Source organism: Streptomyces sp. NPDC012466 (genome assembly GCF_042955215.1).
GTDB lineage: Bacteria > Actinomycetota > Actinomycetes > Streptomycetales > Streptomycetaceae > Streptomyces.
This window is the reverse complement of sequence record NZ_JBIBEQ010000001.1, coordinates 1,422,708-1,480,378: the sequence shown is the minus strand read 5'-3', so window position 1 is coordinate 1,480,378 and position 57,671 is coordinate 1,422,708. Positions and strand designations below refer to the sequence as shown.

The window sequence follows — 57,671 nt, the reverse complement described above, 5'->3', positions numbered from 1 at the left end:
CCGCCAGCGCCCGGTGGTCGTAGTCCCCGGAGCCGCTCTGGTACGGCATCGGCACCACCCGGACGTGCACGCCCTCCCGGGCGAGCAGCCGCTGGGCCTCCAGCCAGGGCGTGATGTTGGCCTGGTGGTCGGCGTCCGGCACGACGATCTCGTCGCCGTCGCGCAGGAAACCCGGCAGCCAGTCGCGGGCGACGGTCCGCAGCCCCTCGGTGGTGCCGCTGGTGAAGTGCACGGCGGAGCGCTCCGGCCGGGGGTCCCCGAGGAACCGGGCGACGCGCTCGCGGGTCCGTTCCACCAGCTCCGTGGTCCGGTTGGCCCAGGTGTAGGTGCCCCGCGCGGAGTTGGCGTTGGACGTGGTCAGGTACCTCTGGACGGCGTCCAGCACGGCCTGCGGCTTCTGCGCCGTGGCCGCGCTGTCCAGGTACGCCAGCTCGGGGTGCCCGGTGACGATGGGGAACTGGGCGCGCAGCGCCTGCTGCCACGGGCGCAGCTCCTCGCGCGGGATCGGCGCGGTCACGCCGGTCAGTCCCGCACCAGGGGCGCGCCCGCGTCCCGCCAGGCGATGATGCCGCCGGCCAGACTGCGCACGTCCGGGTGGCCCATCCGGGTCAGCAGCGCCGCGTACCGCGCGGACTGCTCGCCCACCGGGCAGGCCAGCAGCACCGGCCGGCGCCGGCTGAATGGCAGCCCGCCCTGGAGGAGTTCGGCGAACAGCTCGTCGACGATGTTCACCGACCCGTCGATGTGCAGCGCCGCGTACGCGAACGGGCTGCGCAGGTCGACCACCAGCGGCCCGTCGGTGTCGATCCAGCGCCGGGCGTCGGCCACGCCGATCGACGGGGCACCCGCGACCTCGGCGTCCGACAGATCGGCCGGCGAGTTCTTCCGGGGCGGCCGGCCCAGCAGATCGGGGCGCCGCTGCCGGACGTAGCTCAGATAGCTCTCCACCCGGTCGCAGACGATGAACACCGCCGACCTGCGCTCGGTCAACTCCTCGTCCACCGCGCGCAGATGCCGGACAGCGCCGAAGTAGGCCGCACCTCCGGTCGGCCCGCCGAGGATGCCGCAGCGGCGGTTCAGGGTCAGCATGCCCTCGATCGCCTCGTCGGCGCTCACCGACTCCATCGTGTCGTACGTCTCCGGGTCGAACAGGCCGACCTCCTGCACCTCGTCGATGGTGCGGATCCCCGGGATGAAGTCGGACTTGGCCGCGACCAGCCCCACCACCCGCACGGACGGGTCCTCCTCCCGCAGGGCGCGGGCCACACCCGTGGAGGACCCCGCGGTGCCCACACAGGCGACGAACCAGTCCGGGACCCGGCCGTCCAGGTCCTTGACGATCTCCGGGCCGGTGCCGGTGAGATGGGCCTCGGTATTGCGCGGGTTGAAGTACTGGTCGGTGTGCAGATAGGCGCTGCCGGACGCGGACAGCGTGCGGTGGAACAGGGTCAGCGGGTCGTCCGTGGCGGTCGGGTCGAGGCACTCGCTCTGCCCCGGCAGCTCCTCGATCTCCGCGCCGAGCAGCAGCAGGAGGTCCTTGATCTCCGGGACCCGCATGCGGTTGGTGACGCTCTTGAAGCCCAGGCCGTGCATGCCCGCGATGACCGCCAGGGCCTTGGCCGTGTTGCCGCTGGACAACTCGACCACCTGGCTGCCGTGTTCGACCGCCTCGGCCAGCAGGGGCCCCGCCATGCTCCAGGCGGCCCGGTCCTTGACCGAGCCGAACGGATTGAGCATCTCCAGCTTGGCGTACAGGTCGATGTTGCGCAGGCCGTGCACGGCCGGGTCGATCCGCACCAGCGGGGTGTTGCCGATCGCCTCGGTGATGCTGTCGTACCTCACTGGACTCCCCCCGAGGGCGTGATCGGCCAGAACTGGTCGTCGAGGCACCAGCGCCACCCGTCACCGTCCTGCCACGCGGCGACCTTGCGGGCGGCGGGCTGGTGCTGGGCGCGTGTGGCGTGGAAGTCCATGGCGTAGCCCGCGGTGTTGGCGAAGGCCAGCAGATCGCCGGGTTCCGGGCGGCGCGGCAGGAACACCGTGCGCCGGGTGATCAGGTCGCTCTCCAGGCAGAGACTGCCGAAGAGGTGCACCGCGACGGGTCCCTCACCCGGCCCGGCTCCGCTTCTGGGGATGACGACCGGGTCCATCAGCACTCCGTGGTCCTCCAGGGCGATGTCGTCCGCCTTGGCGGCCAGCCGAACGAGCAGTTCCCCACCCGCCTCCTGGGTGCGGACCTCCAGGACCCGCGCCAGCGAGATCCCGCACTGGTCCAGCAGCGCCCGGCCGGGTTCGATGTGCAGGTCGTACAGGTGCTCCAGCAGCAGCGCGGCCAGCGGGCGGCCGCCCAGCGAGGCGGCGGGCCGGGTCAGCAGCTCGTCCAGGTAGGCCGCGCCCGCGACGGACCGGTGGGCGGGGTAGAGGCCGAGCGCGCCGCGCAGGGTGCCGGACTCGTCACGCAGCCCGTAACCGTGCCCACCCCACGTCAGGGGCTCTCGGCGGCCGAGGACGGCGGCGGTGAGCCCGCTCGTGTACGCCTCCCACTGCTCCCGCTCGGCAAGATAGCTGATGCCGAAGCCGCCCCCCACGTCCACGGCCCGGGGCCGCAGCCCCCGGCTGCGGCACAACTCCAGGGCGGCCAGGCTCCCTTCGAGAGCGGTCGCCTTCTCCGCGACGCTCGTCGTGTCCAGATGGAACGCCACCCCGGTCAGGGCGACCGCGTCGGCATGCCGCTCGACCGCCTCCAGCAGCAGTTCCACCTCCCCTGCGGGCGTGCCGAAGCGGCTGCGCCGGCTCAGCACCCGCACGCCCGGCGACTGAAAGGACGACAGCCGCAGCAGCACCGGCACCGGGGCGAGCGCGTGCTTGCGCACCAGGGAGGCGAGCTGCTCCAGCTCGGCGGCGGCGTCGACGCTGACCGTGACGCCCGTACGCGCCGCCAGCCACAGGAACTCGGGGTTCTTCGGCCCCGTGGCCGTGATCCGGTCGGCACCGAACCCGGCACCCAGGGCGTGCTGCAACTCGCCCAGCGACGCGACGTCCACGCCCGCGTCCGTCGCGGCGAGCCGCCGCAGCAGCGCACTGGACCGGTTGGCCTTGTGGGCGTAGAAGACCTGCCCCGACAGGTGATGCGCCCGGTACACCGAACGGAACCGCTCCAGGTTCTCGGTGATCTGGTCCGGCACGACGACGTGCACAGGTGAGCCGAGGGCGTCGGTGAGCGAGTGCAGTGTGCCGTGCGCCGCCACGAGCGACCTCAGCCGTGGCTCCAGTCGCGGTTCGAGATACAAGGGCCGGCCGTCCATGCGCGCTCCCCCTCCTGAAGCCGCTGCACCCGGCATCCGGGCACGTCGGACACTCACCGCGTTTCGCCGTATAGCCCCTATCCATTCTTCGGTCGCTTTACGCCCTGTACGACCCGGACCTGTTCGCTCGCCGGTGTGAAGCGGATCACGGGCCGGGGGGACGGCGCGCGCCGGGCGCGAGCGGCCGGCCCGGGCCGAGGCCGTCCGGTGAACTCCCAGGCGGCGGCGAGATGTTCGCGGAAATCGGCCCGCCGGGTCCGGAGCCGGCGGCACGTGGGGCAGCCGACCTCGGCGTCCGCCCCGCTCGCGGACGGTGGCGGGCACCTCGACGCCCCGGTCGCCTTGATAGCCGGACCCCGGCCGGTCCGGGGCGGGGCGGAGTGCGGGGGAGCACCGGCCTCGCACCCGGTAGCACGACGGTGACATTCGGGACTGACCCGTAGCGGAGGCAGAGGGCAACGGTTGCGGGCGGTGACGGGTCATACGGGGGGCAAGGGCGGAAGCCCGTGCATCGACCAAGGCAACCATGGGGGAGATCATGCAGATTCGTGCCCGAGGCATCCGTACCACCGTCGTCGCGCTGGCGGCCGTCGCCGCGGTCGCCGCAGCCGCCGTCCCGGCCGTCGCCGCCACGCCGGCCTCCGACACACCCCGGTTCCTGGAGCCGGCCGAACTGCCGCCGCACCCGTCCTCGCCCTGGTACGCCGGGCCGGTCACCGCCGGCCAGCCCGACCCGCTGCCGATCTGTGTGGGCGACGCCCTGCCGTCCATCACCACGCACCGGGAGTACTGGACGGAGTACGACACGAACGCCCAGCAGCTCACGGTCGAGGGGCGCAGCGAACAGTGGGCGAAGGACTTCGCGGCGCTGCTGCGCAAGGACCTCGCCGGCTGCGCGAAGAAGCTGATGCGGCAGGACCCCGACATCACGGCCACGCAGAAGTACTACGGCCGGCTGAACGTCGAGGAGGGCGCCGACGTCTACGGCATCCACACCGCATCCGCCTGGGGCTCCTCCGACATCGGCCTCTTCTCGGTCGGCCGCGACGGCGCGACCGTCACCATCGTCCGGTGGGGCCAGATGGGCACCTTCCAGCACGCCCAGGTGGCCGACTTCAAGGCCACGACCGTTACGGCGGTGAACAAGCTGTACTGACGGCTCAGCCCCGGGCCGGCTCGGTGGGGGCGTCGTACACGAGGAGCCCGTCGTCCCGCAGACGGGCTCCCGGTGTCGGCCGATGGGCGCTCAGGCGCCCGTCGTGCATGAGGTGCAGGGCGGGTACACCGCGGGCGAGCACCGTGAAGTCGGCGATCAGACGGCGGTGGCAGCGCCACCAGACCGCCTCGCTGCACATCACGGCGGTGCGCGCGTGCCCCGCCTCCCGCAGCACCCGGTCCATGGCGGCGACGAACTCGGGGGACCGGGTGTGGGCGGCGTACCCGCGGAAGGAGACGTTGCGCCAGACGACGTCCGGGCTGTCCTCGGGCAGCGGGCGGAACCCGCCGAGGTCGGGTTCCCACCGATAGGCGATGCCGGCACCCGGCAGCCACTCGGCCAGCCGCTCCCGCAGCAGATCGGGGTCACGGCGGCTGCCGGGAGCGGTCCGCACGTCCACGACGGCCGCCACGCCGGCGTCACGCAGCAGCTCGGTGATCCGGTCCCGCCCGGCGGTGCTGTGGCCGAAGGTCACCAAAGACGCGTCCACGGTGTCGGACTATCCCTTTTCGGGGGGTGCACACCTCACACCCTGAAGGGTCAGATGTCCCGGGAGGGACCAGCGGACGTCATCACCTGCCGCGATGACGGTCGTGCGTCGCTGACCTGCACGAATGGCCTTTCAACTGTTTCACACTCATACCTGTTGATGCAGCCGGAAGTCCCAGAAGAGCTCCAGGGGGACTCGGGAAATGCGTTCGCTCGCGGTCGGTGACCTCGGCGAAGGCGATCAAGCAGCACGCGTGAATGCGTGGGGAGCAGCGAGAGCGGCCGGGTGCCTCTGTGCATCTCGATGTGGGATTCACCAGAATTCATGCCCCCTGATTCGGTTGGATGGCATTGCCACGAGGCTTCTGGCAGGCGCGGGGCTGTGCATGAACGAGGGGGAACAACCATGACATCGATGTGGGATGCCGCGGAGGGCGACGGATTCCGGTCGGCCGTACTCGCCCTGACCCGGAGGCGAGTCGAGATCTACCGGGACGCGGGCGAGACATGGAGGTTCGCCGAGAGCCTGAAGTCCGTAAGCGAGGACACCGCCCAGGAGTACGAGGGCCGCACGATCCTCGAACTCGTCCAGAACGGCCACGACGCACTCGGTCGAACCGCCCCGGGAAGGATCGCCGTCCTGGCGGTCACGCGGGAGGACGGCGGCGTCCTCTACGTCGCCAACGAGGGGGCGGTGTTCGCCGAGGAGAACTTCCGCGCCATCACTGAGTTGGCCCTGTCGAGCAAGGCGGCCGGTGAGGGTATCGGAAACAAGGGCCTCGGCTTCCGCAGCGTGCTGCAAGTGACGGACTGGCCGGAGATCTACTCGAAGTCCTCACCCGACTCCCCCGTATTCGACGGCTATTGCTTCCGCTTCGCCAGGCCCGAGGACGTGTGCACCCTGGTGGACGGCCCGACACTCGCGGCCCGGGTGATCGAGGACATCTCCCCGCTGGCACTCCCGGTACCGGCCGACGTTACCGACCCCGTGCTCAAGGAACTCGCGGAGGAGGGTTACTCCACGGTCGTACGGCTGCCACTGCGCGATAGGCACGCCTGGGGACTCGCCGTGGCACAGGCGGAGGACGTGGTGAACGTCGAGGCGCCGCTGCTGCTCTTCCTCGACCGGGTGGCCGAACTCCTCGTCGAGGTGCGGGACGGCTCCGACACCGCTTTCCGACAGGTTCTCTCGCGTACCGAGCGCACGCCGGACCTCGTCGCCGAGGGCGAGAACGACTGGGTACAGGAGATCGACCTCGCCGGGGCGGGTCGCTACCTGCTGGCGCGTCGCTCCCTTGATCCCGAGGCCCTGAGCGGAGCGATCAGCCGCAGCGTCCAGGCGCGTGAGATCGACGCCGCATGGGAGAGCTGGCACGCCGAGGCATGGGTGGCGGTCGCCCTGCGCCTCGACGTACCGCTCCCCAACGGCCGCATGTACACCTTCCTGCCGATGGCCGAGGGCGTCCACGCCCCGTTCCCCGGCCACGCCCATGCCCCGTTCTTCACCAAACTGGCTCGCCTCGACATCAGTGAGACGGTGGCCCTGAACGCCTTCCTCCTCGACCAACTCGCCCTGCTGACCGTGGAACTGAGCAGGCGCATTCGTTCGCAGACCCCGCACCTTCTTGCCGCGGACCTCGTGCTCGACCTCATGTGCTGGGACGTTCCGGACCGGCTGGACGCGGCCCTGGACGGGAGACTCGCCACTGAACCGATCGTGCCCCTGCACGGCAGGGAGGCATGGGGCTCGTTGCAGGACTCCTACGGATGGCCCGACGGCAAGCGTTCCTGGCGCGTACTCACCACCGAGGCACTCACGAGGGCCGGAGCCGACCTGCTGACCCCCTCTGTCGGCCCAGTCCGCCACGCGCGTCTGGACAAGCTGTGCAGAGCCGTCATCTCCAGGCCCTTCCGTCCGCCGGCGCTCCTGGCCGCCGCGTGGGCAGAAGCCGTGGCCCGGTCTCTGCTCGGCGGTACGGAACCGGAAGGGCAGGCGTGGGCGGACTTCTACAGCGACCTGTCCCACGCGTTCGCCCGGGACCAAGGTGTGTTGCGGGGCCGACGCCTCATCCTCGACCAGGACATGCGGCTGAGAAGCGCCCTCGGCGGCCGGACCGAGTCCGGCAGGCACGACGCGACCGTCTTCTTCCACCCCGGGCCCGACGACATCGCGGACGGTGACACCGCCACCCGGGTCCCGGGTGATCTCAAGGCACTCCGGCGCCGTATCTCATTCACCCACCCGGCGATCGCCTGGGACAGCGCCGGGCGCGGGTTCCTCGAGCGCAACGAACTGGTGCGCCCGTACCAACTGGACCGGGTCTTCGACGCACTGGACGACCTGCTCTGCGGCCACCCTTCGGAGGCGCTCGGCCGTGACGCCCTGACCTTCGCCTTCCGGCAGTATCCGCTGCTCACCCAGGCCCAGCGCCGACGGCTGGCCCGTATTCCCTTCCTGCTGCCACTGACCGACACCGGCCGATGGGGCAGAGCCGCACGCTGCTCCTTCTCACCCGCATGGGGCACCGAGGGAGCGCGGCGGCTGGAGCGGTTCCTCGCCGATGGAGGATCCGGGATCCCGGCTCTGGCCGCCCAGCGGGACCAGTGGATCAGCGGCCCCGACGACTGGCCCGCGCCGGTACGGGACCGGGCGGCCTACACCGAGTTCCTGGAATCCCTCGGTGTGTGCGACGGCCTCAGGCCGGGGACCGTCGGGGAGCGACTGGGAGCCCGCCAGGGACACGAACTGCGCCTCACGGGACTCGCCGCGGGCTTCGGGCTGGGGGACGCGCTCACCGATGCCTGGTGCGCCGACGTCAGGAGCCACTGGACCCGATTCCAGCACCCTTACACGCTTTACGAGTTCACGCACCCGCCTGCCCACCTGGCGGGAGCGACCGAGGTGGCCGGGCTCGGCCCCGCCGCCCGGCGCGAGTTCGCCGAGCTGGTGATGCACGGGCTGCGCACCTGGGGCGAGGAGGTCTTCACCGTCACCGTGCACAGGCCCACCTATTCCTTCAAGGACGCGCACACCTGGCCCACTCCTCTGGCCTCCTACCTCCGGGGCATGGCCTGGCTTCCCGTGGAGGAGCCGGATGGTCCCTCCTACGTCGCCCCCCGGCGAGCCTGGTTCAGTTCCGACGGAGAACTCCCGGCTTTCGTCCCCGCGTTGCCCTTGTCGACGCGCCGCCTGGTCACCGACAGGAATGTGGCCGAGCGGATGCTCCGGCTCGGCCTGCGCAGGTGGGAAGATCCGCAGCATGCAGGGGCGGCGGTGAGTCAGCTGGCTGACGTGCTCGACGGGGGCGACGTGCCCGAGTACCTCAGCGTCTCCTTCAAACGGCACTACGAGCGGGCGTGGTCGAACATCGTACGGACGGGCCAGTGGCCCTGGGCACCGGGTGAAGAGGTCCGCCTCGTGGTCAGCCGCACCCACGTGCTCGGCACCTTCACCCCGTCGGCCGACGAAGCACCCGTCATCGTCTGCGATGAGGCGGATCCCCTGAAGGAGGCGCTCATCGAGCCGGCGGGGCATCCCGTCCTCGTCGCCCCGGCGGAGTCCGGTGACGCCGTCGTCCGCCTGGCAGAGGCGAACGGGCTAAGGGTGCAGCGCACGTCGACCACCCATGTGCAGGTACGTCACCGCGACGGTGCCCCCATCACGCCGTCGAGTCAGGCGGCGGTGTTCATCCGGGGACGGGAGTGGCTGGTCACCGTGGTCGCCCTCGCCATGGAACTCAAGTCCGGGGCATTCGTGCGCCGCAGCGAGCGCGGTGTCCGGGCCGCGCTCGAACGGCTCCGCGGCCTGCGCGTCGTACACGCCGATGATGTGGAGATCACCGTCTCCGGGACGCCGGCCGAACCGCCCTCGTCGACGCGCGCCCTGCCGTTGCCGGACGACGAGTACCCCACGGTGGTCGTCTGGAGAAGCGACGAGGGGTGGGACGAACTGCAGGCGGCAACACCCGCGGTCGCACAGCTGCTGGGCAGGCCGTGGTTGCAGGATGCGCTGGAACTGGTCCTCGTCAAACTCGAGCGGAGCTTCGGCGGCAGCAGCCCGACGCTCGTCGACGACGCCGTCCTCGCCGCCGCTCTGGACACGACCGAGGCCAAGGTCGCCGAGATCCGGCGCAACCTCACCGGTGACGTGCAGGACACGGTGAGACTGCTCCGCCCGGTACTGGCATGCCTGGCCGCCGACGCCTGGGACGAGGAGGCCGCCCGCCTCCTCGGTCGTGCGGCCGGCGAACGCGAACTCGTCGGGATCATCGACCGGCTCGCGCCCGGCCTGCCGCTGCCGTCGGCGGAGCTGGTCACCCTGGCCCGCTCCTGCACGAGGCCGGCGGAGCTCAGGGACGAACTGGGACTCGATTTCCAGCAGTTCAACGCCGCACTGGTCGCCCTCGGGTACTCCCCCGAGTACTATCCCGACCGCCACGAACAGGCCTTCGGCGACTTTGTACGCGCTCGCTCCGGAATCCTCCTCGACCGGCTCCGCGAGCGATACGCCGTCGCCGCGCAGCAGGGTGAGGACATTTCCGGCTACGCCGCGGCCCGAGGTCTCCACGACCTCCAGCCGGACCCGGACTGGCTTCCCCGGTTCATCACCCCGCCGGAGGAGGCGATGCGCGACAGGGTGCGGGAATGGCTCGGGGCGCACGGAGCTGACGACGACCTCGAGCGGCCCACCGAACTCGAGCCCCTCGACCGGCTCCGGGCACGCAACACGGCCGCACTGGACGCGCTCGTGCCGGTGCTGCCCTCACTGGTGACCGCCTGGTGCCGCCGTCACGGCGTCCAGGTGCCTGCGGGGTGGCACGGGGCGGTGCTGCTGGAATGCAGGAGTTTCATCGACGGTACCGGGCTGGGCGACCTGCTGCCACTGAGCGAGAGCCGTCTGCTCGACGCGGTGGGACGAGCCGTGGGATGGCCTGCCGGAATGCCGCACGCCGCGGATCCCGCGGCGCTGGGCCTCACCGACAAGGATCTCGCGCAGACGGCGGTACGCGCCCGGGATTCCGGCGTCTCCACCGTCGTCGCTCCGCGCACGATCACCATCGGGGATGCCGAGGTCAGGGTCGGAAGCGACCAGCTCTCCACCATCGCGGACATCGCATCGAGAACCATCGACGAGGCTTTCCTCGCCCAGTCGGGCAGGGTGCGCCTGGACACCGTGGCCGGTGTGCCCCGGCCACGTAGCGGAGGCAAGCCCTCCGTCAAGCCGCGCATCGTCGTCGCGAAGATGAAGCGGACCACCGAGGACCAGCGGTCCGCCATCGGCCTCGTCGGGGAGGTGGCCGCGCGCGCCTGGCTCCAGCGCCACTACCCCGACGTGCGGTGGACCTCGGGCTACGCGGCCGTCGTCAATGGGGACGACGAGGCGTCCGACTCCCTGGGCTACGACTTCGAGGTCACCTGGCGTGACACCACCCGGCTGTACGAGGTGAAGGCACTGAGCGACCCGTCCGCCGAGCGGGTGGAATTCGAACTCGGACCGTCCGAGGTGGACGCCGCCCGCCGCCATGCCCGGGGCAACCGCTACCGCATCCTGCTGATCACCTCGGCCCTCGTCCCGGAGGAACGCCGCGTCTTCGACCTGCCGAACCCGTTCTCGGCCCAGGGGCGCGACCGCTTCAGGATGGTCAGCCGGGGGGTTCGCTATCAGTGCTCGCCGTTGGGGAAGGGGTAGCGCCCGGACCGGCACGGATAAGGCACAGTTGACGGGCGAACGGCCGCTGCATCGGAGAATGGACGCATCGTCTCCATCCTCGATCCCAAACAGTCTGTTCTGCGGGTCCGTGAAGCGCAGGGGTTCCAGCAGTCCTTCCCTCGGCCGCAAGCGGTCGTCGGTAGCGGGATCGGGGCTGAAGCTCATCACTCTGCCGCGGAGCCAGCGAGGGCCCGTGTCGCCGCAATTGGCAAACCTGTCTGCATAGGTGGGCATGGCAATCAGTACTCGGTGGTGGGCAAGCGTAAGCCGGGGATCAGTCAGAACGATCCCGGGCGGACGAAGCGCCGTCTTCACGCATCCCGGTGCTAGCCCCCTGCAACGGCGGAAGTCCAGCCCGCAAATGTGACGTTACGTCAAGTAGCTGTTGACGGTGCAAGTTTCCCTTGATGCAATGCCTTGTCCGTGAAGACACGAGGGTGGGGAACGGGGCACGTGGCAGGGCTGGACAGTGCGAATCTCAAGACGCTTCTGGGTGACGTCGCCTCGGGAAGGCTTCAACTTCCTGACTTCCAGAGGGATTGGAAGTGGGACGACGACCGCATCAGGGCCATCATCGCGACCGTGACGCTCGACTACCCCCTGGGTGTCACGATGACGCTGGAGACCGGTGGCGCCTCCCGCTTCCGTACCAGGCCGCTCACCGGTGCGGAGTCGGTCGCCGAGCGGGATCCGAGTCTCCTGCTGCTGGACGGCCAGCAACGTCTGACCTCGCTCTTCCAAGCTCTGCACGTGGCCGATGCACCGGTCCGAACCGTGGACACACGGGGTAAGTCGGTCCGCCGCTGGTACTACGTCGACATAGCTAAGGCGACCGGTTCACCGTCCGACCGTGACGAGGCGATCGTCTCTGTGCCGGAGGACCGCATCCTGCGCAGGGACTTCGGGCGCAAGGTCGTACACGATCTCAGCGACACCGCGGGTGAATGCGCTGCGGGGCTGTTCCCCCTGCGGATCGTCTTCGACACCCAGAGGGTCAATGCATGGCGTCGCGAGTACGAGAGGGCGGACGAGGCGCAGAACTTCGATCTGTGGATCAAGTTCGAGGACCAGGTGTTGCACCCCGTCAGGTCGTTTCAGGTGCCGATGATCAATCTGTCCTCGTCGACGTCCATGGACGCCGTCTGTGCTGTCTTCGAACGGGTCAACACCGGAGGCGTCCCACTCAACGTCTTCGAGTTGCTGACCGCCACCTATGCCGGGGATCGTGCGTACACGAGTCGCACGGGCGATTACTACGACCTGCCCTCCGTATGGCGTTCGATCAAGGAGCATGTGGCGGAGCGGTACCCCGTGCTCGGCCGCCTGGAGGTGGACCTCGACGACGGTCTGACCAACAGCGACTTTCTTCAGGCAGTGGCTCTGGTGCGGACATGGAACCGCAAACTGCTCGATTCCACGGTGGGAGTCTCCTGCAAGCGGCGCGATCTACTGGAGCTCCCGCTGGAGGACTTCCAGGAGCTCGCCCCCCGACTTCGAGATGCTTTCGCATGGGTCGGAGAGTTTCTGTTCACGCAGTGCATCGTCCAGGCCGCGGACCTGCCGTACCGGACGCAGGTGGTCCCACTGGCCGCGGTCCGGGCGATCCTCGGTGCGGATCTCGAAACCCCGGAGGCAACTCAGAAGGTCACACAGTGGTACTGGTGTGGCGTCCTCGGTGAGATGTACGGCGGCTCGACGGAGACCCGTTTCACCCGTGACGTGGAGCAACTGATCGCGTGGATCCGTGACGACGGCGAAGTCCCCGACACGATCGCAGACTCCATCTTCGACCCCCAGCGCCTGTTCACCCTCAAGACCCGTAACAGCGCCGCATACAAGGGCATCTTCGCGCTCCTGATCCGCCAGGGTGCTGTGGACTGGCACTACACCGAGAGCCCCATGACCCCTGGTCGGCTGGTGGAGTACGGCGTCGACGTGCACCAGATTTTCCCGAAGAACTGGGTGCGCCGGAATCTCGACGAGCGCTACCCGGCCAGCTCCATCATCAACAAAACACCGTTGTCACTCCGCGCGGCCCAGGCCCTCAGTGGTGCCCCGGCCGCGTACTTGGAGCCCCTTGCGGCGGCGGCCGACATGCGCTCCGAGTGGTTCGACGACGTGATCTCCACCCATCTCATCGATGCCAAGGCGCTGCGGGCCAACGACTACGTCGCGTTCTTCGAGGCGCGCGCCTCCGCGTTGGAGGACCTGGTTTTCCAGGCCATGGGCAAGCGCACCACGGTCGTCCGCGGCACTGCTGACGAAGAGGCGGAGCGCTGGTGAAGAAGCCGACGACGGCAGAGCTGATCGCCCTCAAGGGCGCGGAACTCGCGCTGTCCGAGCTGCTGGCCCTGTACGAAGTGCGGGTGCGGCAGACCGGCATCATCCGGGAGATGAACGAGTCACTGGCAGCCGCCGGACTGACGACGCTTCCCGACTTCTCCACCTGTCCGACCCTCGCGCGGGTGCGGCTCGTGCCGCTCGCGGCCACCACGACGGTGGTACCCGAGGAAGATCCCGCCGTGCCGGCCGATCCGCTGCCGCCGGGAGCGCTGCCGCAGCGCCTGCTGCTGGGGGAACTGCCCTCGGCCGTGGTCGGCCTCAAGTGCGTCCCCCCTGGTGCCGAGCTGAGCCAGGCCACCTATCTCATGCGCTACGAGGGCTACAACCAGATCCCCGTGGTCAGCAACATGACCGAGCTCCACGGAGTGGTCACCTGGAAGTCGATAGCCCTCATGTACGAGAACGGATGGGACACGACGCTGGAGAACGCCATGCAGCAGGAGTCCCTGCCGGTGTTCGACAGCAGGGAGGACGTTTTCAGCTGCCTGCCCATGCTCGTGGATCACGGTTACGTGCTGGTACGGGGACAGGACGGCAGAATATCCGGCATCGTCACGTACCAGGAGATCGTCCGCCGGTTCCAGAACACCGCCCGGCCCTTCTTCCTTCTCGGGGAGATCGAGTCGTTGCTGCGCCGCTGGCTGGGCGCCCGTCTGGACTCCGAAGCGGTCATAGCCGTGCAGGCGACCAACCGTAAGCCGGAGCAACGCACCGGCAAGGTGGAGGACCTGATGTTCGGCGACTACGTCCTGCTCTTGGACGGCACGCAGAGGAGGACCGCACTGGCTCAGCGTGCCGACGCCAACTGGGTCGCGCTGGGCCGCCCGGCACTGGACCGCGGCCAGTTCGTCCACCATCTCCAGCGCGTGCAGGCCATCAGGAACAGGATCGCTCACTTCGACGACGATCCGCTGCCGCCGGAGGACATGAGGGATCTGACCTCGTTCGCCCGGCAGCTTAGGGACTGCGTACGGTGAGCAGGAGTCGAAAGAGGGCGCCGCTCCTGGTCGGCTCCGCGTTCGCCGATGTCAGAGGCCGAGAAGACGATGACGGCACGGCGGCCGCAGCGATAGGGTGAACCCCCGGTGAAAGTGGGACGTGCCGGGACAGGCGGGCACGAGAGGGTGACGCGGCAGAGATGACTGAGGTGCCCGCGCAGATCGGCCGGTACACGGTTGAGCGTGAGCTGGGTGCGGGGGGCATGGGACAGGTCTATCTGGCCTACTCACCCGGCGGCGACCCGGTCGCGGTGAAGGTGATCAGGAACGACAGGCTCGATCAGGCGACCCGAGCGCGCTTCGAGAGAGAGGCGCTGATCGCCCGGACGGTCATCGGAACCAACCGGGTGGCCCGTTTCCTCGACGCCGACCCTTACGCCGACGAGCCGTGGATGGCCGTCGAATACGTGCCCGGGCTGACCGTCCACGAGCAGGTGGAGAGGGCAGGGACCCTCCCGGTGCCGCTCGTCGCCAGCCTCGGCGCGCTGCTCGCCGAGGGACTGGAGGCGGTGCACGCCGTCGATCTGCTGCACCGCGACCTCAAGCCGCAGAACGTGATGCTCGGCGAGTACGGCCCGATCCTGATCGACTTCGGGCTGGGCGCGTTCCTGGACGCGGGCAAGGACACCCTCACGCACGACGGCATGATCATCGGCACGGTCCGCTGCATGCCCCCGGAGCAGGCACTCGGCCGCTCCCGGGTGAAGAAACCGGCTGACGTCTACGGTTTGGGCACGGTCCTGCTGTACGCGGCGGCCGGCCACTATCCGTACGACGGACGCGGCTGGCCGGCGATCGTCGCCCAGGTGACCGACGAGGCCCAGCCGCCGGACCTCTCCGGGCTGCCCGAGGCGCTCGTCCCGCTGGTTACGGCGATGCTCGCCCATGCCCCGGAGGACCGGCCCGCGCTCGCGGAGGTCACGGACCGGTGTGTCGCGCTGATGAAGGATGCGGGGTTCACCCCTGTCGAGGCGCGTTACGCACTGATCGACGCAGCGGCTCCCTTCGGCGGAGGGGACGGCCGCACCGGGCCCTCGCCATCGGTATGGGAGCGCATCGCGGTCCAGTACGGCGAGGCGCCCGACGTGCACACCCAGGTCGTGGACGAGGACGGCGTCGACAGCCCGCTGGACCGCCCTGTCCGCCCCGACGCGGCCGAGGCCGGGGCGGAAGAGCCCTCCGGTGCGACAGAGGCGGACAAGACCCACACCGGCTCCGCAGTCGTACCGTCCGACGACGGTGCGGATCGTGGGGTGGCCGCCTCCCGTCCTGCCGAGCGGACGCCCGTCGAGCCGCCCCGCGGGCCCGTCCGGAAACCGGCGTCGCAGAAGGTGGCCGAGGAACTGAGAGCCCGGTACGCGATGCAATCGGCCCTGTGACATGCGGTGAGCAGACAGGGCAGTTCACAACAGTGCCGGGGCGGCGCGTCAGCGCCGGCGGCGGGCGCGAACACCGGAAAGCGGCAGTGGGAACGGTATGCGGGACGTCAGGGACGATGAAGGAACGGAGCGGTTCGTGAGTGGTGCGGGGGCGGGCGATGGCACGACGGTGGCGGGCCAGGGGACTTTCGACTCGGTGGACGGCTCGACGGTCCGTGAGCAGACCGCACCGGACGCCCCGTCCGCGGCCGGGCCGCGCTCGCGCCGTCCCAGGTTCGCCCCAGGATCCCAGGTCGTGGTGCGCAACGAGCAGTGGCTGGTCAAAAAGGTCGCCGACACCAGGTACGACGGCTGGATGGTCGAGGTCACCGGCGTCTCCTCCCTGGTGCGCGGCATGGACGCCGTCTTCTACGAGAAGCTGGACCACATCGAGCCGATCGACCCCGACAAGACCCGGCTGGTCCCCGACTCATCGCCGAACCACCGCAAGGCGCGCCTCTACCTGGAGGCCGTCATCCGCAAGACCGCGCTGCCGCAGACCGAGCACGGGCTCGCGCTGGTCGGCAACTTCCTCATGGACCAGCAGACGCACCAGCTCCGCCCCGCCGAGCTGGCCCTGTCGAAGGACAACCCTCAGCCGCGTGTGCTCATCGCGGACGTGGTGGGTCTCGGCAAGACCCTGGAGATCGGCATTCTTCTCGCCGAGCTGATCCGCCGGGGCCGCGGTGAGCGCATCCTCGTGGTCACCCCGGCGCACGTCTTGGAGCAGTTCCAGCGCGAGCTGTGGACCCGTTTCTCCATCCCGCTCGTCCGCCTCGACTCCACCGGCATCCAGCGCATCCAGCAGGACATTCCGGCCGGCCGGAACCCGTTCGCCTACTTCAAGCGGGCGATCATTTCCGTGGACACCCTCAAGAGCGACGTCTACGCCCACCATCTGGAGAACACCGAGTGGGACGCCGTCGTCATCGACGAGTCGCACAACCTGGTCAATCGTGGAACAAAGAACAACGATCTGGCCCGGCTCCTCGCCCGCCGCAGCGACGCCTTCGTGCTGGCCTCCGCCACCCCCCACAACGGGGACGCCGAGTCCTTCGCCGAGCTGATCGGCATGCTGGACGAGGCCGCGATCGCCGACTCGTCGTCGTACGACGTGAAGGACCTCAAGCACCTCTACATCCGCCGCACCAAAACAGACCGCGAGGTACGCGACTCCCTCAAGGGCGAGTGGGCGGACCGCGGCCCGTCCCGCCCCGTCCTCGCCAAGGCGACCGCGAAGGAGGAGGCGGTCCTGGAGGAGCTCGCCGCGCGCTGGATCCCGCGCGACCCGGCGGCCTCCTCCGTGTGCGTGGACTCGATGGTCGCCTACAACCTGCTGAAGGCGTTCCTCTCCTCCCACCGAGCCTTCCAGGTCTCCGTCGCCGCCCGGACCAAGACCCTCGAAAAGCCCCTGAAGGGCCGCAAGGGCCAGGACCCCGCGCAGCTGGAGGCGGCGCGACAGATCGAGCGGAAGGCGATCGTCGACCTGGCCCGGCTTGCGAACGACCTCGGCGACGACGACTCGTCCAAGCTCGAAGCCCTGGTCGAGGTCCTCGAGGAAATCGGTGTCAAGCCCGGTTCGGACACCCGTGTCGTGGTCTTCTCCGAGCGCATCCCCACCCTGAAGTGGCTGGCCGAGACCATCCCGGCCCGACTCGGATTCCCGCGGGTGAAGCAGCCGGACCAGGGCGAGAAGGAGTCCAAGCCCTGGAAGGCGTACGGCGGGGTCGTCGAGGTCATGCACGGTGACGCCACCGGCGAGCAGGAGCAGCAGCGCATCGTCGAGGAGTTCGGCCTGGCCACGAAGCCCGTCCGGCTCCTGTTCACCGGCGACGTGGCCTCCGAGGGCGTCAACCTGCACCAACAGTGCCACGAGCTGATCCACTACGACCTTCCCTGGTCGCTGATCCGCATCGAGCAGCGCAACGGCCGCATCGACCGCTACGGGCAGAAGAAGAACCCCCGGTTCCGGGCCCTGGTGCTCACCAGCGACGTCGAGTGGCGCACCGACGACGCGACCGGCCAGCCCCTGCCGCTCGACGACCGCCTCGTCGGCGCGAAACTACTCGCCCGCGAGGAGGAAGCGCACCGCATCGAGGGCACCGCAGAAGCGGTCACCGGGATCTACAAGGCGAAGGAGGAAGAGGACCGGCTCACCCGCGACCTCATCGCCGGCCGCACCGTCGAGGAGTCGATCAAGCAGTCGTCGTCGACAGCGGGCGGCGGAGTGAAGGCCATGCTCGCCAAGGCGATGGGCAACGTCGGAGCGAAGAAGCCGACGGACGACATCCCACGCGCCACCGTGCCCAGCCTCTTCGGCACGGTCGGCAGCACCACCGCCACTTCCGACTACTTCGACGAGGCCCTCCGCCAGGTCTGCCACCCCATCAGCCCCGACATCGCCCTCAAGCTCCGGCGCGAAGGGGACGGAACCATCGCCTTCCAGCCGCCGCCGGACCTCCTCCACCGTCTGAAGGCCCTGCCCAAGTCCTATCTGACCGAGCAGGAAATCCTCCCCACGGCGAACAGGGAGGCGCGCATCCGCCTCACCTTCGACAAAGGCCTCGCCGGCAAGCGCCTGAAGGTGGCCCGTGAGGAGTCCGACAGCCAGTGGCCCAACGTCAGTTACGTCTCCGACGTCCACCCCGTCCTGGACTGGGTTACTGACAAGGCGCTCGCGGCGCTGCGCCACGACGAGGCGTTCGTGCTCGCCTTCGACCCGGATCGTGAGAAAGCCAAGGACATCGATCCGGAGTTGCCCGCCGCTCTCGACGGCCCGGTCTACCTCCTCCAGGGCATCTACTCGAACAAGGCCGGACGTCCCACCGTCGTCGAGTGGATGGCCGTCACCGGCCTACCCGACGCCCCGCGCACCTACCGGATGGACAACGCCTTCCTCGCCGCCTGCCGGGTCGGCCCGAGCATGCCGGGGCGTGCCACTCCGGTGAACAAGGACGCGCTCCAGCGCTGGGTGCCGGCCGCGGTCGGCGAGGCACGCCGGTTCCTGGCGGGGCGTGAGGCCGCGTACTCGCAGCAGATCGAGGCGGTGCTCGCACCGTTCGAGAAGCGCGTCACCGAGTGGAAGCAGGCCGCGCTGTTCACCGCGGAGGCCCGCCGCTCCCAGAAGAAGAAGAACGACGTGAACCTCACGGCCGACCGGCGCCGGACGCTGATCCGCTCCCTGCGGACTTCAGGTGCGCCGCTGCTGCGGCTCCTCGCCGTCCTCGAACCGCTCGCCGCCACCCCCGCACCGCACACTGACGAGCCCGCCGCGACCGACCTGCCCGACGCCGGAGAGACGACTGCCCGATGAGCACCGACTTCGACTCCTTCTCCAACCGCGGCGAGTACCTGTCCGCCCACTATTTCGCCGAGCAGCTCGCCGACGGCCTCAAGAAGGGCGTGTTCGCGGTCTGGGCGGACCGAGAGTCCGACGAGAACGACAAGCGCACCACACCGCGCGTCGCCCTGCGCGGCCTGCGCTCCGTCTACCTCGACGAGAAGTACCGGGGGTTCTTCGCCGAGCAGGCCAAGGCGGACGCGGAGGACGACGAGCACCCCGACAAGGAGGGCTTCGAGGAGCGCCTCAACACCTATGAGGACGAGGAGTGGTGCGAGCGCGTCGCCGACTGGCACCGCAAGGTGCTCACCGCCCTCGGTTACCCGGGAACCGACGCCGAGGACGGTCCGCGCGAGCTGACCGTCCACCGCGCCGGGCGCGACCACACGGTGAAGGTCGCCTGGCACGGAGACGGCATCGTCGCCGTCGACTGCGGCTGGTCCGCGAGTAATGACACCGCCCTGGACGCCGACGGCTACGGCCGTCTGCTCCACCCGCTGAGGACGGTGGGCAACGGCGAGACCTACGAGTCGGGCCACGCGCTCGCCACCTGGCTGTTCCAGAGCGAAGTGGGCGGCGAGGGCGGCAGCGCCCCGCGCTTCGTCCTGCTGCTCTGCGGCGGCGTGATCGTCCTCGCCGACCGGCAGGCATGGGGCGAGGGCCGCTACCTCGCCGCCAACCTCGACGCCGCCCTGGAACGCTACGACCGCCGGCAGACCGGCGAACTCGCCACCATCGCCGGTCTGTTCAGCCACGACGCGCTCGCCCCGGCCGAGGACGGCAAGGGCCCCGCCATCGACGCCCTGGTCAAGGCGTCCCGCGACAACGCGGTCGGAGTCTCCGGCGAGCTGCGTCAGGGACTCCAGAAGTCCGTCGAAATCATCGCCAACGAGGTGCTGGCCCGGCTGGAGGAGACCGGTCTCGAACCGCGCGACCTCGAAAAGCCGGGGGAGCCCTTCGCCCGGCAGCTCACCAGCGAGGCGCTGCGCTACCTCTACCGCATCCTGTTCCTTCTGTACGCGGAGGCCCGCCCCGAGCTGGGTATCCTCCCGGCTGACGACGGCACTTATGAGGCCGGCTACTCGGTGGCCCGCCTGCGCGAGATCGTCGAGCGGGACGCCCAGCTCACGGACGAGACCGCCCGCAACGGCACCCATCTGCACGACTCCCTCGACCTCCTCTTCAACAAGGTCAACTACGGGCACCGCGAGTACGGCACCGAGCCGTGGGACGAGCAGGACGGTGACGACGCCGAGACCCGGAAGAAGAAGGCCAAGCAGCGCAGTGAGGGGCGCGGCCTGCGCTTCGAACCGCTGCGGAGCGAACTCTTCGAACCGGCGGCGGTGAAGCTCATCGGCCGCGGCACCCGCGACCCGCGCCGCGACGAGGAGAGCCCTGAGGGCCCGGCCTGGCTCGATCTGCGTCTGCGTAACAGCGCCCTGCACGAAGTGCTGCGCCTGCTCACCATGAAGAAGGCCAAGCGTCGGGGTGAGCGCGGTGGCTTCATCTCGTACCGCAACCTGGGCATCAACCAGCTCGGCGCGGTCTACGAGGGGCTGATGTCGTACACCGGGATCATCGCCGAGGAGGAGCTGTCGGAGGTCGCGAAGGGCGGCGACCCGGAGAAGGGCTCCTGGCTCGTCCCCTCGCACCGGCTCAAGGAGTACGACGAGAAGACCTGGGTCCAGTACGACGAGCGGGACCGCGAGGAGAAGGGCCTGCGCGGGCCGAAGAAGTACCCGGCGGGGACGTTCGTCTACCGCCTCGCAGGCCGTGACCGGGAGACCTCCGCCTCCTACTACACCCCCGAGTCCCTGACGAAGGTCACCGTCGAACTGGCCTTGAAGCACCGCCTCGACCAGGAGAAGGACGAGGCCGGCAACGTCATCAAGACGCGGGCTTCGGAGCTGCTGAAGTACCGCATCTGCGAGCCGGCGCTCGGTTCCGGGGCGTTCCTCAACGAGGCGATCAACCAGGTCGCGGAGGAGTATCTGCGCCGCCGGCAGGACGAGTTGGGCCGCTCGATTCCGACCGCTCAGGCGTTGACGGAGAAACAGAAGGTCAAGGCGTACATCGCGCTGCACAACGCGTACGGCGTGGACCTGAACCGGACGGGTGTCGAGCTGGCCGAGGTCTCTCTGTGGCTCAACACCATGCACCCGGGGATGCGGGCGCCGTGGTTCGGGCTGCACCTGCGGCGGGGTAACTCGCTGATCGGTGGGCGGCGGGCGGTGTATGCGGGGGAGGATGTCTCGCCGCAGAAGGGCAAGCCCGGGTGGCTGAAGGACAACGGCACCCAGGCACCGACGCGGCTGCCGTTCCGCGACAACGAGGCAGGCGGTAAGGAACTGCCGCTGCCGGATGGTGCGGTGCACCAGTTCCTGCTGCCGACGCCGGGCTGGGCGGCGGTTACGCGGGCGGGCGGTGACGCGAAGAAGCTGCTCGGGCAGCTGGCCGGGGACGGCGTGGAGCAGCTGAAGGAGTGGAAGAAGGGAATCCTTCAGAAGCCGGAGCGGAAGTACACGCAGGTCGGTACGCCGAGGGTCGACCGGAAGACCGGGGACGAGGCCGCCTCCCAGTACACGCGGCTGCGGGACGCGGCGCGCCGCGCTGAATTCTTGTGGAAGCTCGTCGTCAAGCGGATGGAGCTGTCGGAGCGGGAGATCGCCCGCAGCATCGACGTCTGGGAAGCCGACTCGAAGGACGAGGAGTTCGCGTTCCTGCGCCGGGCCGAGAACGGTGGTGCGACGCGGCTGTCGAAGGAGAAGGTCTACGCGGACCTCTTCAATGCGGTGGACACGCCGTACTGGCGGCTGAAGCAGGTGATGGACGCCTGGTGCGCGCTGTGGTTCTGGCCGGTGGACAAGGTCGGTCTGCTCGACGGTACGGACGGGGAGTACGCGGCGGAGTCCGTCGACGTGGAGGAGCTGCTCGGCGGGTTCGGCGAGCCGGTGACGCCTCAGGCAGCGCCGCAGGAGGTACGGCCGAGCAACGAACCTGCGCCTGCTCCTGCGGCGAGCAAGCCCGCGCCCCGGTTCGCTCAAGCGGGCTTGCTCTTCCAGATGGCCGGTGATCAGCCCTCCCTCGACGACGCGAGCATGGAGGCGGAGGGCGACTATTTCTACGAGGTGCAGAAGGCCGGCGTACCGAAGCAGCGCAAGAAGCCGACCGGTCCCGCGCCGAAGCGCCGCCGCCCGGTCATCCCGCTCAAGGACCTGAACGACTGGCTGGACTTCCTGGAGTCCATGCTCGGGGTGGGCCCGGTCCCCGACGGCAGTATCGGATCTGACCTCGACAACCTCAAGGACTTGGGGGAGTACGAGAAGCTGCTCCTGGACGAGATGTGGATGGACCGCACCGACCCGGAGGCGCGCTACCCCTGGATGGGGGTCGTGAGGGAAATCGCGGAGGAACAGGGCTTCCTGCACTGGGAGTTGGACTTTGCGCTGGCCTTCGCGGAGGGGGGTGGGTTTGACCTTCAGGTGGGGAATCCGCCTTGGGTGCGGCCGGAGTGGAAGGAAGATCCTGTGCTTGCGGAGCATGAACCTTGGTTCATGCTGACCGAGAGGCAAACTGCGGCTGAAAGGCAGCGTCGGCGCGCAGTAGAGCTGGCTAGGGACGCTGTCGCTTCATACACCGTGCAGGAAGCAACGACGGTAGTGACAATGAGTGACTACCTGTCTGCGTCACAAACCTATCCGCTAGTTGCTGGAAGCCAGCCGGACCTCTACCGCACGTTCATGTGTCAGGCGTGGGACCACACGGCCTCCGGCGGTACGGTGGGTCTACTTCACCGGGATAGCCACTTTAGTGGGAACCGGGAAGCTAACCTCCGTGAGGCTGCCTACAAGAGGCTGCGTGTGCATGGAGGATTTTTCAACGCGGGGAACAGATTCTTCCCCGTTCCGGTCAGCAGGGCTCTCACCTTTGGTGTACACATCTATGGACAGCCTGGGGATATTGGGTTCGACCACCTGTCGTGGCTGTTCTCAGCTGATGCACTGCGTCTGTCCTATCAGGACGATGGCTCGGCCCCTGATCCGGGGGTGAAGTTCGGCAACGACTGGGATGAGCGCCCCCACCGCAAACGCCTTGTTCGGGTGACTTCCGAAGTGCTCACTCAGTGGCAACGCCTGACTGGAGAGGACGGACGTGCCACCACGACGCGGTTGCTCTCACCGGTGGGTACGGCTGAGTCCCAGGCTATTGCCGCACTCGCGGAGTACCCAGTACGGCTCGGCACCTTTGCTCCCAGGATTAGCAGAGGTTTCGATGAGAGCGGTGCTAGGGCGTCTGGCTTGATCGATCACAACGTGGGGGTCGGAGGTGCCGCGCGGTTTCGGCCGAGCGGCTGGGACTCGGTGGTCCTCAAGGGTCCTCAGATCGGTGTCTCGAATCCATTGCTCAAGAGCCCAGGATCAGTACCGGGTGAGATGGAGCCCATAGACCTGCGTTCCATCGATGATGCCTACGTCCCTGGTACCGAGTACGTCAGAACGGCAACCGAGGACAAGTTCGACGAAAATCAGGACCGATGGTTTGACGCGGGTCAGTTCAAGGCTGCACTCAAGGACCCGCAGCAGCTGGTCTCCCTTGCTCATTTGATCGCTGAGGAGAAGGAAATCGACTCGAAGGAGGTGACCGAGGAAGAGGTACATGCGCGGCTTCGGGCTCAGTCGATGCGGCCGTACTCGGCCTTCTATCGAATTTCCTGGCGGGAGATGATCTCTGCTAATCGTGAGCAGGTGCTTTGTGCCTCACTCATCCCACCTGGACCCACGCACATTCACGCAGTGCGCAGTGGAGCGCTTCTCGACAACCGGCACACGGCCCTGTGGGCTGGGTTCTGGTCCTCCATGCCACTCGATTACCTGCTCCGAACTGTCGGGGTAGGCCATCTCGACGTCTCTGGAGCACGCAACCTCCCGGCCCCGGCACCGAACCACCCCCTTGCTTCCGCCCTGCTTCTTCGGACCCTCCGATTGAACTGCCTTACCGATGCGTACTCCGACCTGTGGGAGGAGCTGTTCGATGGCACTTGGGCTGCCTACGAGCCTTGGGCACACACTTGGCCGCTGATGACTACCCAGCTTCATCAGGTGGGACCCATGTGGAACCGCGACACACCGCTCCGAACCGAGTACGCGCGCCGCTCTGCACTTGTTGAGATCGATGCCCTCGTTGCTGTGTGGTTGGGGGTATCAGCTGACGCACTAGCGACCATGTTCAACTCCCGGCTTCCGATCATGCGGGGCTTCGACGAGGTGACCTGGTTCGACGCCACCGAGCGCAAGATCGCCGGTGACCGCTACACATACGGCCACGGCCAGGACAAGGACCACTGGAAGCAGTTCGAGAAGTACCAGACCGACCCCGCCTTCAAAGCCCACCAGGCTGACCCGGAAAACAACCCCGCCCCCCAAACCCCCGTTCCCGACGGCTACACCGCCCCCTTCTACAAGGCCGACCGCGAAACCGAAATGCGCGAAGCCCACGCCTACTTCCAGAAGCGGCTGGATGAAGCCGTGGCCGCCGGCAAGTGGGACCCGGTCAAGCAGGAGGTGCCGAAGCCGTGAGGCCGACGCTCGAAGCGGAGGGGCTGAAGGAGAGCTTGCTTCAGTACCTCTCCACGACCTACGCCCTGACCGACGAGGGCGCGCGGAAGGCGCTGCACGGGTTCCTCGGAGACGACAACTCCGGCATGTTCCGGGGACCGTTCCTCCGCCTGCGCACTCCCTTCGTTCCGGCGGACCCGTCGTGGGAGCAGTACCTCGACTGGCGACGCACGGACGGCTGGACGCCGTACGCCCACCAGGCCGTGGCCTTCGAGCGGCTCTCCTCCGCAGGCGGCCGGACGCCCCGGCCGACCCTCGTCACCACCGGTACCGGATCCGGTAAGACGGAGTCCTTCCTCTACCCGGTACTCGACCACTGCGCCCGCGAGCGGGCCGCCGGGCGCGGCGGTGTCAAAGCCGTGTTCCTGTACCCGATGAACGCCCTCGCCACCGACCAGGCGCAGCGCATCAACGGGCTGCTCACCGACCACTCGGAACTCAGCAAGGTCCGGGCCGGTCTCTACATCGGTGAGCGCGCGGCCACCCGGTACGGCCGCGTGTACACCGACCGGTACGACATGCAGGTCACGCCGCCGGACATCCTGATCACCAACTACAAGATGCTGGACCTGCTGCTCCAGCGTGCCGACGACGCCGCGATGTGGGCGGGCTCCGACATCCGGTACGTCGTCGTCGACGAGTTCCACACCTACGACGGCGCGCAGGGCACCGACGTGGCGATGCTCCTGCGCCGGCTCGCCTCCGCCGTCGGCGCCTCGGAGAAGGGGCGCCCGCTCGGTCGTATCTGTCCGGTCGCCACCTCCGCGACCCTGGCCTCCGGGACGGACGCCGACGGAGCGCGGCAGTTGCTCGACGTGGCGACCCAGGTGTTCGGCACCGAGTTCACCCCCGACAGCATCGTCGGTGAGCAACGATTGACGGTCGGTGAGTTCGCCCCGGACGGCGACTTCGACCCGCTGTTGCCCGTTCCGACCCCCGACGAGCTGGCTGCCCTGCCCGATCCCACGCTCGGCGACGAGGAGTTCGCCGCTCTCGCCGAGGTCGTCACCGGCAGTCGGGACACCGACCCGTTCACGCTCGGCCGGGTGCTGAAGCGGCATCCGCTTACCGCCGCCGTCCTGCACGCCCTGGACGGGCAGGTACGGTCCATGCCCGAGGTCCTGGACCTGATGTGGCGCCGCGGTGCCCAGGCATGGGGCCGGACCATCACCCTGCGCCCCGAGGTGGCAGCGAAGGCGCTCGCCCGCTTCGTCGCGCTGCTCTCGGTCGCCCGTGACCCGGCGTCCACGCCGAAGGAGCCGCGCCCCTTCGTACAGGTTGAGGTCCACCAGTGGGCCCGGTCCGTGTCCCGTCTCGTGCGGGGCGTACTGCCGTGGCCCAAGGCCGAGTTCCAGTGGGACACGGCCGGCGCGCCCGAGACATCCGAGGAGGCGGCGGCGCGCACCGCGCCCGTCACCACGGCGACCGAGGGGCAGTCGGCGAACCTGTTCCTGCCCGCCGTGTACTGCCGTGACTGCGGGCGTTCCGGGTGGGCGGTCTTCACCCCGGAGTCCGACGACCTGGACGTCGAGGTCGACACGCACAAGATCCGGCGGGCGTCGGTCAGCCAGGACAAGATGCGGGTGCGCAATCTCATCGCCGCCACCGATGGCGAGGCCCGGGAAGGCTCCGGAGCCGCGCCCATGGAAGGGGCGGGTCGCGCCGCCCAACGTGCCGACGCCAACGCGCTCAGTGTGGCCGGAGCGGGGCAACTCCGCGTCCTGGACGGTCCGAAGCGCAGGCTGCGGCTGCCCGACCCGGTGGCCGACTACGACCCCGAGACCGGGAGCCCCCGGCTGGCCGGCGCCGACTCGGCGTTCGTCCTCGTCTACCTGGGGGAGACCGCGACCACCGCCGCCGAGGAGGACTGGTGTCCGGCCTGCGGCTCGCGCAACACGATCCGCTTCCTCGGTACCGGCGCCGCCGCGCTCGCCGCCGCCTCCGTCACCCAGCTGTTCACGGGCGGGGAACTGGACGAGAAGCAGGGGGAGACCAAGACCCTGATGTTCAACGACTCGGTGCAGGACGCCGCGCACCGCGCCGGGTTCGTCGCCAGTCGTTCGTACACGTTCTCCCTGCGCGCCCTGTTCAAGAGCCACCTCTCCGAGGACGCCCCGACCTCGCTGAACGACCTGATCGCGGACGTGGTCGCCGCGACCACCGACCGCACGACGCTCGCCGCCGTCGTCCCCACCGACCTGCACGACATCAAGGGCGTCAAGAAGCTCCTCTCCGGTCAGGGCCGGGGCGGGGACTACAAGACCTGGCAGTTGATCGGGGAGCGGTTCGCGTTCGAGGCGCTGATGGAGTTCGGGTTCCGGTCCCGCAACGGACGCACGCTCGAACTGACGCGTACCGCCGCCGCGCAGGTACGCATAGCGGACCCGACCGCCGCCGCCGAGATCGTCCGGGCCGCGCACACCGCCCCGTACGGCAAGGGCGGCCAACTGCCCGTCCCTGACCCCCTGGACCACGACCGCTACCTCGGGTTCCTGCGGATCTTCCTGGAGCGGCTGCGGACCCGCGGCGCCATCGGCCACCGCTGGCTGGACGGCTACCTGAAGGAAGCCGGAACCAGCCGCTACTTCATCTGGGGCAAGCGGCCCGTCGGCATGAGGGCCTTCCCCAAGGGCATCGCCGCGCCCGTCTTCCTGCTGAGCGCGCCGAAGTCGAGAAGCGAGTTCGACTTCGCCACCGGACGCCTCTCCTGGTACGAGCGGTGGGCCCAGCGCAGCCTCGGCCTGCCCCGCGAGCAGGCCGCCGAGTTCTGGTCCCGGCTGCTGCCCGAACTCCTCGCCGCCGGACTGCTCGCGGCACGAACTCCCGAGGACAGCAGTCTGCGGATCTACGGGCTCAAGCCGGGTGCCATCGAGGTCCAGCTCCTGAAGGACAGCGAGGTCAACGAGGCGTTCGTGCGCTGCCCGTCCTGCTTCTGGGAACAGACCGTCCACCCGTCCCTGCTCGGTCAGTGGGACGGCCAGAAGTGCCCCGCCTACCGCTGCCGTACCGGTCGTCTCGTCGCCGGCACCCGGCCGGAAGGGCTCGGCCGGCACCAGCGCGACCGCGACCATCGCGAGGACTACTACCGCAGGCTGTACCGCAAGGCCGGCACCTACCAGGTGATCACCGCCGAACACACCGGCATGCTCACCCGCCCGGAACGCGAACGGGTCGAGGCAGCGTTCCGGGACGGCAGCGGGTTCAAGGACCCCAACGTGCTGTCCTGCACGCCCACCCTGGAGATGGGCATCGACATCGGCGACCTGTCGGCCGTCGTGCTCGCCGCCCTGCCCCGCCGCGCCGCCAACTACGTCCAGCAGGTCGGGCGCGCGGGACGGCGTACCGGCAACGCCTTCCTCCTCACCATCCCCGACCGCAGTCGCCGGGACCTGTACTACCTCGACCAGCCCCGCGAGATGATCGCCGGGCAGATCGTGCCGCCGGGCAGCTACCTGTCGGCCATCGAGATCCTGCGCCGGCAGTACCTCGCCCACCTCCTTGACCTCGCCGCGCAGGGGCGGCTCAAGCGCGCCGACGGGCGGACGCTCGCCGCGATCCCCCGTGAAGCGCCCGCCCTCTTCGGTCCCACCGGATACCTCGAAGACCTCGTGGAGGCCGCCCTCGCCGGTGCCGCCGAGCATGTGGAGGCCTTCCTCGGCCTCTTCCCCACCGGCGTCAGCTCCCAGGCCGCCGACGAACTGCGCGCCTACGCCCAGCGCGAGTTGCGCGGCGCCGTCGAGGAGGCGGCACGGCAGTGGAAGCGCGGGGAGGAGGAACTGCGGCGCAGGCTCACCTTCATCGACGAGGCCGTCCGCGAACTGCACGAGGACGACGACGAGCAGCGCGTCCGCAAGGCGGAACTCGAAGCGGAGCACCGGGCCGTCGGCCGACGCCTGATGAAGCGCGGCAACGTGACCGCCCAGCAGGCCCTCTGCGACCTGGGTCTGCTGCCGAACTACGCCCTCCTCGACGCCGTCACCACGCTCAACGCCACGCTGTACTGGTTCGACGGCCCCGACCCGAAGACGGGACGGGAACGCTTCGACTCCAAGATGCGCCCGTACGAGCGGCCCCAGCGCTACGCACTTTCCGAACTCGCGCCGGGCAACACGTTCTACGTCAACGGCTACAAGCACCAGATCACCGGCATCGAGATCGGCAGCTCCACCCGGCCCGACTGGACGCCCTGGCGCTTCTGCCGAGAGTGCGGCTACGTCCGCACCGAGAACGCCGCCGAGGACCGCAGCCCGTGCCCGCGCTGCCACAGCACCGGCATCGCCGACGACGGCTCCTGCCTGCACCACGTGATCGAACCGACCGTCGTCACCTCCCGCGATAAGCGCGACGACGCCCGGATCAGCGACGACAAGGACGACCGCGAGCAGCGCTTCTACACGGTCATCGACGCGGTCGACTTCCCGACAGAGCACATCCAGGCCAAGGCGTCCTGGCGCCACACCCGCGAGACCTTCGGCGTCGACTACTCCCGCAAGGCGGTCATCCGACGGATCAATGTGGGTCCGCTGCGGTTCGACGCCCGCGCCGACGAGGAACTGGCCGGACACGACGTCCGGCTGGCGCCCTTCTACGTCTGCACCGCCTGCGGGGCGGCGAGCGCCGACGGCAGGCCCGTCTTCGACCACGACACCGACGCCCTCGACACCTCCGCCGTACGCAACCCCGCCGTCAAGCACCACCAGCCCTGGTGCCCGCTGCGCCGGGGGAAGAGAGGGCCGGACGCGCCGAAGCAGGAACCGGTGCTCCTCGCCCACCAGCTCACCACCGAGGCACTGCGCATCCTGCTGCCGGCCGCGACCGTCCTCGTCGACGAGAAGGTCCACTCCTTCCGGGCCGCGCTACGGCTCGGCGTCGACCGGCACTTCGGCGGCGACCCCGTCCACCTGGACACCACCCTCGCCACGATGCCCGACGGGGCCACCGGCGAGAGGCGGCACTTCCTCGTCCTGTACGACCGGCTGCCCGGAGGCACCGGCTACCTGGACCGGCTCAAGAAGCCCGACGCCTTCCGCGACACTCTCGCCGAGGCACGACAGCTGCTGATGGCATGCCCTTGCAAGGAAGAAGGGCGGCGCGCCTGCCACCGCTGCCTGCACCGCCACGCGGAGGAGCGGCACCAGGACGTGGTCTCGCGCAAGGACGCGCTGGAGATCATCAACAGTCTGCTCGGTCCCGTCGACGAGGACGGCCGTCCGCTCACCGACGACGAGGGAAACCCGGTCAGCCACTGGGCCACCAAGGAGATTCCGACCACCGCGGCGATCGGCCTGGACCGGCAGGTCGAGTCCGACCTGGAAGCCCGCTTCCTCGCCGCCCTGCGCACCTGGAGCACCGGCCAGGACGACGCCGCTCTGGAGGAGAGCGGTGCGCACAGCGGCCTCCTGCGGTTCGCGGGGGCCGCGGCCTGGCGCATGACCGCCCAGCGCGACGAGGAGTTCACGCGGACCGACTTCACCTTCGAGAGGACCGACGGCACACCCCAGAAGGTGCACGTCTTCCTCGACGGTCACCGCTTCCACGCCACCCGCACGCACAACCGGATCGCTTCCGACTGCCGGAAGCGGGACGAGCTGCGAGCCGGCGGAGCCCTCGTCTTCCAGATCACCTGGGACGACCTCGAACTCTTCGAGAAGGGCGAACGCGCCAAGGACCGCCCGGTATGGCCGCCTTACCGGCGCACCGGCCAGGACACCGCCAAGGACTGGTACGAGGAACTCGGCGGCGACCGCGCCGACCTCGCCGACGCCGTCTTCGCCAACCCCATCGACACGCTCCTCGGCTACCTCCGCGACCCTTCCCGCGCCCGCTGGGGGCGGCGGGCCCAGGCGCTGGTCGGCGGGCTCCTCAGCGCGCCCGAGCCGCTGGCTCAGAACGTCGATCCCGTGCAGGCCCGTGCGGCCCTGCGCAGCGCCCTGGGCTCCCTCGCGAAGGGCGGGAACCCGACGACCGACGTCGAACCCGTCACCGGGAACGGCGAGATCCTCGTCCTGTCGGCCACCGACGAACACGGCCTGCCGCTGCTCTACACCGTCGACCCGTCCGGCGGACCGGACGGCACCGCCGGGGTCGGCTGGGGCGCCCTCGCCGTACTCGACGACCAGGACGACCACCAGCTCGGCACGGCCGAGCACAAACTCCGGTGGCGCTCCTGGCTCTACTGGTCCAACCTCCTCCAGTTCCTCGCCTTCACCGGCGGCGACGGCGTGCAGCTCGCCGGCAGCCTGGCCGCCGACTTCGCCGTGGAGGCACTGCGGGTCTCGGGCGGCCCCGGGGAGCTGGAGACGCTCATCACGCGGCTGCACCCAAAGACGGCAGCCGCCGATGCTACGGCTCCTGCGGACGTCATAGAGCCGACGACGACGGACCGGTCCGCGACCTCCTCCTCTCTGGAGCAGGCGGTCGAAGGCCTGCTCCGGGACGCCGCCTGGGACGAGGACATCCTCGAACTCCTCGAAGAGGACGAGCCCGACTCCGACCTCACCCGGCTGGCGAAGGCACTCGCTGCACGCGGCAAGAAGGCCCCGGTCTTCGGCTACGAACTGGGCGACCGCGGCTGGCAGGCCGACTTCGCCTGGTCCGGTGCCACCAAGGTGGCGGTGTTCGTCGACTCCGACGCCCACGACAGCGAGGAACGCAAGAAGCGGGACGACGCCTACACCGGCGACGGCTGGACCGTGCGCACGGCAGCGGACTGGCTCGAACACCTCGACACCCTGCTCACCCTGCTCCCGGACACGGAAGGCCCCACCCACCGATGACCGCACGGCTCAGCCTGTACGAGAAGGCCGAACAGGAGCTGTACAAGCTCGACCGCTCGGTCAAGGGCAAGTTCTACGACTTCTGCCACCGCTTCCGGCAGAACCCCGACCACCCCGGTCTCGACCTCAAGCCGCTCAAGGGCGACGGCCGCGTTTACCGCGCCAAGATCGACCAGTCCTACCGCGCGCTCCTCGCCAAGATCGGCATCGATGGTGCCGGCCGCGAGAAGTGGCTGGTCGTCGCCGTCCGACACCGCAAGCACGTCTACGAAGAACTCTCCGTCGCGATCAACCGCATCACCGGAGAGATCGAGTTCGTCGACCTCTCTGTGGTGGGCCAGAGCGTCCTCCAGCGGGCCGGGATGACGCTCACCCCTGCCGAGCAGCCGGAAGCCGCGGACGAGCCGGAGACGTCCGCCCCCGTACCGGCCACCGCCGAACCAGCGGACGACACGCCCGCCGCTCCCGAGGGCGAGCCGCTCCTCGCCGATGTCACCGCCGAAGACCTCCGCGACCTCGGCGTCGCCGAACAGCTCATCGACCTCGCCCTCGCGGTCACCGAGAGCACCGAACTTGACGCTCTCGTCTCCGGTGCCCCACTCCTCACCAAGGACATCCTGTACGGCCTCGCGGCAGGCCTGTCCATCGCGGACGTGCGCAAGGAGATCACCGCTCCCGTCGACGTCGAACTCGACGAATCGGAGCGGCACGACCTGGACGCGGCGCTCGCCCGCACCACGGTCACCACCATTGACGACGCCCTCAAGGACATCATCGAAGAGGGCGACTTCCGAGCTTGGAAGGTCTTCCTCCACCCCGCCCAGGCTAAGCTCGTCGACCGCCCTTACAGCGGCCCGTTCAGGGTGTCCGGCGGCCCCGGCACCGGCAAGACCATCGTCGCCCTCCACCGCGTCAAGCACCTCGCCGAACAGCTGCCCCCCGGCCACAACAAGCCGATCCTCCTCACCACCTTCACCAAGAACCTCACCACTGACCTGCGCGCCCGCCTGGCGTCCCTGCTCGAACCCGAACTGCTGGCCCGTGTCGACATCACGCACATCGACCAGCTCGCCGCCCGCGTCCTCAACGAGAACACCCTCGCCGGGGCCGGGAAGCAGCGCATCTACGACAGCGTCGCGCTGAGCACGCTCCGCCAGGTCCTTCTGGAGCTCGACGAGAAGCGGTGGGACGCGGAATTCCTGTACGAGGAATGGGAGCAGGTGATCCTCGGTCAGTCCCTCGGCACCCGCAAGGCGTATTTCGACGCGCGGCGAGCCGGACGGGGGCGGTCCGTCAGCCGTCCCGAGCGGGCGCAGATCTGGAAGATTCTGGAGCAGTTCACCACCCGTCTCGACAAGGAGGGCCGCGAGACCTGGGGCCAGGCCGCCGAGCGCGCCGCCCGCTTCGAGATGCAGCGCGCCGCCAAGATCGAGCAACGGCAGGAGTACAAGGACGAGATTGGCGGCAAGGACCTCATCCACCGCGACGACAGCTCCGGCATGTACTACCTGGGCCACCGCTACAAGCACGTCGTCGTCGACGAGGCGCAGGACCTCAGGCCTGCACACTGGAAGATGCTCCGCGCCATGGTCGCGCCGGGCGAGGACGACATGTTCATCGCCGGCGACACCCACCAGCGCATCTACGACCAGCAGGTCACCCTGGGGACCGTCGGCGTCAACATCCGCGGTCGCGCGGCGCGCCTCACCCTCAGCTACCGCACCACCCGCGAGATCCTGAACCGGGCCATGGAAGTGGTGAACCCCAAGAGCGACCAGATCACCTTCGACGACCTCGACGACGGCACCGACAATCTCGACGGCTACCGCTCGGTTCTGCGAGGTCCGGCTCCTGAGTTCGTCCGCTGTGAGAGCTGGGACGACGAACTCGCCCAGCTCGCCACCACGCTCCGGGCCTGGCGCCAGGAACTCGCCACCGGCGGAGCCGACGGCAAGGTCCGCGACCCCCGCGGGAACATCGCCGTGTGCGTCGCCGACCGCGAAGCCGTCACCCAGGTCATGTACTACCTGGCGACCGAGGCGGAGCTGACCGTCGCCGAGCTCACCAAGGAGGGTGTCAAGGGAGACGGCGACATCCACGTCGGCACCATGCACCGCTTCAAGGGCCTCGAATACCAGAGGCTCGCCATCGTCGGTGCCCGTGACGGCGTCATCCCCCGCGCTTCGGTGGTCCAGCGCTACCGCGACACGGACCCCCGGCGTCTCGCCCGCGAGGAACTGAAGGCCCGCTCGCTGCTGTTCGTCGCGGCCACCCGCGCTCGCGACACTCTGCGGATCAGCTGGTACGGCAAGCCGAGCCCGTACCTGCCCAGGTAGCGGTGTGCGAGAGCCCTGCCGCCCTTGATCGGGCGGCAGGGCTCACGCTTGACGTTCGACGGTCAGGCCTCCCCGACGAAGCTGGCCCACGTCTCACGTGACACACGGATGACGGGTCCGGCCATGGCCTTGGAGTCCCGGATGTATATGACTCCCGTGTCGGCCGCGACCTCGACGCACTGGCCACCCTCGGCTCCGCTGTAGCTGCTCTTGAACCAAGGGAGGCCGGAGGCTACGGCTGAGGACTCAGAGCTTTTCATAGCGATCTCAGCAACCTTTCCACGAAGTCGAGCGACTCTCGCGATGGGAGAGCCTGCGATCGGATGATCCCATAGCGGGCGGCGGCGAGAGTCGTCTGCTCCGGCTCGGTTTGAAGGGCGCTGGTTCCTTGAACTTCGGTGTAGACGAACCTCATTCCGTCCTTTCGTGTGATCACCGTGAACGCGCCGTCTACCCCAGCGTTGTACTCGCGGTCTGTTGGCATGACTTGCAGCTCGACGTTCTGCTTTTGGCCGATCAGGAGCAGATGTTCCAACTGACCCCGATGTACGGCCTTGCCTCCCCAAGGGTGCCGCAGTGCCGCTTCTTCGAGTACGAAGCTCAGTAGAGGCGCGGGCCAGCGGCTGAAGATGTCCTGCCGGGCCAACCGGGCCGCCACACGCTGCTCGACGGTCTCCTGGTCCAGGACCGGGCGCCGCATGTCGAGTACCGCCCTCATGTAATCCTCGGTCTGCAGCAGACCGTTGAGAACGTGGGTGTCGTACGCGAGCAGCTCCAGAGCCTCCTTCTCCAGCGTCGCCATCCCCTGGAAGAACACCGGATACTGAGCCCGCTCCACCTGCTCCTTCCACACCGTCAGCAACCCGCCCGCGTCCAGGACCTCGTCCGCCAGCTCGATGGTCCTGGGCGAGGGGATCCGCCGCCCCTGCTCGTACGACGCGACTGTGGATGCCGAGTATCCGATCCGTCGTCCGAACTCCTCGCGCTCCAGGCCCGCCCGTACCCGCAGCGTCTTCATCGTCTGTCCGAACGCGATGACCACAGCCTGGCCGGATGTGTCCGCGGTCGCCTGTCCCGCGTCGTCTGCCACCACGGTCTCGGCCCCCTCGCGTGCAACCTCGGTCATCGCTACCGCCTCCCTGGCTCAACGCCGCATCGGCGGCCTCGTCACGCCGCGCGTCTCGTACCCGTACCGCCACAACGCGTACAACGAGTCGCGTCGGTGCGTCACAACTGGTCACGCTATGCGACCGAGGGCACCGTAGTCGGCATGACGAGCCAACTCCCCAGCCCCATCAGCGCATCCCAACCCACGTGTCCCGGTGACGACTTGAGCCGCACCTTCGAGATGCGTTTCACCTCCACCCCGCGGGGCGCCCGCCTCGCCCGCCGACTGGCCGCACATCGGTTGGACGCCTGGGGAATCCCGTACGGCACCGACCCACACGAGAAGATCGTGCTGGTCCTCGGTGAGCTGACCGCCAACGCGGTACAGCACGGCCACGTCCCCAGCCGGGACTTCCATCTGTTCCTGCACGTGAGCGAAACCGCCCGCACGGTCAGGATCGAGGTCACCGACACCCGTACCGAACGCACACCACCCGAACCGGACGCACTGCCCGCCCCCGGCCCAGAGGACACCAGCGGCCGAGGGTTGCTGCTGGTCGCGGGTCTCGCCACCCACTGGGGCTGGCACCTCCGGCCTGGAGGGCCGGGCAAGACGGTCTGGGCGGAGTGCGTGTTCGCAACTCCCATGTGAGCTCGGGACCGCGGTGGAAGAATGTGCCGAGATGACCTTCAGCGACTACACCCCGTTCGCCCACCTCACCGCCCCCAACGCCCCCCTCTACCGCCAGGTCATGCGGGCGTTCCTCGCCGCCAAGGAGCGGTTCGCGGTGCATCTGCGGCCGGAGGACGTGTACGCCGCCCTGGAAGCGGGGGACCGGCCCGCCGACCTCGAAGCGGTGACGCAGGCGCTCGACAAGCTCGTCGAGTGGGGCAATCTGCGGGCCGATCCGGACCACGCGCGGGTGACGGCGGTCGAGGACTTCTACCGCAGGCGGTTCATCTACCAGCTCACCCGGGCCGGTGAGGCCACCGAGGCGGCGCTGGGGACGTACGACGAGGTGCTGGGGCGGCGCGGCGAACTCCAGGCGGTCGCGCTGCACGACATCGTCACGCAGCTGCGGGCGCTCCTGGTGATCGCCGTGGAGGACGAGCCCGACCCGGCCAAGGCGTACGTCGCCCTGTCCGTTCTGACGGCGCGCTTCACCGACCTCGCCGACAACGCCCGCGCCTTCATGGGCTCGCTCCAGCGCACCATCGACCTGCACGACATCGAGGTCGAGGCGTTCCTCGCCTACAAGGACCGGCTGATCCAGTACCTGGAGCGCTTCATCCAGGACCTCATCACCCTCGGCGGGCGCATCGCCCTGCTGATCGGGGAGCTGGAGGAGCAAAAGCGTGTCGGTCCGCTGCTGCGGCTCGCCGCCGTCCGCGAGGCCGCCGACGCGGCTCCCGAGGACGCCGAGCGGGCGGAGGCGGTGGCATACGAGCGGTGGGCGGCCCGGTGGTCCGGGCTCGCCGAGTGGTTCGTGTCGGGCGAGGGACGGGAGTCGCAGGCCAGGCTGCTGCGCGGGCGGGCGCTCGGTTTGATCCCGCAACTCCTGGCCGTCGTACGGCAGCTCAACGAGCGGCGGGCCGGACGCTCGGACCGTTCGGCCGACTTCCGCACCCTGGCGCGCTGGTTCGCCCAGGCCCCGGACGACGAGGCGCGGCACCGGCTGTGGCGGGTGGCGTTCGGGCTGCACTCCTCCCGGCACCTCACCGTCGACGCCGACACCCTCGCCGAACGGGCGGCCGCCCCGGAGCCGGCTTCCACCCCGTGGAGCGAGGCGCGACCGCTGAAGATCAGCCCCCAGTTGCGCCGCACCGGCAGTTATGAACGGCGCGGCAGGCCGCGCCGGGTGGCCGACCGGGGAGAGGCGAAACGCCGGCTCGCCGAGATCGCCGCCCGGCAGACGGAGGAGACCAGGCGGGCGCGGGACCGTCTCGTGACGGGCGGCCCGGTGCGGCTGTCCCGGCTCGGCGGACTCGACCCGCATGCCTTCCAGTTGTTCCTGCGGCTGCTCGGCGACGCGCTCGCCACCTGGCGGCCGGGCACCATCACCACAGTCGCCACCAGCGGGGACGGTTCGATGGAGATCCGGCTGACCGCCCTCGACGACGGATCGACAGCCGAAGTGCGCACTTCCGACGGTGTGTTCAGCGGTCCCGACCACCTGATCGACATCGTCGACCTCACAGAGGGGCACGGCGACCGCGCCGCACCGGCATCGGGACCCGTTCCCCTGCCCGCCCCGCGACGGGACGCCGCTCCCCAGCTCACGGAGGACCGATGAGCGGCCCCCTCGCCGAGGTCCTCGAGGGCCAGCGGCAGGCCGACCTCCAGAAGGCCGCACGCGCCCTGCTGAAGGAGCCGCTGCTCACCGCCGACGGACCGTACGCCGACGAGTTCAAGCTGGTGCGCCGTCATACCGCCGAGCTGCGGGAGTGGTTCGAACGGAACGTCGGCTGGACGCTGCGCGCGGACGCCGACGCCGCACGGCTGCGCAAGACGCCGGGCACTCTCACCGACGCCACACACCCGGCGCGCGAGGCCGCCCGCAGCGCCCTGCCCTTCACCCGCCGCCGCTACGTCCTGCTCTGCCTGGCCCTGGCCGCCCTGGAACGGGGCGAGTCGCAGGTGGCGCTCGGCCGCCTCGCCGAGCAGGTCGTCCTGGCCGCCGCCGATCCCGAACTCGTCGCCGCCGGGATCACGTTCACTCTGGAGCGGCGCGACGAGCGCCTCGACCTCGCGGCCGTCGTCCGCCTGCTGCTGCGGCTCGGGGTGCTGCGGCGGGTCGCCGGCGACGAAGACGCCTACGTCAGCGGATCGGGCGACGTGCTGTACGACGTGCGGCGGCGCGTGCTGGCGGGGATGCCCGCGTCCCTGCGGGGTCCCTCCATGGTCGAGGCCGCGGGCTTCGAGGAGCGCCTGGTGGAGATGACCGCGTGGACCGTGCTCGACAGCGACGAGCTCAGGTTCCGGGCGGTCCGCTGGAAACTGACCCGCATCCTCCTGGACGACCCGGTGCTGTACTACGACGACCTGACCGACGACGAACTGGCCTACCTCACCCGGCAGCGCGGCTTCATCACCGCCCGCATCAACGAACTGACGGGACTCGTCCCGGAGATCCGGGCCGAGGGCATCGCCATGGTCGACCCGATGGACGACCTCACGGACGCGCGCATGCCGGAACAGGGCACCCACGGTCACATCACCCTGCTGCTGGCGGGGCACCTGGCCCAGGCGGCCGGGCCCGTGGAATCGGCGGAACTGGCGGCCCGCGTACGGGAACTGGCCGTGGAGCACGGCGGATTCTGGTCCAAGTCGGCGAGGGAACCGGGCGCGGAGCCCGAACTCGTCGAGCAGGCGCTGACCAGGCTGGTGGCACTGGGACTCGCCGAGCGCACCGAACGGGGCGTCGTACCGCGGCCGGCCCTGGCCCGGTACGCGGTCGGCGAGCCCGTCGTCAGGGAACCCGGACGGGCCCGCCGGCCCGACATGACCGTGCAGCCCGTGCAGCCCGTGCAGGACGAAAGGTGAACCGCCCCGTGACCGCGCTCCCCGGCCCGGAGTTGCCCGGCCCCGCGCTCCCCGCTCCCGCGCCCGGCCGGTGGCGACCCCTGCGCATCGGACTCGTCGATCTCTTCCACTACGACGTCGAGGAGTTCTGGTTCCGCGACGGCCGCTTGCTGCTGCGCGGCAACAACGGCACCGGCAAGTCGAAGGTGCTCGCCCTCACCCTGCCGTTCCTCCTGGACGGCGACCTCTCCGCCCGCCGCGTCGAACCCGACGGCGACCCCGGCAAGCGCATGGAGTGGAACCTGCTCCTGGGCGGCGCGCACCCGCATCCCGAACGGCTCGGCTACACCTGGATCGAGTTCGGGCGGCTCGACAGCACCACAGGGGAGGCGCTCTTCCGCACGCTGCTGTGCGGACTGAAGGCGGTCGCCGGACGGGGCATCGCCCGGCACTGGTTCGCGGTCACCGACCAGCGGATCGGTGCCGGTCTCGACCTGCTGGACGCGACCGGGACGGCACTGTCCCGCGATCGGCTCGCCGAGGCCGTCGGCGGCCACGGCATGGTGTATGACACGGCGAAGGCCTACCGCAGGGCGGTCGACGAAGCCCTCTTCGGGCTGGGGGAGCGGCGCTACGGCGCTCTCGTCGACCTCCTGATCCAGCTGCGCCAGCCCCAGCTGTCCAAGCGCCCCAGCCAGGCCGCCCTCTCCCGGGCACTGACCGAGGCGCTGCCGCCGATGGACCAGGCGGTCGTCGCCGACGCCGCGGAGGCGTTCCGGTCGCTGGACGAGGAGAAGGAGGAACTGAGGGCGGCCCGCGAGGCCGAACAGGCGTCCTCCGGGTTCCTCGACCACTACCGCCGCTACGCCCGCCTCGCCTCCCGGCGCCGCGCCCGCCTGCCCCGCCGCGAACACGCCCGCTATGAGAACCTGCAACGGGAACTCGCCAGGGCACAGGCGGAGAGGGAGCGGGCCGTGGCGGACCGCGATGAGGCCGGGGAGAGGGGCGCCGCCCTCGACGAGCGGGCCGCGCGGCTGGCCGCTCAGGACGCCACGCTGCGGTCCCGGCCCGAGATGCGCGATGCCCGCGCGCTCGACCGGGCGGCGGACGACGCCTCCCGCACAGCCGCAGAACTGAAGCGGGCCGAGGCGGACAGGCGTACGGCGGCCGAGGCGCACACCCGGGCCCTGGGCCGGCTCGCCACCGCGGACAACCGGCTCAAAGCAGCCCGGGATGCGTTGGACGGTATCCGGGACCGGGTGTCCGAGAGCGCCGCGGCCGCACGGCTCGACATCCCCAGGACAGAGGGAGCCCCCGACCCGGTGCTGCGCCGCGAGGCGGACGAGGCGACCGCGAGCAGGCGGCGCGCCGTAGAGCACGTGGCGGACCTCGCCACGCGGGCCGAGCAGGCCGAGGAGCGGCATCGTGCCGCCCGGCTGCGCGCCGACGAGGCCGACGAGGAGGTCGTGCACGCCGAGGAGCGGCTGGCCGAGGCGGAGGAGGACGTCGCCCGGGCGGGGCGGGCGCTGGTCACGGCCGTGCGGGAGCGCCTCTCCGGATACGTGGAGCTGCGGGTGCCCGGGCTGCCCGGGGTCCTGGACGCCGTACAGGACTGGGCGAGATCTCTGGACGGCCCGATGCCGGCCCGTACGGCGGCGGGCGAGGCGCATCGCGCCGCCGCCTCTCGCCTGGCCGACCGGGCGGCCGGACTGGCCCACCGTGAGGCGGCGACGGCGCAGCGGCAGCGGCTGGCCGTTGAGGAACTGACCGCCCTCGAAACGGGTGGGGAGCGCGGTCCCGCGGCTCCCGCGACGCGCACACCCGGCGTGCGGGACCGAGGCCTTGGCGCTCCGCTGTGGCGGCTCGTCGACTTCCGCCCGCACCTCGCGGAGGCCGACCGTGCGGGACTGGAAGCCGCGCTGGAGGCGTCGGGGCTTCTCGACGCCTGGGTGCGGCCGGACGGCTCCTCGGTGGCGGCGGACGGCCATGACGTACTGCTCGATCCGGTCGGACTGCTCGGCGGGACAGGCCTCGACCGCGCGCTGTGCCCGGCGGTCGACCCCGCGGACGCGGGGGCCGCAGCCGTGGGGGAGGAGACGGTCGCGCGTCTGCTCGCCTCGATCGGGCTGGCCGCGGTCGGCGATGAGGGGCCTGGCGAGGCCTCCGGGGAAGCCGGGGGCCACGACACCTGGGTCTGCGCGGACGGGCGCTTCCGCGTCGGGGCCCTCACCGGAAGCTGGGCCAAGGACAGCGCCCAATACGTGGGGGAAGGAGCGCGGGAACAGGCACGCCGCCTCCGCATCCGGGAACTGCGCGGCGAGATCGACGGCCTGACGACGGAGCGGGAACGACTGGCCGAGGAGTCCCGCGCCGTGGCCGAGAGCCGTGCCGTACTGGACGCTGAATTCGCCGCACTGCCCGGCGACGACGACCTGCGGCACGCCCACGCACGCGTCACCACCGCGGCCGACGCGGTCCGTCGCGCCCGCGCCCGGCGGGACGAACGGGCCGCGGAACTGGCTCCGGCGGCGGAGCGGGCCGACCGTACGGCGGCCGAACTCGCCGACACCGCAGCGGCCCTGAACCTCCCCGCCGACCCCACGGCGCTGGGCTCCGTGCGCCAGGCACTCGCCGACCACACCGCCCTCCTGGCAGCCCTGTGGCCCGCACTGCGCGAACGCGCGGAATCCGAGCGCGCCGTGACCGGCGAGCAGGAGGAAACCCACCGGGCCGAACTCCTCGTGTCCGAACTCGCGGAGCGCGCAACGGAGGCGGCTCGGGTGGCCGCGGCGGCGGACGAACACCTCATGACGCTTCGCTCCACCGTCGGAGCGGCCGTCGCCGAGCTGCAGAGGCAATTGGAGGAGACCGCCGAGGCGGCCCGGGTCTGCGAGCACGAGCAGAGGCAGGCCCGGGCGGAGCACGGTGACGCCGACCGGCGGGCCAGCCGCGCCGAGGGACGCATCGAGCGGCTCGCCGAAGACGTCACCGAGGCGACCGCCGCGCGGGAGGAAGCCGTCGCGGCGCTCCAGCGGTTCGCCGCGACGGGGCTGCTCGCCGTCGCGCTGCCCGACATCGACGTACCGGACGACGGCACAGGCACGTGGGCGGCGACTCCCGCCGTCGCCCTCGCGCGGGCCGTGGAGTCCCGGCTCTCCTCGATCGACGACACCGACGCGGCCTGGGAGCGCGTGCAGAAGCGGCTGAGCGAGGAGTTCGGCAGGCTCCAGGACGCGCTGTCGCGGCACGGCCACACCGCCACCGCCCGCCCCAGCGAGGACGGCATGCGGGTCGACATCGTCTACCAGGGCCGGGAACGGGCCGTGCCCGAACTCGCCGAGGCACTCGCCGTGGAGGTCGCGGAACTGACCCGCATCCTGTCCGCACGCGAGCGCGAGATCCTCCAGACCCATCTGATCACCGAGGTCGCCGGGACGCTCCAGGAACTGATCGGGGCTGCCGAACGGCAGGTGGCCGCGATGAACAGGGAGCTGGAGGAGCGCCCGACGTCCACGGGCATGAAGCTGAGGCTGGTGTGGAGAGCGTCCCGCCAGGCCCCGCAGGGACTGGCCCAAGCCCGCGAACGGCTGCGTCAGTCCGCTGACGCGTGGTCGCCCGAGGACCGGGCCGCGGTCGGCGCGTTCCTCCAGGAACAGATCACCCACCGGCAGGCCGACGACAACGCGGGCAGCTGGCTGGAGGACCTCACCGCCGCCCTCGACTACCGGTCCTGGCACGAGTTCGGCGTGGAACGCCACCAACACGGCAAGTGGGTGCCGGCCACCGGACCCGCCTCGGGCGGGGAGCGGGTACTGGCCGCCTCCGTGCCCCTGTTCGCCGCAGCGTCCTCGCACTACGCGAGCGCGGGCGGTGCGCACGCCCCACGCCTGGTCACCCTGGACGAGGCGTTCGCCGGCGTCGACGACGACTCGCGCGCCAAGTGCCTCGGTCTGCTCCGCGCCTTCGACCTCGACGTCGTCATGACCAGCGAACGCGAGTGGGCCTGCTATCTCCAGGTGCCGGGCATCGCCATCGCCCAGCTCTCCCGCGTCGACGACATCGACGCCGTACTGGTGACGCGGTGGGAATGGGACGGCAGCGAACGGCGGCGCGGCACGGAGCCCGGCGCCCGGGCGGACGCGTTCGCGGCGGCTGCCGGTGTTGGCGACTCCGGCGAGGGGGCCGACGGACCGGTGAATCCTTCCGGTGAGCCGAGGTGGACCGCCGTCGTCGACAGCTCCGGCGGACAGGGGGCCCTGTGGACGTGACCCCTTCGGCGACCCCGTCTGACCGCGATGGAGGCCGGACGGCGGCCGGACGCACGACACCGGTAGGAGCCCGGGCCGACGTCGATACCGAGCGCCTCGGACGCCTGCTCGGCGATCCCGGCCTTGCCTGGTTCGTGGACCGCGTGCGGCAGCGCATGGCACGCGGTCGGCCGCTCACCGGTTCCGTCACACTGTCCGACCCCGATGAACCCCAACGACGCGCTGTCGAACGCCTGCTGGGACGGGCGCCACGATCCAGCGGCTCCTTGAGCATTCGCCTCGCCACCGTGGACGAGATCCTGCGTCGCTCCGGTGTCAGCCCCGACGGACTGGCGGCGGCCGTCGTCGCCCTCACCGGACCGGTCGTACCCCACGCCGAGACACGGAGAAGGGAGGAACAGGCCTGGGAGGAGGCATGCGCCCCGCTCGACATCCTCGGCGGGGAGCTGGCCCGCTGGGCCGCGCGGATCCGCGGTGACGGTCTCGTACGGCGCCTCGCTCGTACACCGGAGGCCGCGGGCCCCCTGGTGGAGGCCGCCGTGCGCGCGTTGCGTGCGCTGCCCGCGTCACCCCCGACCTCGCGGGCCGCGTTCGCGGCACGGAACCTTTCGGGCGCCCATGCCCTGGACGAGAGGACGCCGCTCGCCACTCTCGTCCTGTCCGGCATCCGTTGTCTCACCGGCTTCCCCGACGGCTCCGGTGCGCAGTGGCGGCGGGAGGCGTGGGCGTCGGCGGGCCTGCTCAGGGACGATTTGTCGTCGACCGTCCTCACCCTCAACCTGCGCGGTACGCCGGCCCTCGACTGGATGGCCGGCGCGGGGGAGCCGGCGGTGCTGACACTCCGCTCCCTCACCGGTCGCCCCCCGGTTGCCTTCGTTCCGACGACGGGAACTGTGCACATCTGCGAGAACCCGGCCGTGCTGTCCGCGGCTGCCGGCACTTTCGGCCCGGACTGCCCGCCCATGGTGTGCCTCCAGGGCCATCCGTCGGCCGCCGCGCTCACCTTGCTGCGCGACCTGTCCATGCGGGGAGCCCGCCTTCTCTACCACGGCGACTTCGACTGGGGCGGTGTGCGCATCGCCACAGCGCTGTCGCGAAGTGTCCCTTGGCGGCCGTGGCGCTACACGGCCGCCGATTACCGAGCAGCAGTGACCGCAGCGGCCGAGTCCCCGAACCTGACGGGCCCACCCGCTGCAACTCCCTGGGACCCTGCCCTGGCCGCCGCACTCGCCGAATGCGGTGTCCGGGTCGAGGAGGAAACGGTGCTGGACGACTTGCTCATGGACCTTGGAACGGGGTCCCGCTGAGGTGTATCTCGACAGTGCGGCAGGCGCGCCCTAGAAAGTCCCAGAGGCGCCTGCACACCCTCCCGTCTTACATTCCTGCAGTTCAGAAGGGGCGCGGCGGCGTTGGATCGGTGAGGGTCAGATGTCCCGGAACTCATAGACAAAGCTTCTGACCTGGGTAAATGACCCCTCTCGAAGATCATCTTGCACGGTTGTTGCACAAGCCGAACGGAGCAGGAGTCACGCGGCCCTGGTGTAGGCGCTCCGGACCGCGATGCGGACCTTGGAACCGGCTCCCACGACCCGGTGCACGTATTTACGCAGGGTAAACGCGGGATCGGCGTGTCCGAGGCGGTCCGCGAGCGTGTACACGTCTACCCCGCCGTTGATCATCATCGACGCGTACAGGTGTCGGAGCGCGTGCATCATCACGTCGCGGGACTTCTCCCAGCGTCGTCCCTTCGCGTCGGGCTCAAGGGGCTTGATGAGGCCGGCCGACGCCAGGGCGGGCTTCCAGCGGTAGGAGTTGAACCAATTCGACTGAATGGCGGTCTTCTCTCGGGTGTAGAAGATCAGCCGCACCGTGACCGGGTCGCCGCCTTTACTGCCCCACGGTCGGGTCACCTCGACCGGCGGGTACTTCTCCATGTGCTCGCGCAGGGGGATGGCCACGTCGTCGGTCAGCTCGACCCACCGGTCCTTCGGGTCCTCGTCGTCTCCGCCCTTGGGGAGGGCGTATACGAGAAACGAGCCGTCGTGGACTACTTGCCGTTGCACGTGCACCATGGCGCCGTCTGGATGTGCCCAGTCGATATCTTCTGGTGACAGGCCGAATATCTCTCCTTGCCGTAGACCCAGGCCGCGACCACAGTCAACAAGTGCTTTGTAGCGGTCGGGAAGTTCGGCACGGATCTTCTCGGTGCCCTCCCACGTTAGGGTCAGCTCTGCCCGGCCGCCCCCTCCTCGCTTCGGCTTGGCGTCCTGCACCGATTTGGCGAGGCACGGATTTTTGTGTATCAGGCTGTCGTCCACGGCCAGGTCAAAGACAGCCCGAAGATTGTCGAAGACCAGGCGCAGCGTGGAACTTTCGAGCAGCCTGCGACGGTCATGCAGCCAGTCCAGCAAAGACGAGGCGTTCACGTCCTTTACGCGCATCTTCCCGACTGCGGTAGGAACGACGTGCAGGAAAATTCGCTCCTTATGGCGTCGGTAAGTTCGTGGATTCTTGTGTTCGTGCCCCTGAGCCACCTAAGAGCGAGTTCACCGACCCTGACCTCTCCGGCGCGAGGGTTGATATATGAACCGTCGTCCACTCCGGACCGCATCTTGGTCTCATGCCTGCGGGCTTCGGCCTCGGTGCGGAACAGCTCCGTCTGCTGGACATCTTCCCGGTTGCGCCATCGAGCCTGCCACCGCTTCCCCGTCCCGTGATCCCGCGTCGGAACTTTGCCGTGTTCCTTGCAGGTCGACTCCCCGTCTTTCGGGCGCGACTGATGCCAGCGGTCGTACGGCATCGACTCAACTCCTAGTTTCCAACGACCCTTTGAGTCTATTTGTGGGATCTTTTGAATCAGGGTCAGCGTCGACGGCGAGACTGTCTGCCCGTTCATCGCGCCCTGTGTGAATTGGATGTTGATCCAGGAGAGCTGAAGATGTCAAATGCATTCTTGGGGTCTTCGCGACAAAGGGCGCAGAGTGGTAGAGAAGATTTCACCTAGACGAATGCTCGCTGAGGGTTCGACGAGGGCTCGACGAACCCTCAGCGAAGATTCGCATGTGTCCTTCGAGAGTTCGCAAGAGTCGTAGGAATTTCGTCGAAAGGCCCTCTGTTTGGTCCGGCCGGAATTCAATGTAAACGTTCCGCCCACGACCACGGCGGGGTACCGCTCACGTGGTTCTTTCCTGCCCGCTTCGAACCGTTTTGGAGTGCCCATGCGTCGAACCACTGCCCGTGCGGAAGAAGCCGCCAGTGGCGCGGGGGACCGTCGTCCCTTGATGAGCGCGGAGGAGCTGGCCGACTTCCTGGGTGTACCTCTGAATACGGTCTACATATGGAATCACCGACACCAGGGGCCGCGAGCCCACAAGGTCGGCCGCTATTTGCGCTACCGCTGGCCGGAGGTAGAGGCATGGCTGGAAGCTCAAGCGGTGAATCGCGCGACCTGATCGGCCATGATTGGCTGGTGCCCTTGTCCTTGGTCGGGCGACAGAACCCGGCGTACAGCCCGACTCGCCTGACGCCACCAGCGGCTTTGCCTTGGATAGGGCCTCCGACGCAGGTCGGAGGCCCTGTCTAGTGATGCGCCATCCGAAACGGCACGGCTCTACGCCCGGTCGCGCCCGAGAGTCGTCTCGCTGAGCCCCAGGGCCATGCTGCCCATGAGCTGACGAGCGAAGTCCTCCAGAATCGAGGGGTTGGTGGCTAGGAACTCCATGACCCGCTCAGTTCGCTGCTCAGTCGAAAGCTCTTTCAGTTCCTGCTGCCATGCCAGGGTGGCAGCACCGCCATCCTCGACCTCGGCATTCACGATGAGGCTCCAGAGTGCCTGCTGGGCGTCCTCACGAGCGAGCCAAGTCATGAACATCCGCTGAAACTGCTCGCTCGTCACAGTGACCTTCGGGTCGCTGGGCGCGGTGGCCAGATCTTGGGAAGGCGCGTCAGCCTCGACCCCCGGGACGGCAACGGGAGGTGCCGTCGTGGCCCCGGCTCGCAAGGCCTTCTTCTGGGCTCTGCGGGCCTGCTGCTTCAGCACCAAGGCTTCGCCCTTGGCAACGAGGACCGGCACGGCCTGGGTATGCCACCAGTGGGCAACACGAGGTTTTGCGATTTCTACGAGATCACCGATGATCTGGTTCGCGATGACAGCCACGGCCTGTTGGCCGGGGGTGAGCTGAGGACGCTGATTCTCCACGTACTCGGTGACGTAGACGATCTCGGGTTTGTCTGTGGAACCTGACTCCTTTTCGGCCTTCAGGCGGATCTCGACGTGCTCCGGCCCCTTGCCACTCGTCTTGGGAGTGAACCCACGACTCCAGCCTTCGCTCTTCCGCGAGTCGGCGAGGCGCTCGCCCTTGGGGATACGAACAACTGCGTCGACCTCGTCGTACTCCTGGTCCTCGGCCATGCGTCCTCGTCAGTGCTCAGGTCCTCCTCGGCGCTCGGTCGACGAGGAAGTCGCGGTAGTAGAACCTCACTCCTGACCGTAGCTGCAGCGTCCGACGATTTGGCAGGTTCGGTGAGCATCGCATCAGCCGCCACAGAGCCGCAGGTCCAAGGTTGTCACCAGTCCCCTTGCCGGATCCGCTCGTCGGACACGATCCCGTAGACGTACCGCCCAGAACGTTCGGAGCATCGTGGAATCTCCGACGGCCCCGCGATCGGCCATGCCTCCAGCGCTGACCTGATCTCGTGCCACTGCACGTTGCGCCGGCTCTCGACGATGACCAGGGTGTAGTGGTTGGTCCGGTAGGTGAAGGGCTTGCCGGTCTTCGTGTAGAAGACCTCGCCCTGGTGCTCCTCGATCCGAGGCCTCGCCGTCTCCATGTTGGGACCGACCGGCACCGGCTCGGGCGGAGGTGGCGGCGGCACTGGATGCCCTGCCCACCGGAGCCGTTCCTCGGGCGTTGGCTCTCGGCTACTTCGATGCCAGGATGCGCTCCCCGGCACGGTGGTCGAGGTGACTGCCAGCTCTGTTCCGTCCGGCAGCACCCCACGGCCAGGCTCTCGGTAGGGCTCCGCTATCTTGATGTCACGCCGCTCATAGCCGAGCCTGCTGGCAACTGACTCCAGGGTCCCCATCTGAATGTTCCCGACGTACGACCACTGGTCCTCGCTCGCATCGTCCGAGAACTCCACGACGCCGACCAGGTAGACCCCGTTCTCGTTCGGGTCGCCAAAGAGCTGCCGCAAGCGGTCGGGTCCAAGGTCACCCATCATCTATCCGTCCACCCCTGCATCGCCGCTGTCAGATTCTCCGTCGATCAATGCGATCACAGTCTCCCTTGCGGCTGAGTCGCGTGCTGTGCCATCCGGGACCCGATCACAGCCACCCTGCTGAGCACCTCGGTGGCTTCCTTGAGTGTGGTTGAGGGCGGCAGCACGAAGCGCGCGCCGAACTCGACTTCACCGCTGAGCTTGGCCTGCTTCTCGCCGTAGCCAGCGCCGAGGAACGCTGGAGCGCCGAGCGCCTTGAGTCTAGCCACGCCATCCTTCTCCCACTGCAAGGTCTTGCGCGGCGGATGGGGTCTCCACGAAATCCAGTCCTCTTGGGCGAGGTATTCCTGCCAGAGCAGCGCCAGGTGATCCCAGTCGAAGGCCTTGGAGGAGGTGACTCGCTGCTGCACGAGGAAGAAGCGGAAGTCGACCCCGCGAAGCCCGCTGCTGTCGACGAGCTTGCCAACCTCCTGAGTCGGCAAGCTCTCGGTGGCGTCCCAACGGACGGTGTAGCCGCTGCCCGGAATCGGGGCGTCCACGATCGCGACGTACAGGCCACCGGAGCCGATCTCCCGGATGGCCTTCGATGAGCCGCCGGGCAAGGCGACGTTGTCGTACATATAGGCAGCACGAAGCCGGAGGGCGAGGTACAGGTCGATACCGTCGATCTGATTCCAGATTGTGTGGGAGACGGATGCGCTGAAGCGAGACCGCCACGAACCGGCAGTCGTCTCGGTCCTCCTCGGCGACGTATTTGTAGTACCGCTCCAGCTGTTCGATTCCGAGGCCGGCAAGCAGCTTCACTTCGACGACAGCGACAACCTGACCGTTCGCCTCCACCACCAGGTCGGGGCGATCCGATGCCTTCCGGCCCCGCGACTTCGAGACCTCCCGACGGATCTGGAGCGGGCCAACAGCGTCGATGCCGAGGACGGAGCGGGTGATCGCCTGGTCGGCATTCATGAGGGTGGCGAGCAGATCGCTCCACGCGTTCTCGCTGTTGATCGAGAGCAGGAAGCGAAGGTCCGGAAGACCGCTCACTCGCTGCCCTCTCCCAGCTCCGTGTCGATGTTGAGCACGCGGATCCTGGACTGCGACTGCGCGAGGAGCACCGCAGCGTTCTCGGCAAGGCGACGGGCGGACTTGAGCCGCAGGTCCAGCTCGACATCGTCACCCCAGCGGACTGACGTTGCGATGGCGAATGCGATCGAACCACCGGACTCCAAGTGGCCGACGATCTCCTTGTGGATGCGGCGGCTGGTGCGCTGACTAGAGCGATCCGTCTTGGCGTTGCGGTAGTTGCTGGCTCGCCTGGCCAGCTCCACGGACTCCCCGATGTAGAGCACGCGGATGCCGTCGTCGCCTACACCGAAATCGTAGCGGTAGAGTCCTGGCGCTCGCGGGAGTCCGGGAAACCTCGGCAGGCCGGCTTCGTCCAGCGTGATCGGGCCGGCGCTCAGCCACGAGAACGCAACGCGGACGTCGAGTGCCTCCAGTTCCTTGAGCTGGGACTCGTCGAAAGGCCCACGACGAGACGCGCCGGTCAGCCGCGGGATTGAGCCGCTCTCGGTGGCCGAGGATCCGGCACCTATCAAGAACCCGAGGTTCTGCAGCCACCGCCGAGAGGCATGCGACTGAAACCGGCTGCGTTTGGCACCTGTCGCAAGGGAGATGACCTGCTTGACCGGCCAATGCACGCCATCTACTTCGACCCAGTACTCGCGGATCTCCTCGGGCACGTGACCGGCGAGACGCCTACGAACAAGGGTGGGCGTCAGCTTGAAGGATTCGCCATCGAGGGTGAACTGCATGGAACGGAGGTTAGTCTCAATCGTTCATGAGTTCTCATCAGTTTGCTGACACGGACGCTGTGCGTGTGGGGTGCGGCTTTCCGGGGGCGAGGCCGCTCCTCCCGGACGACCAGCCGCATCCCTCTGGGCCAGGTGCCCAGGTCGGGCACATCGGTGATCTCCGCGGCCCAGGCGCCGGGCCGTTCGGTGCCGCTGGGGTATTAGGGCTGGCGTCCACGCCTTCTTAGGGATCTTCAGTACGGCCTGGTGGATGGCGTCGGTGATGGTCATTCCGACGGAATACGACAGCCACTGCCCATCAGGCGTGGATGCTGCCGCCGGAGTCGGTGCGGATCAGTGTCTGCCGTCCCAGCCGCAGAGCCTTGAGGAGTTGTGCCAGGGCGAGTCGGGCGGTTTCGATGTGGTCCGCGGCAGCGTTGGAGCCTGCGTTGCCGGGCCGCAGCAGGGCGGCCACCGGCTCCCCGGTCACCCGGCCTGGCCGTGGTCGACGAACGCGACGAGGGGGTGGTGGCCGAAGGTCTTCTTCCGGGTCGCGGTGGCGTCCTGTTTCTCGGAGTGCGCGAGGGTTAGCACTCCGCCGATGTCCACGATCACCTGGCCGTCGGTGGCCGGACTGTTCGCACCGGCCAGCTCCCAGACCCGCCCCGTGCTCGGGAACGTGCGTCCCGAATCGCCGCGTGGGCTTTCGGGCCGGCTGCGGCGAGTCTGTCGATGACACGGAAGACTGTGGGATCGGAGGCCACCGGGCCGAACATTCGGCTCGGCCTGCAGCATGCCGATGTCGGCCAGACAGCCCCCAGCCGAGTGCGACGGCCAAGGCCACATCCAGCAGGATCTTCCCCGGATTGTGCACGGCCCGCGGCTTGCGCCACGGCGTGAGTGCCACCGATATCGCGGTGTTAAGAACGGACTTGCGGACCATCTCGGCCAGCAGCACCGACCCGGCCTGTGAGTGGAGCGTTGTGCCATTGTCGAAGGCGAGCTCGGTGATGGCCACCAAAGTAGAGAAGCCGTATTCTTGCTGTTCAGAAGCACGTCTCGCCTACGTGACCACCCGTCGGACAGCTCGCTTCATGAAAGCGCGAGGTTAGCGGTCAAACTGTGGGTCGGCGCATAACTGACCAGCAACGGAGACGCCGTGACGGACCTCCCCACAGACGGCCAGCCCATCGATGCCGTGCCGACGGAGTACAGCGGCACCACCTTCCGTTCCCGGCTCGAAGCCGACTGGGCCCGCACCCTCGACACCCAACGCATCCTCTGGCAGTACGAGCCCGAGCGAGTCATCCTGCCGTCAGGGGCGCATTATCTGCCGGACTTCTGGCTGCCCGAGATCGGGACATGGCTTGAGGTCAAGGGACCAGCCACGCCCCGTAAGGAAAAGGCCGTCGAGCTGGGCAAGACGCGCGCCTGCCGCTGCGACGGCCTCTGCGCCTGTGCGTGGCCCGGTGGCGAGATGGTCCTCCTTGGCTGGGTCGCGGAACGCACGCACGGCGACATCAACGTGGCACGTAGCCGGTCGGGCTATGCCAGTTGGGCCGCCGCTCACGGGCCCAGCGCGTACTTCGTGTTGTGCCCCTGGTGCGGGCTCAGACAGTGGATCACCCTGCGGCCTCCGTGGAAGTGCCGCGCCTGTTGCCGCAGTCTGGAAAGCGAGGAGCTGTTCCAGCCCCACGACCGTGTGCTGCCTTTCGGGAGCGGCTCGGGGTGGTCGCCTGCGGACATGGTGGCCATCCGCAGGGAGATCGCCGAACAGATAGCTGGGCAGAGGCCGCCGACTCGGAGGACGCTTTCTGGGAGGCCTCGTACGAAGAGTGAGGGCGCGGGCGCGTAGTGCTCGCCCACTCGCGGGTGAAGGTCCACCCTCGGTCGGCACCGACTGGGCACCGTGCGACTGCCGCAAGGCGGCGGCACTTCGACGGCTCTCCATAGGCGGTCGGCCGGGGCCGCTGAACTCCACAGGTCTGGAACAGATCCGCGCGCCCGGCGCTTTCACCACATGGCGGCCCGAACACTGCGGGCCGCCTCCGCCGAAGGAGGCTCCTCATCCGCGTCTACCGCCGCCACCCCTACGCCGTCCTGGTCGACGCCGTCACCCTTCTCAACAAGGAGCTCAGCCCCACCGCCCGCCTTACATACGCCGTCCTCGCCGCAGTCCAACAGGTCGACGAGGGCAGCGACACCTTCGACCTGGACCACGTTGCACATGTTGTGGGCCTGACCCACTCGGACGCTTTGCTACCAGTCCTTGCTGAACTCACCGCGGTCGGTGCAATCGACAAGCGTGAGCACCACGGCCTGGGTCTCCTCCTCTCCGTGAACCTCGAGGCGATACCTCCAGCCAACCAGCAACCGTGCGTGCCTTGCGACGACTGCGGCCAGTGCTCGTGCGGTGGCCTGAGAGGGGTTTGTCAGGCCTGCTCAGAGGTCCGGGCGTCACGTGTGCCCGAGGCGGAGAACACCAACGAGATGGACTCCCGGTGGGTCTATGCCGTGTCTACCGAATCCGACCCGAAGTCCATAAAGATCGGTGTAGCCGCGAACATCCAGAAGCGCCTGAAGCAGCTCCAGATCGGGTCAGCGTCTCCTATAGTGCTGCGCTGGCAGTCGCCGGGCGGATTTCCATTGGAGAGCCACCTCCACGAGAAGTTCACCCGGCTGCGGATCGCAGGGGAGTGGTTCAACTTCCAGCGCACCGCAGATCCAGTGAAGGCCATCAACAAGGCGGCGCAGACCTTCCTCCAGCAGTACGACGCCACCTACTAAGGTTGCGCTTGCGGTGTCGTGGCCGGTCAGGCGGTCTGATGTCCAGACCGGTCTTGGCGAGGCTGCGTCCCGGCAACGCCCACCGGGTGGTCAAGGCCGACCTGCTGCGCCTTCACGGTGACGTCAAAGAAGCGCTCCTTTCGCGGGATCACAGGTGCTTCAGAAGCAATCAGTGCGTTTGCGTGGTCTCCCGCCGGCTACCACTCGCTGGCCTGCGTCGAACACATGGATAGGGTCGCGGTACCCGAGCTGGAGAGGTAGCCGCATGGACCACGAGATCGTGATCGCGCAGACGACCAGTGACGACGAGGAGCAGGCGAAGACCCTCGCCAGAGGCGCTGTTGAGAGCAAATTGGCGGCGGGCGTTCACATCGATGCGCCCATCACCGCCTTCTACTGGTGGCAGGGGAAGGTCGAAGCGGCTCAGGAGTGGCGGATCTCCTACATGACGTCGGCGGATCGCCTCCCCGCGCTTGAGGCATGGCTGCACGAGAGGCACCCGTACGACGTGCCCCAGTGGGTCACGCTGCCTGTGACCGGAGGGTCGGAGGCGTACTTGTCCTGGGTCGTCGACGAGACGCGTCCGCAGTAGAGGTCACCACCGCAGCGCCTCGCTCTCACCGAGCCCGTGCGCTTGGACGCTTCACAGCGTCGCGAACGTCAGCAGGTGGCTGGCCAGGTCATGCTCAGTGTCGGGGAGCCCGGCAGCGATGGCCTGGGCCCGCTGCCGGCCCATGGTGTTGGGCTTCGACTCCGCCGCTGCGGCGAACTGGTGCGCGACGTAGGCCCCGCGATCTACGTCGCCGCCGCGCAGAAGGGCGGACGCCAGGTCACCCAAGACGACCACACCGGACTCGGGTAGTTCACCGCCGAGGCGCTCGACTGCGGAGTCGGCCGTGGCCGTCAGCTCCTGACGCTTGAGTTCGCCGTAGACCGAGAGGGTCAAGGAGTCCATTCGGTACGGCGTCACGAAGCGGACCCACGCCTGCTCGCTCGTATGGTCGGCGAAGTCGTAGGCAAACCTGGCCTGGTCCAGCGCGCGAAGGGCGGCGGCGTCATCGCCCGACTGAGCGGCCTCCTCCGCGTACCGGCCCAGAGCCCACGCTGCGGCGGTTGCATTGCCACGTCCGCGTACGTCCTGAGCTGCCTGCGAGAGCATCTCCAGCGCCTTCGCGGGACTGGAGGCACCGTAGCTCGCGTAGCCCAGAGCCAGGGCGCGCAGAGGTGGGTGTCCGGCCTTCTTCGCGCATTCCGAGGTCACTCCGTAATAGGAGGTGGCCTTGTCGTGCTCGCCGAGGTCCCAGGCGACCCATCCGGCAAGAGCCGCGGTCTCTCCCGCCGCGATGGTCAGCGCTCGCTCGTGGGTTCCGGCGCGCGGAAGGGCTGCAGTGATCGCGTCCAAGTGCGCCTCGCCCCGCGACTGCAGGCCAAGCGCGCTCTCGTTCAGCTCGTCCACGTGCAACCGGGCCGCATGATCAATAAGCACTCCGGCTGACTCAGGGTCGATCTTGGACCCCTTGCTGAGTGCATAGGCCAGCCGACCCCACGGCTCGGCAGCCGCAGCCGCACCGATGACTGCGCCTCCCAGCAGCGTTCGGCGTTTCACGTCGTCCAGGTCCTCCGCCTCGGCCTTGTTCTTCTCTCGCCGCCTGGCGCGGGCGGCTTTCGCCTCGCGCAGCAGCGGCTCCAGCGGGACGCCGCAGGCCAAAGCGATGTTCCCCAGGGTGTGGTCCGTCGGCACGTTGGCACCGTTCTCGTACCGATTGACCTCTCGGCGGGTCATCGTTGCCCGGCCGGAAGCGGCGTTGATCGCACCGGCCTGCTCGTCCTGCGTCCGATTCGCGTTACGCCGCAGGTGACGGAGCAGCTCGGCAAATGGATCCACTGCCATGAGTCTGACCCCTATCCGTGGGAGAAAGCCAATACTCCCCTCAACTCCCCCCTGCTTTTCCCCCCTTGACAAAGATTTCCCCCCTCCGGTTTCCCCTGTTCCGGATCGCGCAGCCACGGTGCGATGTGCTCATGACCACGCACCGGACAGCAACGCCGCCCCGACCGGGAGGCGACGACGGTGGCGCCCACGTCGCCGGCGCCGCGACCGCTCGGTGTCCGCTGGCCTCTCACGTCTTCGAGATGGCCATGGAGCCGATGGATGTGCACGTCGCTCAAGCACGACGAACCACGGCCACCGTGCTGAGGCACTGGTCGTTGCCGGAGACGCCGGCAGAGGACGCCCGGCTCGTCGTCTCGGAGTTGGTGTCCAACGCGATCATCCACGGTTCCGGGGACGTCCGACTGCGACTGCGACACGACGACCACGAGCTTCGAATCCGAGTCACCGACGACAGCACCGCACCGGCGAGGCGACGACGTGCAAGTGCCGCCGGCCTCGGTGGTCGAGGGCTGCACCTCGTCGCCTGCCTGTCGCTTCGGTGGGGCGTCGCGGACGGCGGCCGGACGACATACGCGGTCATCCCCACTCTCACGGAGGCACCCCCATGTCGCCGCACAACGCAGTCAAGCACGGAGCCGACGTGCTGAGCCTCGTCGCCTTCGATCGGGGGCGAGAGAAGCACGCGGGCGGTGGGGCGCCGACTGCTGGCCGTGACCATCCGAGATGGCCTCGTACCTCTGCCCGAGTGAAGCGTCAGTCCCGAGCTGGCCAACTCCGAGGCGTACGTGAGCACTTCTACCGGCAGGTCATCGACGCGCAGGCCGATCAGCCGCTGCGCGTGCTGGCGTACAGCTTGGTACCGAGTCCAAGGGCTCGACCTGACGAGGACTGGGGGACGCTGCAGGCTGAGGCCGACCAACTCGGTTACGCGATCGCCGCTCGGCTCCACGACGTGGCGGTCCGGCGACCACGACGTACTTCCCGGCATCCAGTGCGAGCCAGGGCGTCTACACGCCGCCTTGGGATCGACCTGGTTGGCGGGAAGCCGAGCGGCAGCTCCGAGCGGGCTTGGCCGACGGCGTGCTCGTCCTCGACCGGCACAACATCAGCTCCGATGACGACGAGTACCACGCCGTGATCAAACACCTGGGCGAGCACTGCCGGGCGTTCCTCCACCTTGTGATTCCCGAGGAGCCCGTCGCGCCGACTTGAAGGCGTCCACTGCGCTGGATGGACAGGAAGGGCTGGGGCTGGCGGCAGATCAGCGCCCAGATCGCCCTGATCGCCACCGTGAGCGTCGTACTCGCCTTCACCTTCAAATACACCTGACCGAGGGCTGACCATGACTTTCGAGGGACACACCGATCGCGCACCGCGCCTCCTGCCGCACCGCGAGCAGGGCGAAGCGCTCCTCGCCATCAGGGAGGCCGCTCCGTCGGCACCCAGCGAAGAGGGCATCGACCTCTTCGCCGTGCCCGCTGGTGAGGTTCAGGGGCGTGGCTTCAACCTCTCGCGCTTTCACCGGCTCTCGCGCCTGCCGGCCGTGCCGGACGGATTGACCTCGCCGTCGGCTGACGGCCAGGAGGAACCGCTCGTCTTCGGCGACCTGGCCGCTCTGTGCCGGAGGTGGGATCTCCGTGACGGCAGAGGGTCCAGCGGTGGGTGGGACCGGTCGAGGGTCGGTTCCCCAGCGTCGCGCAAGATCGGTGAGTACGCCGGTCAGGGCGTCCGCCGTACGCAACGCTCCCTCGACCTCGCCTTGGACGGCGTCGGCCCGAGCCGCCTGGTGGAGACGGATCGCGTGCTGGGCGACGGTCCGGTGAATCGCCCCCTCCAGCACCATGCGGCCGTACACCGGGGCGTGCTCGGTTCGGGGACACGCCTGGATCAGGGTGTGGGCGTACGCCGCGGTCAGCCCGCGCACGTGCTGTCCGGCCTCCCCGACCGCGTCGGTCACCCACGACAGCGGCAACGGACCATCGGCCGAGAGCGCGGGGTGCCCGTCGTCGCGCAGCTTGCGGAGAGCGTCGAACAGCGCCTGATGGACAGGCCGATAGAAGTGGCCCGCATCGAGCCACTCCAGGTGCGTGAGCTGCTCGGGGTCGAGGAGCACGGCGCCGAGGACCGCCTGCTCGGCACTCATCAGCGGGTTCACCGCATGCCGCCGGGATCAACGGAGGGCGTCTCGTCCTGCCGGATATGGAGGTTGGCGACTGCCCGGTCGGCAGCGGCCATCGACAGGGCGAAGTCGTCCAGGGCGGCGGTGAAGGCAGGGTCGGAGGCGGGGATCGAGCCGGCACCGCCGTCAAGCCACCACCGGCCACCGTGCAGAACGACCGGAGCGTGGGCCAACCGCCCCTGCTGTGGTGTGGGCGCGCTCATGCCGACAGTCCAAGCTTCGCGAGGGCACGCTCGGTGATCGCCTTCGTGGCACGTGCGGAGGCAGGCCCGACGACCTTGGCGGAGGGCTCCTTGTACCAGGGCTTGAGGTTGAGCATGGCGACCCGGATGCCGGTGGCCAGTAGCAGCACCTTGCCCTTGGGCAGGGCGCGGATGGCGTCCGGCGGCAGGATCCGCTCGGTGCGCATGCTCACCGAAGTGGACTTGCCGCCCTCGCTCGTCGACACCGAGGTGGTCTGGACGTCGTGGTCGCCCACCTGACGGCTGAACCGGTCGGCGAAGTCCGCGTCGTCGATGCCCGATCCGATGATCTTGATGGTGGCGGCGGAGTACAGGGCGTCCATACCCGCCTCGCCCCAGCACCGCTGGCCCTGACGGTAGGACTGCAGGATCGTCATCGGGATGACGCCTCGGCTGCCCAGGTGCGAGTACAGGTCGGGGAGGTCGCTGATGCGGCACACGTTCGCCGCCTCGTCGAGGACGCACAGGGCGGGCGGGTCGAGCCGTCCGCCGGAGCGCTCGGCGACGATCACGGCCGCGCGCATCACTGCGTCGGCCGCCGCCGCGATGATCGCGGACGCACTGCCGCCGCCGTCCTTGCTCAGCAGGTACAGGGTGTCGCGGGACGTGGCGAAGGTGAACGGCTGGAACTCGGGGAGGTCCTCGTTCGGGGTGAGACCATGACGGAGCTGGCGTTCTCGGCCTCGAACTCGAACCCGAGGCTGTCCGGAGTCATCCGACCGTATCTGGGGGCGGCGCCACCCGGCTCAACGGCGTGGGGGCCGAGGCTCTCCATGAAGTAGCGCGCGCTGGGAGGTTCGCCGAGTCAGACGTCGCCCTGTGCCTCGCCTGTCGCGTCGGTGACCACCGCGCTCACGAGGTGCTCGACGAGGGCCGTTTGCTGGGTGACGCTCGGCTTGAACGGGGGTGTGGTCACGGCGTCTCCCCTCCAGCCTCGGCGTAGGTCGCCGGCAGGGAGGAGGCGCTGCAGGAGGGCCTGAGCAGCAAACAGGCGCCGCCGCTCACGGGCGAGCGACGGGGGAGCCGAAGCGGTTCCGAGGTACGTGCCGGTGGCGACGAGCATGCACAACCGGCCCGCAGGACAGGGGTGTCCACGGGGTTCTCCAGGGTCCGCG

At 69.1% G+C, this 57,671-nt stretch carries 34 protein-coding genes and 4 pseudogenes (1 of these 38 only partly in view); 20 read left to right on the top strand and 18 right to left on the bottom strand.

Features of this window, described 5'->3' with window-relative positions:
- The 3 genes in view from ACFY9E_RS06495 to ACFY9E_RS06485 are tightly spaced (at most 5 nt apart) and all read right to left on the bottom strand, a layout consistent with a single transcriptional unit that may run on beyond the window.
- A protein-coding gene (locus ACFY9E_RS06495; RefSeq protein WP_390979884.1) for an aminotransferase class V-fold PLP-dependent enzyme crosses the window boundary here: on the bottom strand, positions 1-517 show its beginning. Its footprint begins 680 nt before the window's first position; 517 of the gene's 1,197 nt are visible here — the first part of the coding sequence; it begins with the start codon at positions 515-517; its stop codon lies off the left edge, out of view.
- A gap of 5 nt (positions 518-522) precedes the next feature.
- Positions 523-1,842, bottom strand: coding sequence for a pyridoxal-phosphate dependent enzyme (locus ACFY9E_RS06490; protein WP_390979882.1), 1,320 nt, complete (start codon positions 1,840-1,842; stop codon positions 523-525).
- Positions 1,839-3,305 (bottom strand): alanine racemase, encoded by a 1,467-nt coding sequence (locus ACFY9E_RS06485; protein WP_390979880.1) that lies wholly within the window; start codon positions 3,303-3,305, stop codon positions 1,839-1,841. The genes ACFY9E_RS06490 and ACFY9E_RS06485 overlap by 4 nt, the downstream gene beginning before the upstream one ends.
- A gap of 526 nt (positions 3,306-3,831) precedes the next feature.
- Here ACFY9E_RS06485 and ACFY9E_RS06480 point away from each other — a divergent pair.
- Positions 3,832-4,461, top strand: a complete 630-nt coding sequence (locus ACFY9E_RS06480) for a hypothetical protein (RefSeq protein WP_390979878.1) — start codon at positions 3,832-3,834, stop codon at positions 4,459-4,461.
- 4 nt (positions 4,462-4,465) lie between these two features.
- On the opposite strand, the gene ACFY9E_RS06475 is transcribed toward ACFY9E_RS06480, so the two are convergent.
- The gene (locus tag ACFY9E_RS06475) at positions 4,466-5,011 is read right to left on the bottom strand and encodes a DUF488 family protein (protein ID WP_390979876.1); all 546 of its coding nucleotides are present in this window, start codon (positions 5,009-5,011) and stop codon (positions 4,466-4,468) included.
- 405 nt (positions 5,012-5,416) lie between these two features.
- Here ACFY9E_RS06475 and ACFY9E_RS06470 point away from each other — a divergent pair, with 405 nt between their 5' ends.
- The 8 genes from ACFY9E_RS06470 (at position 5,417) to ACFY9E_RS06435 (ending at position 33,546) form a co-directional block, all read left to right on the top strand.
- Positions 5,417-10,699 (top strand): sacsin N-terminal ATP-binding-like domain-containing protein, encoded by a 5,283-nt coding sequence (locus tag ACFY9E_RS06470; RefSeq protein ID WP_390979874.1) that lies wholly within the window; start codon positions 5,417-5,419, stop codon positions 10,697-10,699.
- A gap of 474 nt (positions 10,700-11,173) precedes the next feature.
- Positions 11,174-13,003, top strand: coding sequence for a DUF262 domain-containing protein (locus ACFY9E_RS06465; RefSeq protein ID WP_390979872.1), 1,830 nt, complete (start codon positions 11,174-11,176; stop codon positions 13,001-13,003).
- The gene (locus tag ACFY9E_RS06460) at positions 13,000-14,040 is read left to right on the top strand and encodes a CBS domain-containing protein (protein WP_390979870.1); all 1,041 of its coding nucleotides are present in this window, start codon (positions 13,000-13,002) and stop codon (positions 14,038-14,040) included. Before ACFY9E_RS06465 ends, ACFY9E_RS06460 begins: the two co-directional genes overlap by 4 nt.
- Positions 14,041-14,201: 161 nt before the next feature.
- Positions 14,202-15,440: a protein kinase gene (locus tag ACFY9E_RS06455; protein ID WP_390979868.1), complete on the top strand. Its 1,239-nt coding sequence runs from the start codon at positions 14,202-14,204 to the stop codon at positions 15,438-15,440.
- A 136-nt stretch (positions 15,441-15,576) separates the two neighbouring features.
- Positions 15,577-18,792, top strand: a complete 3,216-nt coding sequence (locus ACFY9E_RS06450; protein ID WP_390979866.1) for an SNF2-related protein — start codon at positions 15,577-15,579, stop codon at positions 18,790-18,792.
- Positions 18,789-24,395: a hypothetical protein gene (locus tag ACFY9E_RS06445; protein WP_390979864.1), complete on the top strand. Its 5,607-nt coding sequence runs from the start codon at positions 18,789-18,791 to the stop codon at positions 24,393-24,395. The genes ACFY9E_RS06450 and ACFY9E_RS06445 overlap by 4 nt, the downstream gene beginning before the upstream one ends.
- A complete protein-coding gene (locus ACFY9E_RS06440; protein WP_390979862.1) occupies positions 24,392-31,210 on the top strand; it encodes a DEAD/DEAH box helicase in 6,819 nt (2,272 codons plus the stop codon). The genes ACFY9E_RS06445 and ACFY9E_RS06440 overlap by 4 nt, the downstream gene beginning before the upstream one ends.
- Positions 31,207-33,546, top strand: coding sequence for a UvrD-helicase domain-containing protein (locus ACFY9E_RS06435; RefSeq protein WP_390979860.1), 2,340 nt, complete (start codon positions 31,207-31,209; stop codon positions 33,544-33,546). The genes ACFY9E_RS06440 and ACFY9E_RS06435 overlap by 4 nt, the downstream gene beginning before the upstream one ends.
- 62 nt (positions 33,547-33,608) lie before the next feature.
- Here the strand turns inward: ACFY9E_RS06435 and ACFY9E_RS06430 are convergent, their stop codons facing one another.
- Together ACFY9E_RS06430 and ACFY9E_RS06425 are read right to left on the bottom strand one after the other, a co-directional pair.
- Positions 33,609-33,806: a DUF397 domain-containing protein gene (locus ACFY9E_RS06430; protein WP_390979859.1), complete on the bottom strand. Its 198-nt coding sequence runs from the start codon at positions 33,804-33,806 to the stop codon at positions 33,609-33,611.
- Positions 33,803-34,672, bottom strand: a complete 870-nt coding sequence (locus tag ACFY9E_RS06425; protein ID WP_390979857.1) for a Scr1 family TA system antitoxin-like transcriptional regulator — start codon at positions 34,670-34,672, stop codon at positions 33,803-33,805. The genes ACFY9E_RS06430 and ACFY9E_RS06425 overlap by 4 nt, the downstream gene beginning before the upstream one ends.
- 144 nt (positions 34,673-34,816) lie before the next feature.
- Here ACFY9E_RS06425 and ACFY9E_RS06420 point away from each other — a divergent pair, with 144 nt between their 5' ends.
- The 5 genes from ACFY9E_RS06420 to ACFY9E_RS06400 are packed head-to-tail and all read left to right on the top strand — an operon-like array spanning position 34,817 to position 43,751.
- A complete protein-coding gene (locus tag ACFY9E_RS06420) occupies positions 34,817-35,305 on the top strand; it encodes an ATP-binding protein (RefSeq protein WP_390979855.1) in 489 nt (162 codons plus the stop codon).
- Positions 35,306-35,336: 31 nt separating this feature from the next.
- Positions 35,337-36,947 carry a TIGR02677 family protein gene (locus ACFY9E_RS06415; protein WP_390979853.1) on the top strand — a complete coding sequence of 537 codons (1,611 nt, stop codon included), beginning with the start codon at positions 35,337-35,339 and terminating at the stop codon, positions 36,945-36,947.
- Positions 36,944-38,197 carry a TIGR02678 family protein gene (locus ACFY9E_RS06410; RefSeq protein WP_390979851.1) on the top strand — a complete coding sequence of 418 codons (1,254 nt, stop codon included), beginning with the start codon at positions 36,944-36,946 and terminating at the stop codon, positions 38,195-38,197. The genes ACFY9E_RS06415 and ACFY9E_RS06410 overlap by 4 nt, the downstream gene beginning before the upstream one ends.
- A gap of 8 nt (positions 38,198-38,205) precedes the next feature.
- Positions 38,206-42,444: a TIGR02680 family protein gene (locus tag ACFY9E_RS06405; protein ID WP_390979849.1), complete on the top strand. Its 4,239-nt coding sequence runs from the start codon at positions 38,206-38,208 to the stop codon at positions 42,442-42,444.
- Positions 42,435-43,751 (top strand): TIGR02679 family protein, encoded by a 1,317-nt coding sequence (locus ACFY9E_RS06400; RefSeq protein WP_390979848.1) that lies wholly within the window; start codon positions 42,435-42,437, stop codon positions 43,749-43,751. The genes ACFY9E_RS06405 and ACFY9E_RS06400 overlap by 10 nt, the downstream gene beginning before the upstream one ends.
- Before the next feature lie 219 nt (positions 43,752-43,970).
- On the opposite strand, the gene ACFY9E_RS06395 is transcribed toward ACFY9E_RS06400, so the two are convergent.
- Positions 43,971-44,885 (bottom strand): tyrosine-type recombinase/integrase, encoded by a 915-nt coding sequence (locus ACFY9E_RS06395; protein WP_390979846.1) that lies wholly within the window; start codon positions 44,883-44,885, stop codon positions 43,971-43,973.
- Positions 44,886-45,662: 777 nt separating this feature from the next.
- Here ACFY9E_RS06395 and ACFY9E_RS06390 point away from each other — a divergent pair.
- Entirely contained in the window at positions 45,663-45,896 is a 234-nt protein-coding gene (locus tag ACFY9E_RS06390) for a helix-turn-helix domain-containing protein (RefSeq protein WP_390979844.1), read from the top strand.
- Between the two features lie 158 nt (positions 45,897-46,054).
- On the opposite strand, the gene ACFY9E_RS06385 is transcribed toward ACFY9E_RS06390, so the two are convergent.
- The 6 genes and pseudogenes from ACFY9E_RS06385 to ACFY9E_RS06360 form a co-directional block, all read right to left on the bottom strand.
- Entirely contained in the window at positions 46,055-46,855 is an 801-nt protein-coding gene (locus tag ACFY9E_RS06385; protein ID WP_390979842.1) for a hypothetical protein, read from the bottom strand.
- Between the two features lie 155 nt (positions 46,856-47,010).
- The gene (locus ACFY9E_RS06380; RefSeq protein WP_390979839.1) at positions 47,011-47,667 is read right to left on the bottom strand and encodes a hypothetical protein; all 657 of its coding nucleotides are present in this window, start codon (positions 47,665-47,667) and stop codon (positions 47,011-47,013) included.
- A 53-nt stretch (positions 47,668-47,720) separates the two neighbouring features.
- Positions 47,721-48,284: a hypothetical protein gene (locus ACFY9E_RS06375; RefSeq protein ID WP_390980340.1), complete on the bottom strand. Its 564-nt coding sequence runs from the start codon at positions 48,282-48,284 to the stop codon at positions 47,721-47,723.
- Between the two features lie 82 nt (positions 48,285-48,366).
- Positions 48,367-48,627 (bottom strand): annotated as a pseudogene (locus ACFY9E_RS06370) (PD-(D/E)XK nuclease family protein); the annotation flags it as partial.
- Between the two features lie 74 nt (positions 48,628-48,701).
- Complete coding sequence (locus ACFY9E_RS06365) at positions 48,702-49,475, bottom strand: hypothetical protein (protein WP_390979837.1); 774 nt, start codon at positions 49,473-49,475, stop codon at positions 48,702-48,704.
- Positions 49,476-49,558: 83 nt separating this feature from the next.
- Positions 49,559-50,475: pseudogene (locus ACFY9E_RS06360) on the bottom strand (transposase); the annotation flags it as partial.
- Between the two features lie 138 nt (positions 50,476-50,613).
- On the opposite strand from ACFY9E_RS06360, the gene ACFY9E_RS06355 reads away from it, so the two are divergent.
- Positions 50,614-51,309 carry a hypothetical protein gene (locus ACFY9E_RS06355; RefSeq protein WP_390979835.1) on the top strand — a complete coding sequence of 232 codons (696 nt, stop codon included), beginning with the start codon at positions 50,614-50,616 and terminating at the stop codon, positions 51,307-51,309.
- 158 nt (positions 51,310-51,467) lie between these two features.
- Here the strand turns inward: ACFY9E_RS06355 and ACFY9E_RS06350 are convergent, their stop codons facing one another.
- The gene (locus ACFY9E_RS06350; RefSeq protein WP_390979833.1) at positions 51,468-51,674 is read right to left on the bottom strand and encodes a hypothetical protein; all 207 of its coding nucleotides are present in this window, start codon (positions 51,672-51,674) and stop codon (positions 51,468-51,470) included.
- A gap of 294 nt (positions 51,675-51,968) precedes the next feature.
- Here ACFY9E_RS06350 and ACFY9E_RS06345 point away from each other — a divergent pair, with 294 nt between their 5' ends.
- Positions 51,969-52,241: a GIY-YIG nuclease family protein gene (locus ACFY9E_RS06345; protein ID WP_390979831.1), complete on the top strand. Its 273-nt coding sequence runs from the start codon at positions 51,969-51,971 to the stop codon at positions 52,239-52,241.
- A gap of 265 nt (positions 52,242-52,506) precedes the next feature.
- Positions 52,507-52,833: a divalent cation tolerance protein CutA gene (gene cutA, locus ACFY9E_RS06340; RefSeq protein ID WP_390979829.1), complete on the top strand. Its 327-nt coding sequence runs from the start codon at positions 52,507-52,509 to the stop codon at positions 52,831-52,833.
- Between the two features lie 51 nt (positions 52,834-52,884).
- Here cutA and ACFY9E_RS06335 read toward each other — a convergent pair whose 3' ends face one another.
- Positions 52,885-54,132, bottom strand: a complete 1,248-nt coding sequence (locus ACFY9E_RS06335) for a helix-turn-helix domain-containing protein (RefSeq protein WP_390979828.1) — start codon at positions 54,130-54,132, stop codon at positions 52,885-52,887.
- 131 nt (positions 54,133-54,263) lie between these two features.
- Here ACFY9E_RS06335 and ACFY9E_RS06330 point away from each other — a divergent pair, with 131 nt between their 5' ends.
- Positions 54,264-54,782 (top strand): ATP-binding protein, encoded by a 519-nt coding sequence (locus tag ACFY9E_RS06330; RefSeq protein WP_390979826.1) that lies wholly within the window; start codon positions 54,264-54,266, stop codon positions 54,780-54,782.
- Positions 54,783-55,203: 421 nt separating this feature from the next.
- Positions 55,204-55,347: a hypothetical protein gene (locus ACFY9E_RS06325; RefSeq protein WP_390979824.1), complete on the top strand. Its 144-nt coding sequence runs from the start codon at positions 55,204-55,206 to the stop codon at positions 55,345-55,347.
- A 361-nt stretch (positions 55,348-55,708) separates the two neighbouring features.
- Here ACFY9E_RS06325 and ACFY9E_RS06320 read toward each other — a convergent pair.
- From ACFY9E_RS06320 to ACFY9E_RS06310, 3 genes and pseudogenes are all read right to left on the bottom strand, one after another.
- Positions 55,709-56,290 (bottom strand): annotated as a pseudogene (locus ACFY9E_RS06320) (DnaB-like helicase N-terminal domain-containing protein); the annotation flags it as partial.
- A complete protein-coding gene (locus ACFY9E_RS06315) occupies positions 56,287-56,517 on the bottom strand; it encodes a hypothetical protein (RefSeq protein WP_390979822.1) in 231 nt (76 codons plus the stop codon). The pseudogene ACFY9E_RS06320 and the gene ACFY9E_RS06315, both read right to left, overlap by 4 nt.
- Positions 56,514-57,200: pseudogene (locus ACFY9E_RS06310) on the bottom strand (TraG/TraD/VirD4 family protein); the annotation flags it as partial. The pseudogene ACFY9E_RS06310 and the gene ACFY9E_RS06315, both read right to left, overlap by 4 nt.
- Positions 57,201-57,671: the final 471 nt, after the last annotated feature.

Excerpts from the sequence above, each read along its gene's own strand:
- ACFY9E_RS06485 (WP_390979880.1), bottom strand. The coding sequence starts at position 3,305 with ATGGACGGCCGGCCCTTGTATCTCGAACCGCGACTGGAGCCACGGCTG.
- ACFY9E_RS06480 (WP_390979878.1), top strand. The coding sequence starts at position 3,832 with ATGGGGGAGATCATGCAGATTCGTGCCCGAGGCATCCGTACCACCGTC.
- ACFY9E_RS06470 (WP_390979874.1), top strand. The coding sequence starts at position 5,417 with ATGACATCGATGTGGGATGCCGCGGAGGGCGACGGATTCCGGTCGGCC.
- ACFY9E_RS06455 (WP_390979868.1), top strand. The coding sequence starts at position 14,202 with ATGACTGAGGTGCCCGCGCAGATCGGCCGGTACACGGTTGAGCGTGAG.
- ACFY9E_RS06445 (WP_390979864.1), top strand. The coding sequence starts at position 18,789 with ATGAGCACCGACTTCGACTCCTTCTCCAACCGCGGCGAGTACCTGTCC.
- ACFY9E_RS06435 (WP_390979860.1), top strand. The coding sequence starts at position 31,207 with ATGACCGCACGGCTCAGCCTGTACGAGAAGGCCGAACAGGAGCTGTAC.
- ACFY9E_RS06430 (WP_390979859.1), bottom strand. The coding sequence starts at position 33,806 with ATGAAAAGCTCTGAGTCCTCAGCCGTAGCCTCCGGCCTCCCTTGGTTC.
- ACFY9E_RS06425 (WP_390979857.1), bottom strand. The coding sequence starts at position 34,672 with ATGACCGAGGTTGCACGCGAGGGGGCCGAGACCGTGGTGGCAGACGAC.
- ACFY9E_RS06420 (WP_390979855.1), top strand. The coding sequence starts at position 34,817 with ATGACGAGCCAACTCCCCAGCCCCATCAGCGCATCCCAACCCACGTGT.
- ACFY9E_RS06415 (WP_390979853.1), top strand. The coding sequence starts at position 35,337 with ATGACCTTCAGCGACTACACCCCGTTCGCCCACCTCACCGCCCCCAAC.
- ACFY9E_RS06410 (WP_390979851.1), top strand. The coding sequence starts at position 36,944 with ATGAGCGGCCCCCTCGCCGAGGTCCTCGAGGGCCAGCGGCAGGCCGAC.
- ACFY9E_RS06395 (WP_390979846.1), bottom strand. The coding sequence starts at position 44,885 with ATGCGCGTAAAGGACGTGAACGCCTCGTCTTTGCTGGACTGGCTGCAT.
- ACFY9E_RS06390 (WP_390979844.1), top strand. The coding sequence starts at position 45,663 with ATGCGTCGAACCACTGCCCGTGCGGAAGAAGCCGCCAGTGGCGCGGGG.
- ACFY9E_RS06385 (WP_390979842.1), bottom strand. The coding sequence starts at position 46,855 with ATGGCCGAGGACCAGGAGTACGACGAGGTCGACGCAGTTGTTCGTATC.
- ACFY9E_RS06380 (WP_390979839.1), bottom strand. The coding sequence starts at position 47,667 with ATGATGGGTGACCTTGGACCCGACCGCTTGCGGCAGCTCTTTGGCGAC.
- ACFY9E_RS06375 (WP_390980340.1), bottom strand. The coding sequence starts at position 48,284 with ATGTACGACAACGTCGCCTTGCCCGGCGGCTCATCGAAGGCCATCCGG.
- ACFY9E_RS06365 (WP_390979837.1), bottom strand. The coding sequence starts at position 49,475 with ATGCAGTTCACCCTCGATGGCGAATCCTTCAAGCTGACGCCCACCCTT.
- cutA (WP_390979829.1), top strand. The coding sequence starts at position 52,507 with ATGGACCACGAGATCGTGATCGCGCAGACGACCAGTGACGACGAGGAG.
- ACFY9E_RS06335 (WP_390979828.1), bottom strand. The coding sequence starts at position 54,132 with ATGGCAGTGGATCCATTTGCCGAGCTGCTCCGTCACCTGCGGCGTAAC.
- ACFY9E_RS06330 (WP_390979826.1), top strand. The coding sequence starts at position 54,264 with ATGACCACGCACCGGACAGCAACGCCGCCCCGACCGGGAGGCGACGAC.
- ACFY9E_RS06315 (WP_390979822.1), bottom strand. The coding sequence starts at position 56,517 with ATGAGCGCGCCCACACCACAGCAGGGGCGGTTGGCCCACGCTCCGGTC.